This is a genomic window from Motiliproteus coralliicola (assembly GCF_003345655.1).
GTDB lineage: Bacteria > Pseudomonadota > Gammaproteobacteria > Pseudomonadales > Balneatricaceae > Motiliproteus > Motiliproteus coralliicola.
On record NZ_QQOH01000005.1, the window covers coordinates 283,562 to 340,719 of the forward strand.

At 56.3% G+C, this 57,158-nt stretch carries 54 protein-coding genes (2 of these 54 running past the window's edge); 39 read left to right on the forward strand and 15 right to left on the reverse strand.

Annotated features, from left to right (window positions below; translation table 11 throughout):
- Window positions 1-317: the 5' end (the start) of an excinuclease ABC subunit UvrA gene (uvrA, locus tag DV711_RS17645; RefSeq protein WP_114697052.1), read on the reverse strand. The gene continues 2,512 nt to the left of window position 1, outside the view; 317 of the gene's 2,829 nt are visible here — the first part of the coding sequence; its start codon is at window positions 315-317; the stop codon falls past the left edge of the window.
- A gap of 235 nt (window positions 318-552) precedes the next feature.
- On the opposite strand from uvrA, the gene ssb reads away from it, so the two are divergent.
- Window positions 553-1,116, forward strand: coding sequence for a single-stranded DNA-binding protein (gene ssb, locus DV711_RS17650; protein WP_114697053.1), 564 nt, complete (start codon window positions 553-555; stop codon window positions 1,114-1,116).
- A gap of 94 nt (window positions 1,117-1,210) precedes the next feature.
- Here the strand turns inward: ssb and DV711_RS17655 are convergent, their stop codons facing one another.
- Complete coding sequence (locus tag DV711_RS17655) at window positions 1,211-2,203, reverse strand: cytochrome-c peroxidase (protein WP_114697054.1); 993 nt, start codon at window positions 2,201-2,203, stop codon at window positions 1,211-1,213.
- 286 nt (window positions 2,204-2,489) lie between these two features.
- A complete protein-coding gene (locus tag DV711_RS17660) occupies window positions 2,490-2,918 on the reverse strand; it encodes a Fur family transcriptional regulator (RefSeq protein ID WP_114697055.1) in 429 nt (142 codons plus the stop codon).
- A 346-nt stretch (window positions 2,919-3,264) separates the two neighbouring features.
- Between DV711_RS17660 and DV711_RS17665 the strand changes: the two genes are divergently transcribed.
- The 7 genes from DV711_RS17665 (at window position 3,265) to DV711_RS17695 (ending at window position 8,957) form a co-directional block, all read left to right on the forward strand.
- The gene (locus DV711_RS17665) at window positions 3,265-4,128 is read left to right on the forward strand and encodes a helix-turn-helix transcriptional regulator (protein ID WP_165840157.1); all 864 of its coding nucleotides are present in this window, start codon (window positions 3,265-3,267) and stop codon (window positions 4,126-4,128) included.
- Between the two features lie 87 nt (window positions 4,129-4,215).
- A complete protein-coding gene (locus DV711_RS17670) occupies window positions 4,216-5,103 on the forward strand; it encodes an SDR family oxidoreductase (RefSeq protein WP_165840158.1) in 888 nt (295 codons plus the stop codon).
- 94 nt (window positions 5,104-5,197) lie between these two features.
- Window positions 5,198-6,193 (forward strand): GTP 3',8-cyclase MoaA, encoded by a 996-nt coding sequence (gene moaA / locus DV711_RS17675; RefSeq protein WP_114697123.1) that lies wholly within the window; start codon window positions 5,198-5,200, stop codon window positions 6,191-6,193.
- 140 nt (window positions 6,194-6,333) lie between these two features.
- Window positions 6,334-7,467 (forward strand): 1-acyl-sn-glycerol-3-phosphate acyltransferase, encoded by a 1,134-nt coding sequence (locus DV711_RS17680; protein WP_114697058.1) that lies wholly within the window; start codon window positions 6,334-6,336, stop codon window positions 7,465-7,467.
- Window positions 7,464-7,952, forward strand: coding sequence for a cyclic pyranopterin monophosphate synthase MoaC (gene moaC / locus DV711_RS17685; protein ID WP_114697059.1), 489 nt, complete (start codon window positions 7,464-7,466; stop codon window positions 7,950-7,952). The genes DV711_RS17680 and moaC overlap by 4 nt, the downstream gene beginning before the upstream one ends.
- The gene (gene moaD / locus DV711_RS17690; protein WP_114697060.1) at window positions 7,953-8,201 is read left to right on the forward strand and encodes a molybdopterin converting factor subunit 1; all 249 of its coding nucleotides are present in this window, start codon (window positions 7,953-7,955) and stop codon (window positions 8,199-8,201) included.
- Window positions 8,202-8,222: 21 nt separating this feature from the next.
- Window positions 8,223-8,957, forward strand: a complete 735-nt coding sequence (locus DV711_RS17695) for a lysophospholipid acyltransferase family protein (protein WP_114697061.1) — start codon at window positions 8,223-8,225, stop codon at window positions 8,955-8,957.
- A gap of 169 nt (window positions 8,958-9,126) precedes the next feature.
- Here DV711_RS17695 and fabB read toward each other — a convergent pair whose 3' ends face one another.
- From fabB to ispB, 3 genes are all read right to left on the reverse strand, one after another.
- Window positions 9,127-10,344 carry a beta-ketoacyl-ACP synthase I gene (fabB, locus tag DV711_RS17700; protein WP_114697062.1) on the reverse strand — a complete coding sequence of 406 codons (1,218 nt, stop codon included), beginning with the start codon at window positions 10,342-10,344 and terminating at the stop codon, window positions 9,127-9,129.
- A 119-nt stretch (window positions 10,345-10,463) separates the two neighbouring features.
- On the reverse strand, window positions 10,464-10,979 hold the full coding sequence (gene fabA, locus DV711_RS17705; protein ID WP_114697063.1) for a 3-hydroxyacyl-[acyl-carrier-protein] dehydratase FabA: 516 nt from the start codon (window positions 10,977-10,979) through the stop codon (window positions 10,464-10,466).
- A 102-nt stretch (window positions 10,980-11,081) separates the two neighbouring features.
- Window positions 11,082-12,050 (reverse strand): octaprenyl diphosphate synthase, encoded by a 969-nt coding sequence (gene ispB / locus DV711_RS17710; RefSeq protein WP_114697064.1) that lies wholly within the window; start codon window positions 12,048-12,050, stop codon window positions 11,082-11,084.
- Between the two features lie 274 nt (window positions 12,051-12,324).
- On the opposite strand from ispB, the gene rplU reads away from it, so the two are divergent.
- The 4 genes from rplU to proB all read left to right on the forward strand — a co-directional run bounded on the left by rplU (window position 12,325) and on the right by proB (window position 15,436).
- Complete coding sequence (gene rplU, locus DV711_RS17715; RefSeq protein WP_114697065.1) at window positions 12,325-12,636, forward strand: 50S ribosomal protein L21; 312 nt, start codon at window positions 12,325-12,327, stop codon at window positions 12,634-12,636.
- A gap of 27 nt (window positions 12,637-12,663) precedes the next feature.
- Window positions 12,664-12,921 carry a 50S ribosomal protein L27 gene (gene rpmA / locus DV711_RS17720; protein WP_114697066.1) on the forward strand — a complete coding sequence of 86 codons (258 nt, stop codon included), beginning with the start codon at window positions 12,664-12,666 and terminating at the stop codon, window positions 12,919-12,921.
- A gap of 125 nt (window positions 12,922-13,046) precedes the next feature.
- The gene (cgtA, locus tag DV711_RS17725; protein ID WP_114697067.1) at window positions 13,047-14,252 is read left to right on the forward strand and encodes an Obg family GTPase CgtA; all 1,206 of its coding nucleotides are present in this window, start codon (window positions 13,047-13,049) and stop codon (window positions 14,250-14,252) included.
- Between the two features lie 59 nt (window positions 14,253-14,311).
- Complete coding sequence (gene proB, locus DV711_RS17730) at window positions 14,312-15,436, forward strand: glutamate 5-kinase (RefSeq protein ID WP_114697068.1); 1,125 nt, start codon at window positions 14,312-14,314, stop codon at window positions 15,434-15,436.
- 108 nt (window positions 15,437-15,544) lie between these two features.
- Here the strand turns inward: proB and rpsT are convergent, their stop codons facing one another.
- On the reverse strand, window positions 15,545-15,805 hold the full coding sequence (rpsT, locus tag DV711_RS17735) for a 30S ribosomal protein S20 (protein ID WP_114697124.1): 261 nt from the start codon (window positions 15,803-15,805) through the stop codon (window positions 15,545-15,547).
- A 240-nt stretch (window positions 15,806-16,045) separates the two neighbouring features.
- On the opposite strand from rpsT, the gene murJ reads away from it, so the two are divergent.
- From murJ to thiO, 13 genes are all read left to right on the forward strand, one after another.
- Entirely contained in the window at window positions 16,046-17,539 is a 1,494-nt protein-coding gene (gene murJ, locus DV711_RS17740; protein WP_114697125.1) for a murein biosynthesis integral membrane protein MurJ, read from the forward strand.
- 81 nt (window positions 17,540-17,620) lie between these two features.
- Window positions 17,621-18,553, forward strand: coding sequence for a bifunctional riboflavin kinase/FAD synthetase (gene ribF / locus DV711_RS17745; RefSeq protein ID WP_114697069.1), 933 nt, complete (start codon window positions 17,621-17,623; stop codon window positions 18,551-18,553).
- 96 nt (window positions 18,554-18,649) lie between these two features.
- On the forward strand, window positions 18,650-21,469 hold the full coding sequence (gene ileS / locus DV711_RS17750) for an isoleucine--tRNA ligase (RefSeq protein WP_114697070.1): 2,820 nt from the start codon (window positions 18,650-18,652) through the stop codon (window positions 21,467-21,469).
- Between the two features lie 8 nt (window positions 21,470-21,477).
- Entirely contained in the window at window positions 21,478-21,972 is a 495-nt protein-coding gene (gene lspA, locus DV711_RS17755) for a signal peptidase II (RefSeq protein WP_243633874.1), read from the forward strand.
- A 28-nt stretch (window positions 21,973-22,000) separates the two neighbouring features.
- Window positions 22,001-22,435, forward strand: coding sequence for an FKBP-type peptidyl-prolyl cis-trans isomerase (locus DV711_RS17760; RefSeq protein WP_114697072.1), 435 nt, complete (start codon window positions 22,001-22,003; stop codon window positions 22,433-22,435).
- Between the two features lie 225 nt (window positions 22,436-22,660).
- Window positions 22,661-23,200: a GspH/FimT family pseudopilin gene (locus DV711_RS17765; protein ID WP_114697073.1), complete on the forward strand. Its 540-nt coding sequence runs from the start codon at window positions 22,661-22,663 to the stop codon at window positions 23,198-23,200.
- Between the two features lie 10 nt (window positions 23,201-23,210).
- Entirely contained in the window at window positions 23,211-23,702 is a 492-nt protein-coding gene (pilV, locus tag DV711_RS17770; RefSeq protein WP_165840159.1) for a type IV pilus modification protein PilV, read from the forward strand.
- A 2-nt stretch (window positions 23,703-23,704) separates the two neighbouring features.
- The gene (locus DV711_RS17775) at window positions 23,705-24,754 is read left to right on the forward strand and encodes a PilW family protein (RefSeq protein WP_279386525.1); all 1,050 of its coding nucleotides are present in this window, start codon (window positions 23,705-23,707) and stop codon (window positions 24,752-24,754) included.
- Window positions 24,755-24,768: 14 nt separating this feature from the next.
- Entirely contained in the window at window positions 24,769-25,269 is a 501-nt protein-coding gene (locus DV711_RS17780) for a pilus assembly PilX family protein (protein WP_207802681.1), read from the forward strand.
- Between the two features lie 31 nt (window positions 25,270-25,300).
- Window positions 25,301-28,660: a pilus assembly protein gene (locus DV711_RS17785; protein ID WP_114697075.1), complete on the forward strand. Its 3,360-nt coding sequence runs from the start codon at window positions 25,301-25,303 to the stop codon at window positions 28,658-28,660.
- 17 nt (window positions 28,661-28,677) lie between these two features.
- Window positions 28,678-29,139 (forward strand): type IV pilin protein, encoded by a 462-nt coding sequence (locus DV711_RS17790; RefSeq protein ID WP_114697076.1) that lies wholly within the window; start codon window positions 28,678-28,680, stop codon window positions 29,137-29,139.
- Window positions 29,140-29,217: 78 nt separating this feature from the next.
- Complete coding sequence (locus tag DV711_RS17795) at window positions 29,218-29,820, forward strand: GspH/FimT family pseudopilin (RefSeq protein ID WP_165840164.1); 603 nt, start codon at window positions 29,218-29,220, stop codon at window positions 29,818-29,820.
- Window positions 29,821-29,990: 170 nt separating this feature from the next.
- Window positions 29,991-31,112 (forward strand): glycine oxidase ThiO, encoded by a 1,122-nt coding sequence (gene thiO, locus DV711_RS17800; RefSeq protein ID WP_243633875.1) that lies wholly within the window; start codon window positions 29,991-29,993, stop codon window positions 31,110-31,112.
- A gap of 19 nt (window positions 31,113-31,131) precedes the next feature.
- Here thiO and nadE read toward each other — a convergent pair whose 3' ends face one another.
- Complete coding sequence (nadE, locus tag DV711_RS17805; protein ID WP_279386526.1) at window positions 31,132-31,986, reverse strand: ammonia-dependent NAD(+) synthetase; 855 nt, start codon at window positions 31,984-31,986, stop codon at window positions 31,132-31,134.
- 66 nt (window positions 31,987-32,052) lie between these two features.
- Window positions 32,053-32,811 carry an outer membrane protein assembly factor BamD gene (locus tag DV711_RS17810; RefSeq protein ID WP_114697078.1) on the reverse strand — a complete coding sequence of 253 codons (759 nt, stop codon included), beginning with the start codon at window positions 32,809-32,811 and terminating at the stop codon, window positions 32,053-32,055.
- Window positions 32,812-32,973: 162 nt separating this feature from the next.
- Here DV711_RS17810 and rluD point away from each other — a divergent pair, with 162 nt between their 5' ends.
- The 3 genes from rluD (at window position 32,974) to clpB (ending at window position 37,726) form a co-directional block, all read left to right on the forward strand.
- Window positions 32,974-33,939 (forward strand): 23S rRNA pseudouridine(1911/1915/1917) synthase RluD, encoded by a 966-nt coding sequence (gene rluD / locus DV711_RS17815; protein ID WP_114697079.1) that lies wholly within the window; start codon window positions 32,974-32,976, stop codon window positions 33,937-33,939.
- Window positions 33,939-34,679 (forward strand): peptidoglycan editing factor PgeF, encoded by a 741-nt coding sequence (gene pgeF / locus DV711_RS17820; RefSeq protein ID WP_114697080.1) that lies wholly within the window; start codon window positions 33,939-33,941, stop codon window positions 34,677-34,679. Before rluD ends, pgeF begins: the two co-directional genes overlap by 1 nt.
- A gap of 464 nt (window positions 34,680-35,143) precedes the next feature.
- Window positions 35,144-37,726: an ATP-dependent chaperone ClpB gene (gene clpB, locus DV711_RS17825; protein ID WP_114697081.1), complete on the forward strand. Its 2,583-nt coding sequence runs from the start codon at window positions 35,144-35,146 to the stop codon at window positions 37,724-37,726.
- Window positions 37,727-37,793: 67 nt separating this feature from the next.
- Here the strand turns inward: clpB and DV711_RS17830 are convergent, their stop codons facing one another.
- The gene (locus tag DV711_RS17830; protein ID WP_114697082.1) at window positions 37,794-38,060 is read right to left on the reverse strand and encodes a hypothetical protein; all 267 of its coding nucleotides are present in this window, start codon (window positions 38,058-38,060) and stop codon (window positions 37,794-37,796) included.
- Window positions 38,061-38,510: 450 nt separating this feature from the next.
- Here DV711_RS17830 and DV711_RS17835 point away from each other — a divergent pair, with 450 nt between their 5' ends.
- The 4 genes from DV711_RS17835 (at window position 38,511) to DV711_RS17850 (ending at window position 45,210) form a co-directional block, all read left to right on the forward strand.
- On the forward strand, window positions 38,511-40,232 hold the full coding sequence (locus tag DV711_RS17835; protein WP_114697083.1) for an acetolactate synthase 3 large subunit: 1,722 nt from the start codon (window positions 38,511-38,513) through the stop codon (window positions 40,230-40,232).
- Between the two features lie 2 nt (window positions 40,233-40,234).
- Window positions 40,235-40,726, forward strand: a complete 492-nt coding sequence (gene ilvN / locus DV711_RS17840; protein ID WP_114697084.1) for an acetolactate synthase small subunit — start codon at window positions 40,235-40,237, stop codon at window positions 40,724-40,726.
- 234 nt (window positions 40,727-40,960) lie between these two features.
- Complete coding sequence (locus DV711_RS17845; RefSeq protein ID WP_165840161.1) at window positions 40,961-42,949, forward strand: methyl-accepting chemotaxis protein; 1,989 nt, start codon at window positions 40,961-40,963, stop codon at window positions 42,947-42,949.
- A 275-nt stretch (window positions 42,950-43,224) separates the two neighbouring features.
- A complete protein-coding gene (locus DV711_RS17850; protein WP_165840162.1) occupies window positions 43,225-45,210 on the forward strand; it encodes a methyl-accepting chemotaxis protein in 1,986 nt (661 codons plus the stop codon).
- 84 nt (window positions 45,211-45,294) lie between these two features.
- On the opposite strand, the gene dapD is transcribed toward DV711_RS17850, so the two are convergent.
- From dapD to map, 5 genes are all read right to left on the reverse strand, one after another.
- Complete coding sequence (gene dapD / locus DV711_RS17855) at window positions 45,295-46,332, reverse strand: 2,3,4,5-tetrahydropyridine-2,6-dicarboxylate N-succinyltransferase (RefSeq protein WP_114697087.1); 1,038 nt, start codon at window positions 46,330-46,332, stop codon at window positions 45,295-45,297.
- A gap of 50 nt (window positions 46,333-46,382) precedes the next feature.
- Complete coding sequence (locus DV711_RS17860) at window positions 46,383-46,724, reverse strand: ArsC family reductase (protein ID WP_114697088.1); 342 nt, start codon at window positions 46,722-46,724, stop codon at window positions 46,383-46,385.
- Window positions 46,725-46,774: 50 nt separating this feature from the next.
- Window positions 46,775-47,971 carry a succinyldiaminopimelate transaminase gene (gene dapC, locus DV711_RS17865; protein WP_114697089.1) on the reverse strand — a complete coding sequence of 399 codons (1,197 nt, stop codon included), beginning with the start codon at window positions 47,969-47,971 and terminating at the stop codon, window positions 46,775-46,777.
- Between the two features lie 103 nt (window positions 47,972-48,074).
- Window positions 48,075-50,795, reverse strand: a complete 2,721-nt coding sequence (locus DV711_RS17870; RefSeq protein ID WP_114697090.1) for a [protein-PII] uridylyltransferase — start codon at window positions 50,793-50,795, stop codon at window positions 48,075-48,077.
- A 38-nt stretch (window positions 50,796-50,833) separates the two neighbouring features.
- Window positions 50,834-51,610: a type I methionyl aminopeptidase gene (gene map / locus DV711_RS17875; RefSeq protein ID WP_114697091.1), complete on the reverse strand. Its 777-nt coding sequence runs from the start codon at window positions 51,608-51,610 to the stop codon at window positions 50,834-50,836.
- Between the two features lie 338 nt (window positions 51,611-51,948).
- On the opposite strand from map, the gene rpsB reads away from it, so the two are divergent.
- The 7 genes from rpsB to rseP form a co-directional block, all read left to right on the forward strand.
- Window positions 51,949-52,680: a 30S ribosomal protein S2 gene (gene rpsB, locus DV711_RS17880; protein ID WP_114697092.1), complete on the forward strand. Its 732-nt coding sequence runs from the start codon at window positions 51,949-51,951 to the stop codon at window positions 52,678-52,680.
- A 93-nt stretch (window positions 52,681-52,773) separates the two neighbouring features.
- Window positions 52,774-53,634: a translation elongation factor Ts gene (tsf, locus tag DV711_RS17885; protein ID WP_114697093.1), complete on the forward strand. Its 861-nt coding sequence runs from the start codon at window positions 52,774-52,776 to the stop codon at window positions 53,632-53,634.
- A gap of 143 nt (window positions 53,635-53,777) precedes the next feature.
- On the forward strand, window positions 53,778-54,512 hold the full coding sequence (pyrH, locus tag DV711_RS17890) for a UMP kinase (protein WP_243633876.1): 735 nt from the start codon (window positions 53,778-53,780) through the stop codon (window positions 54,510-54,512).
- A 10-nt stretch (window positions 54,513-54,522) separates the two neighbouring features.
- The gene (gene frr / locus DV711_RS17895) at window positions 54,523-55,080 is read left to right on the forward strand and encodes a ribosome recycling factor (protein ID WP_114697130.1); all 558 of its coding nucleotides are present in this window, start codon (window positions 54,523-54,525) and stop codon (window positions 55,078-55,080) included.
- Window positions 55,081-55,096: 16 nt separating this feature from the next.
- Entirely contained in the window at window positions 55,097-55,849 is a 753-nt protein-coding gene (gene uppS, locus DV711_RS17900; RefSeq protein ID WP_114697095.1) for a polyprenyl diphosphate synthase, read from the forward strand.
- Window positions 55,842-56,666 carry a phosphatidate cytidylyltransferase gene (locus DV711_RS17905; protein ID WP_114697096.1) on the forward strand — a complete coding sequence of 275 codons (825 nt, stop codon included), beginning with the start codon at window positions 55,842-55,844 and terminating at the stop codon, window positions 56,664-56,666. Before uppS ends, DV711_RS17905 begins: the two co-directional genes overlap by 8 nt.
- A gap of 8 nt (window positions 56,667-56,674) precedes the next feature.
- Window positions 56,675-57,158 carry the 5' portion of a sigma E protease regulator RseP gene (gene rseP, locus DV711_RS17910; protein WP_114697097.1) on the forward strand. The gene runs 869 nt beyond the window's last position, so only the first 484 of its 1,353 coding nucleotides appear in the window; the start codon lies at window positions 56,675-56,677; its stop codon lies beyond the right edge, outside the window.

Below are 57,158 nucleotides of genomic sequence, written 5' to 3' on the forward strand. Positions count from 1 at the left end.
TCGTAGATTTCGGTGATGGTGCCGACGGTGGAGCGCGGGTTGTGGGAGGTCGACTTCTGCTCGATCGAAATCGCCGGCGACAGGCCTTCGATGTGATCCAGTTCGGGCTTTTCCATCATCGACAGGAACTGGCGCGCGTAGGTCGACAGTGATTCGACATAGCGGCGTTGCCCTTCGGCATACAGGGTGTCGAAAGCCAGTGATGACTTGCCGGAGCCGGACAGACCGGTAATGACGATCAGTTTGTCACGGGGAATGTCGATATCGATGTTTTTCAGGTTGTGGGTGCGGGCGCCCCGAACGCTGATGGTATCCATGTCTGCCTCTGAAACCCGGTACACGGGCGTTGCTGCGCGAAACGAGCCGGACATTATATAGCTCCGCTGCTCCGGCTGCGAAAACAATCTCGTATTGGTTTTCTGGCGGGGCTGCCACCGGCGCCAGTTATGGGGTATTCTAATCCGCTACTTCGCCGCCTCCGTTTTCCTCGGATGGCGCAGGGCGAATATCTCAACCCCGCAAATTCTGAACGAAATAGAGAAGAGAAATCCGATGGCACGAGGCGTCAACAAAGTCATTCTGATCGGCAACCTGGGTCAGGATCCGGAAGTCCGATATATGCCCAACGGCAATGCGGTCACCAATGTGACGCTGGCCACCTCCGACAGCTGGAAGGATCGCGAAACCGGTCAGCAGCAGGAGCGTACCGAATGGCACCGGGTGGTGTTCTTCGGCAAGCTGGCGGAGATCGCCGGCCAATACCTGCGCAAGGGCTCCAAGGTTTACGTCGAAGGTGCGTTGCGCACCCGTAAGTGGCAAGGTCAGGACGGCCAGGATCGTTACACCACCGAGATCGTCGTCGATATCAACGGTACCATGCAGATGCTCGATTCCCGCGGTGAGCAGGGGCAGGGTGGATACCAGCAGCAGTCCTACGGACAGCCGGCACCGCAGCAGCAGCCTCAGCAGCCGATGCAACAACAGCAGGGCGGTTTTGGTGGCGGTCAGTCGCAGCAGCCTCAACAGCGTCCGCAGCAGCAGCCTCAACAACCCCCGCAACAGCCTCAGCAGCCGGCGGGTGGTTTCGATGACTTTGATGACGATATCCCGTTCTAAGTTGTTGGAATCTAATGTTAAAAAAGCCACGCATTACGTGGCTTTTTTTATGGGTTAAGAACGCGATCGCGAGATCGATTCGGGTGCTGTACCGTTACTCAAACGGCTTGGGCTGTGGTGTCTGATCGGTCGACGGCGGCAGGATCGGGAGCTGGAACTGCGGCTGATCACCGGTCAGGGTTTTCAAGAAGGCGACGATCTGATCGTTTTCGGTCGGGCTGAACTTTCGACCCAGCTGCAACCGTCCCATGACATCCACGGCCTCGGCCAGGGTTTCTGCCTCGCCATCGTGGAAGTAGGGGTAGGTCATTTCGACGTTGCGCAACGTCGGTACCTTGAACTTGAACCGATCGCTGTCCTTGCCGGTGACCGCGCTTAAACCTTCGGCCGGGCTTTTGGCTTGATAGGCTTCAACCACACCCATCTTCTGGAACGAGTTACCGCCGACGGCTTCGCCGTTATGGCAGGCCGCGCAACCGCTATCCTTGAACAGTTGGTATCCGGACAGCTCGTCTGCGCTCAGTGCGTTCTTGTCCCCCAGCAGCCATTGATCGAAGCGCGAGTTGGGGGTTACCAGGGTCTTTTCGAATTCGGCGATGGCTTCGGTGACCTGCTCGATCTTGATCTGGTCGGTACCGAACACCTGCTGGAACTCGGTGACGTACTGCGGAATCGACTCCAATACATCGATCGCGAGACTATGGGTAAAGGCCATTTCACCCGGGTTTGCGATCGGTCCACCGGCCTGTTCCTGCAGGTCGGCGGCACGGCCATCCCAGAATTGGGCGATATTGAGACTGGAATTGAGCACGGTCGGCGCGTTGATCGGTCCCTGCTGCCAGTTATGTCCGATCGAGGTCTTCAGGTTATCGGTCCCGCCCATACTGAGGTTGTGGCAGGAGTTACAGGAGATAAAGCCGGATTTGGACAGGCGCGGATCAAAGTAGAGCTTTTTGCCCAGCTCCGATTGGGCAAGGTTGAGTTGCTGGACCGGAGCGATTGGTTGTATCGGTTCCTTGGCGAAGGCCGTGGTTGAGAGTGTGAGGGCGGCTAGCAGAGTTGCTGCGCCTGAAAGTGCGTTTTTCATCGTGGTCACCCATGTGTGCTTCCCTGTAGGGGATCCTGGTCTAAACCCAGAAGCCCTGGCTGGGTCGTTGAGATGGAGGGCTGATTGAGAGTTGGTCATCAATCAATACCCATTCAAAAAGCAGGTATTAATTTAGACTAGGTCTAAATCGAAAACAATAGATATCTGAATAATGCAACGAGAGTCCCGAAAAACGGGTACTTTTGCTGACGCAGGGGTGAGGTAAACCGAGGAGAGCGGAGGGGCTGCTATCGCAATCTGGGGTGAGTGGGTCGCAGGGGGTTGGTCAGGAGTTGCGGACCCGGATCAGCAGTTCGACCTGCTCGGTACGGGTCTGGGAGGGTAGTTGGCTCTGATCAAGTCCCTGCAGTACCGCTTCGCTGATATCGATCAACTCGCCGGTATCTTCGTTGAAGATATGGTGGTGTGGGCTGGTGTTAGAGTCGTAATAGCTGCGTGAGCTGTCGATACAGATCTCACGCAACAAGCCTTTCTCTACAAAGAGTCCTAGGGTGTTGTAAACAGTCGCCTTGGAGACCTGGGTCCCCTGTTGATAGAGCTGGTGATAGAGCTGATCGGCGCTGACATGCTGGTGCTTGCACAGCAGCTGTGCAGCGATCTGTTGACGCTGTGCGGTCGGCACGATCTGGTGTTGTTTCAGCACCTGCGCAATATCGTGACCTGCTGGGAGGCTGGGTGATGCGACATCATTCATCCTCCTAGTATAAAGGAATACATCAGAGTTTCGAATATATTGATAAATCGCAATTTTGCTCTAGAGCTGCGCTCGACAACCTCCCGTAAAACCGCCCGCTAAGGGGTGGGTAGGCGGGGTCAGGTTTGCTAGTTGGGACATAGCTGGGGCATGCTAGGGATCTGTGAACAAGGTTATGCCTGATCCTCGGCCCCCCGTTTGATCTGCATGCTGCGTGGCACTTTTTTCAGGTTGAATAAAGCCTGGAATCGGTGTCTGGTTTGCCGACCAAAGGGTACGCCAGAGTCCGTTGAGGCCCTGTTTTCAGATTTTCTGAAGCGTCATGCTATTTCGAGGAGTTCTGCGCATGTCTGCCAATTCGACCGCTTTTGAACGTTGGAACAACGCCCTGGGACCGTTGCTGCAACGCCTCGATCAGCCGGACTGTCTGCAGTACCTGATCGAAGCGATAGAGGTGCTGGTCGATGTTAAAGCGGTGATCTTGTCATTGGAGCGCCGTGGCAAGGTGCCGACATTGATCTTCGAGACCCGGGTACCGGTCAATAAGCGTCGTAGCCATATCGATGACTATTTCTCCGGCGCTTTTTTGCTGGATCCGTTCTGTCTGGCGGTGGAAGAGGGGCTGGCACCAGGCTTTTATCATCTGGCTGAGATCGCCCCGGATGACTTTACCCAGAGTGAGTATTATCGGGTTTACTATCGTGAAGCCCAGTTGGTGGATGATGCTTACTACATCATGGAGATTGGACCGGGGGCACAGCTGTCACTGGCGTTGGGGCGTCTGGGTCCGGCGTCTCCTTACACTGAGACCGAGTTGGCGCTGCTACGTCAGATCCGTCCGGTGGTTGAAGCGGTGTTGCTGCGTTACTGGCAGCAGCAGTCCGATGCTGATCAGTCGTTGCCGACAGAACCACAACCGGGTCTTCGTGATCAGATTGAAGCGGCCTTTAACAACTTCGGCAGCTCATTGTTGACCCAGCGCGAACGGGAGGTGGCCCACCTGCTGCTGCGGGGGCATTCGAGCAAGTCGGCGGCCCGTAAGCTGGAGATATCCCCGGATACGGTCCAGATGCACCGCAAGAACCTCTACGCCAAGCTGGATATCTCGTCCCAGGCGGAACTGTTTGTACTGTTTATCGAGGCCCTGAGCCATGCCGGTGGAAAAATTAACGACGATCCGTTGATCGGCTATATCGATCCCCAGGATTGAGACGGATGGTTCTGGTCAGCGATGGCAGCGGATTGTTAGACTGCAGGCTGGTTTTCTTGTTTGGTTTAGCACATTAAGGGTCTGTCGTTGTTTGATCTGCCATCATTGTTGATCGTTGGTGCCAAGGGGCAATTGGGCTATGAGGTCGAAGCTCTGGCTCGGGAAGAGGGGTTTAGCGTTACGGCACTGGACCGTAAGTCTCTCGATATTCTCGATCCTCAGGCGGTAGAGAAATCTCTGGCCGAATTTCGTCCCGACTTTGTGATCAATGCGGCGGCGGTTATCAATCCGGCAGAGCAGGACCCGCCGGCGTTTGCCGCCAACACCCGTGGTGCGGCGATCCTGGCCGAGAGTTGTCATAAGTACGGCGTTGCATTGGTTCATGTCTCCTGCGCCGAGGTCTTTGGCGATGAGGCGGATCAGTTGCTACGGCAGGAAACCGATAAGGCGGTTCCGGTCAGTCCCTACGGCAAAAGCAAGTTGCGCGGTGAGGAGCTGGTTCGGGCGGCATTAACCCGTCATCTGATTATCCGTACCGGCTGGTTGTTCAGTGCCCGGGGCGACAGCTTTGTTCGCGAGCTGCTCGAACAGGCGCGGCAACAGCGCTGTTTTCAGGTGGCTGACGGTCTAATGGGGGTGCCGACCTCCGCTGCGGATTTGGCCCGGGTCATCCTGGCGGTGATCAAGCAGCTCGACAGCGGCGCCGACAGTTGGGGTACCTACCATTACTGCGCTGCCGAAGCGCTCAGTTGGGCCGGTTTTGCCGAAGCTATCGTAGCGGCTGCACGTCAGTATGAGGAGCTGTGTTTGGAAGAGCTGCAGACGTGTCCGCAGCAGCAGCTTCCCGGTCGAACCTTGCCAGCCAACACGCAGCTCGACTGCTCCCTGATAATGGATACATTCGGCGTCCATCAACGTACCTGGCGTACCGGGCTGATGCAGGTGATCCAGGGGTATTACAGCTGGACCCCCTAGCGGGTGAGCGTCGGCCCTTCGCCGTATAAGCCTTTATAGCCATCCCCTATGAGGTATACTTAATCGGTTGTTTGGCCGTGAGGTTGGAGTTCTGGTGTCTGAGAATGCTCTGGTAGATCGATTTGGACGGACGGTGGACTATGTCCGTATTTCGGTGACCGATCGTTGCGATTTTCGCTGTGTTTACTGCATGAGCGAGCAGATGACCTTTCTGCCTCGGCCTCAGGTGCTGTCCCTGGAAGAGATCGAGCAGGTTGCTCAAGCCTTTGTTTCCCTAGGTGTTAAAAAGATTCGCCTGACTGGTGGTGAGCCGCTGGTACGGAAAGGGATTGTCGATCTGTGCCAGCGTATAGCATCCCTTCCAGGGCTGGATGAGCTGGTGATGACCACCAACGGCTCGCAATTGCCGAAACTGGCCCGGCCGATTCGTGAGGCAGGGCTCAAACGCCTGAATATCAGTCTGGACTCGTTGCGCCCGGAGCTGTTCAAAGAGCTGACCCGTACCGGTCGCCTGCAGCAGGTGCTCGACGGAATTGAAGCGGCCCGCGATGCGGGGTTTGAACGGATCAAGCTCAATGCGGTGATTCTGAAAGGCCGCAACGACAACGAAGTGCTGGATCTGGTCGAGTTTGCCCGTGAGCGTGAGCTCGATATCAGCTTTATCGAAGAGATGCCGCTGGGACAGATCAACGAGCACGCCCGCGACGAAACTTACTGCTCCAGCGAAGAGGTCAGGGAACTGATTGCACAGCGCTACCCGTTGATCGAGTCGGCCTCCAAAACCGCCGGTCCGTCGCGCTACTACCAGATGGCCGACAGCGCGAGTCGAATCGGGTTTATCTCCCCCCACAGTCATAACTTCTGCCACGAGTGCAACCGGGTTCGGTTGACGGTGGAGGGCCGTTTGCTTCTCTGCCTGGGCAATGAGCATTCGTTCGATCTGCGCGAGTTGTTGCGAACTCCCGGTACCGATCAACAGGTATTGCAACTGGCGATCATCAAGGCGATGGACCTGAAGCCGGAGAAGCATGAATTTGATCTGGAGGCTGAGCCACAGATCCTGCGTTTTATGAATATGACTGGGGGCTGATTCCGGCCTCTATCCCACGGAAAAAATCTGCCTTTTAAACCAATTGTGGGTAGAATAAGCCCCTTTGTTTGTGCCGGATCAAGCAGATCCGGATCGAAAAAAGGCTACCATCAGGGCGTTCCAAGCCCGCAAGTGACTGCATGACCACACCAGATTCAACACAGTTTGACGAGATCCGCCCCTATAACGATAGCGAGGTGGCTGAGGTCATCGAGCGCTTACTGGGTACCCCCGAATTTATCACCGCGTTAAGTAAGTTCCGATTCCCCAAATTAAGCCGTTGGCTGCCATTCGTGACTGAGCCTCTGGTGCGGGCCGGCTTGGGTAAGCAACTGGCCGGTATTCGTGATGTCCGGGCGCTGCAGCAGGTGATCGCTCACTACATGCAGAGCATGATCGACCGGACGACTGGCAAGCTGAGTTTTTCCGGCATTGAGCGGCTGGATCCGCAGCGGGCCTACCTGTTTATCTCCAATCACCGCGATATCGCGATGGACCCGGCTTTTGTTAACTGGGGGCTGTTCAGCAGCGGCATGGATACGGTAAGGATCGCCATCGGCGATAATCTGCTGCGTAAGCCCTATGTGTCGGACCTGATGCGGTTGAACAAGAGCTTTATCGTCAATCGATCGGCCAGTGGGGTGCGTGAGAAGCTGAAGGCGCTGACCCAGTTGTCCTGCTATATCGACCATTCGATCTGCAGCGGCCACTCGATCTGGATCGCTCAGCGTGAAGGGCGGGCCAAAGACGGCAACGACCGTACCGATCCGGCGATCCTGAAGATGCTGTCGATGGGGCCGAGAAAGCGTGGTCTTAGCTTCGCTGAAGGGGTCAAGGCGTTGAGTATCGTGCCGGTGTCGATCTCCTATGAGTATGACCCCTGTGATGCCCTGAAGGCTGGGGAGCTACAGGCGCTGGATACCGAAGGTAGCTACGAGAAATCGCAGTACGAAGATATCGAGAGCATCGTCCAGGGCATCGTTGGCTTCAAAGGGGATGTCCATGTGGCGTTCGGTGAGCCGATCGAAGCCGAGTTTGACGGTGCCGAGCAGCTGGCCGAAGAGATCGATCGGCAGGTAATCCTGAATTACCACCTGCATGCGTCCAACCTGATGGCGGCGGAGCAGGGCGGTGAGCAACTGCCGACGGCGAAACGTGACGGTTATCTGAGCCGGCTCGATGAGGTCGATCCCAAGATGCGTCCCTGGTTTGTAGCCCAGTACGCCAACCCGGTATTGAACAAGCAGCAACTGAAAGCGGAAGGTGGCAAATGAGCGAACAGACATTGACCCATCTGGATGAGCAGGGGCATGCCCATATGGTCGACGTGTCCGGTAAGGATGTGACTAGCCGCGAAGCGATCGCCGAAGGCTATATTCGGATGCTACCGGAAACCCTGGCGATGATTACCGAGGGGCGTCACAAGAAGGGTGACGTGTTGGCAGTAGCCCGGATTGCCGGTATCCAGGCGGCCAAGCGTTGCTCCGATATCATTCCGCTGTGTCATCCGTTGATGCTTAGCAAGGTAACGGTAGAATTGATCCCAGAGCCTGAGCATGACCGTATCCGCATCGAGACCCTGTGCAAGCTAAACGGCCGTACCGGCGTCGAAATGGAGGCGCTGACAGCGGCTTCGGCGGCAGCTTTGACCCTTTACGATATGTGCAAAGCGGTCGATCGGGGTATGACGATCGAGGGGATCCGGCTGCTGGAGAAACAGGGTGGCCGCAGTGGTCACTGGAAGGTAGAGGGCCGGTAGATGATCAAGTTGGTTTTTCTGGCCAGCATTCGGGAACGGCTGGGCTGCGATCAGCAGGACTATCCGATCGGTGCGTCGCTCACCGTGGCGGAGCTGATCGAACAGTTGTCATCCCGTGGCGATGACTGGCAGCAGGTTTTGGCGGATGACAAAGTGCTGGTTGCGGTTAATCAGCAGATGAGTCGTCGCGACGCGCTGGTTCAGAGCGGTGACGAAGTGGCCTTCTTTCCGCCGGTGACCGGCGGCTGAACAGACGGCGAAAGGAATTCTATGCTGACACTTCGTGCCTTGTTGTTTTACCTGCTGATGATGGTCGCGACTGTTGTCTGCTCGCTGTTTAGTCTGGTTTTCGCCAGCTGGATGCCGTTCCGGCAGCGTTTTCATGTGGTGGTGATGGCGAATCGCTTCTATATCTTCGCGTTGCGTTGGGTTTGTGGCATCCGGTACCAGGTTCGCGGGTTGGAAAACCTGCCCAAGGATCGGCCTTTTGTGCTGCTGGCCAATCACCAGAGTGAATGGGAAACCATCTATCTGCAGCTGTTGATCCAGCCGCTTAGCACGGTGCTCAAGCGTGAGCTGCTGCGGATCCCTTTCTTCGGTTGGGCGCTGGCATTGTTGCGACCGATCGCAATCGACCGCTCCAAGCGCGCTGGGGCTCTGAAGCAGCTGTTAGCCAAAGGCAAAAATCGCCTGGGTGAAGGGATACCGGTGATGATATTCCCGCAGGGAACCCGGGTCCCTTATGGTGAATTGGGAAAATTCAACAAGGGTGGTGCGATGCTGGCTTGCAGCGCCGGGGTGCCGATTGTTCCGCTTTGTCATAACGCCGGAGCCCACTGGCCAAGTGGGCAGTTGATCAAGTATCCGGGGTTGGTCGAGGTGGAGATCGGAGAGCCGATCGAAACGCTCGACACCGATGTGAACAGCGTTCATCAGAGCTCCACCGAATGGATCCAGCAACGCCTGCAGCAGCAGTGCAGCGATGCGGTCGAGGCCAAGAGCTAGGAGAACGATGCTGCGACAGGAGTCGTCAAAAGACTGTCCGCTGTTGTTGTTCTGTTCGTCTTGATATCGCTCTGCTCAACGGGTGCCGTTCGAAGGTAATGTCGACCCTGTAACCCGCACAAAAAAAGCCGCTCCATGGAGCGGCTTTTTTGATGGGACGCAGGCTGGCTTAGTCGCTGTAGCGCTGGAAAACCAGTGATGCGTTGGTGCCGCCGAAGCCGAAGCTGTTGGACATTACCCGCTCCAGCTTGGCGTTGTCGACGCGCTCGCGAACGATCGGCATGCCGTCAGCTTCTGAATCCAGCTCGTCGATGTTGGCGGAAGCGGCGATAAAGTCGTTCTCCATCATCAGCAGGCTGTAGATCGCTTCCTGTACGCCGGCGGCGCCCAGAGAGTGGCCGGACAGGGATTTGGTGGAGCCAACCTGAGGCATGTTGTCGCCGAAGGTGTTCTTGACTGCCTTCAGCTCCTGCATGTCGCCAGCCGGGGTGCTGGTGCCGTGGGCGTTGATGTAGTCGATATCACCCTCAACAGTGGCCATCGCCTGCTGCATACAGCGCATCGCGCCTTCGCCAGACGGGGCAACCATATCGTAGCCGTCGGAGGTGGCACCGTAGCCGACTAGCTCGGCGTAGATCTTGGCACCACGCGCCTTGGCGTGCTCCAGTTCTTCGATCACCAGCATGCCAGCACCGCCGGCGATGACAAAGCCGTCACGGTTGGCGTCGTAAGCACGGCTGGCTTTCTCGGGGGTGTCGTTGTACTTGGTAGACAGCGCGCCCATGGCGTCAAACAGGCAGCTCATCGACCAGTGCAGCTCTTCACCGCCACCGGCGAAGATGACGTCCTGCTTGCCCAGTTGGATCAGTTCCATCGCGTTGCCGATGCAGTGCGCGCTGGTGGAGCAGGCGGAAGTGATCGAGTAGTTCACACCCTTGATCTTGAACGGGGTCGCCAGACAGGCAGATACGGTGCTGCCCATGGTGCGGGTAACCCGGTACGGGCCAACGCGCTTGAGGCCACGGTCGCGCAGGATGTCGGCGGCTTCAACGATGTTGGCTGAGGATGCGCCGCCGGAGCCGGCGATCAGGCCGGTGCGGACGTCGGAGACCTGCTCGTCGGTCAGGCCGGAATCTTCGATGGCGTTTTTCATCGCCAAGTAGGTGTAGGCGGCTGAGTCGCCCATGAAGCGCATCAGCTTACGATCGATCATCGACGGTAGGTCAAGGTCGATGCTGCCGGCGATGTGGCTGCGGAAGCCCATCTCTTTGTACTCTTCCTGGAAGGAGATGCCGGAGCGGCCTTCACGCAGGGAGTCGGTGACCGACTCTTTGTCGCAGCCGAGGCAGGAAGTGATACCGATACCGGTGACAACAACGCGTCGCATAGCTCAAACCTCTTTTGGTGTCTGTAAAAATGGGGCCGAATGCGTGCCCCATTTTCGAATATCCAACCCGCGAATAACAGTCCAGATCGCAGATCAGTTGTATTAGGTCAAATCAACCGTTAAAAATCGTCGGTTGAAGTAAACAGACCAACCCGCAGGTCTTTGGCGGTGTAGATCTCACGGCCATCGACGCTCAGGGATCCGTCTGCGATACCCATTACCAGCTTGCGTTCGATAACGCGCTTAAGTTCCAGGTGATAGGTGACTTTCTTGGCGGTAGGCAGAACCTGGCCGAAGAACTTAACTTCGCCCGAGCCCAGTGCGCGGCCGCGGCCTGGGTTGCCCTTCCAGCCCAGGAAAAAGCCGACCATCTGCCACATGGCGTCAAGGCCCAGGCAGCCCGGCATGACCGGGTCCTCTTCAAAGTGGCAGGCGAAGAACCACAGATCGGGGTTGATATCCAGCTCGGCGCGGATTTCACCTTTGCCGTACTGGCCGCCATCCTCGGTGATGGTAGTGATTCGGTCCACCATCAGCATGTTGCCGATCGGCAGGCGAGCGTTGCCGGGGCCGAACATCTGTCCGTGTCCACATTGGAGAAGCTCGTCGCGATTGAAAGAGGAGGGTCTGCTCATAGGGGCAAAGGTCCTTCGTATAGGGATAGAAGCGGCGATTATAGCGGTTTGAGGACGTCTTCGACAGTCAATTGAGGAAAACGTCCGAATCGCTCGTAATCGTTAACTGCGGCGGTCCACTGCCAGTTCAGCCAGTTGTCGCAGAACGTCGCGATAGGGGCTTTGTGGAAGTAGTTCGAGTTGAGCGAGGGCGCTGTTGACCTGATCGCGGGCCTGTTCAAAGGTGTAGTCGATGGCGCCGGTTTCGATGACCGCCTGGCGGATCGGCTCAAGGTCTTCCAGCCCGCCTTTGCGAATTGCTTGGCGGATCATCTTGCGCTGCTCATCGCTGCCGTGCTTCATCGCGTGGATCAGCGGCAGGGTCGGCTTGCCTTCGGCCAGATCGTCGCCGACATTCTTGCCCATCTCTTCCGCCGAGCTCTGGTAGTCCAGAACATCGTCGATCAGTTGGAAAGCGATGCCTAGGTGGCGCCCGTAAAGTCGAAGCGCTTCTTCCTGTTCCGGGCTGGCATCGGCGATCTGGGCGCCGGTTTGGGTAGCTGCTTCGAACAGCATCGCGGTTTTGCCGAGGATTACCTTCATGTAGCTGGCTTCGTCGACATCCGGATTCTTGCAGTTGAGTAGCTGCAGCACTTCGCCTTCTGCGATCACGTTGGTGGCGTTGGAGATCACCGACATGATCGGCATGCTGTTGAGCTCGACCATCATCTGGAAGGCGCGTGAATAGAGGAAATCGCCGACCAAGACGCTCGGGGCATTACCCCACTTGGCGTTTGCGGTGGCTTTGCCGCGCCGCAGATCGGAAGTGTCGACCACGTCGTCGTGCAGCAGGGTGGCGGTGTGGATAAATTCGATCACCGCCGCCAGGCTGATATGTTGGTTGCCCTGGTAATTGCAGCTGCGGGCCGCCAGTAGCACCAGGATTGGGCGGATTCGCTTGCCGCCGCTCTCCACTATGTAGTGGCCGATCTTCTCCACCAGTGGCACACCGGAGTGTAGGTGGTCGAGGATGAAGCGGTTGACCGATTCAAAATCGTCGGCGATCTGGGGGTTTAATTGATGTGGCTGCATGCGAAGGGATAATCAGGAAATTTTCGGCATGCTAAGGGGGGGGATGGGGGGTGTCAAGAAATCCCGTTCGAAGCTGATGAAATAGTTGTTTCGCACTTCGGTTTGCAGTAGTATTCGCCCCCCTGTGGTTCGCCCAATCTTTGAACAGTGATTCTGTTCGAGCTCCCTACCATAGGGTTGTGCTTAAGTCGGTCGGTGACGATTTGATAAAGGTGGCATTCCCTTAGAAGTAGGCAATTTTAGTAGCCGGGCGCACCAAAATTTGGAGAGAGACATGTACGCAGTAGTTGTTACTGGTGGTAAGCAGTACCGGGTTAGCGAAGGCCAGACCCTGAAAGTTGAGAAGCTGACTGCTGAAGAAGGCGCTTCCGTCGAGCTGGACAAAGTCCTGCTGGTTGCCGATGGCGAAGAGATCAAGATCGGTGCGCCGGTTGTTGAAGGTGCCAAGGTTAATGCTGAGGTGGTTGCTCACGGTCGCGGTAAGAAAGTCCGTATCGTGAAGTTCAAGCGTCGTAAGCATCACATGAAGCAGATGGGCCACCGTCAGTGGTTCACTGAAATCAAGATTACCGGTATCAGCGCTTAAGCGGATACGGGCTAGAGGAGAGATACGATGGCTCATAAAAAGGCTGGCGGTAGTACGCGTAACGGTCGCGATTCCGAGTCCAAACGCTTAGGTGTTAAGCGCTACGGTGGTCAGAAAGTTCTGGCTGGCAACATCCTGGTTCGTCAGCGTGGCACTCGTTTCCACGCCGGTGACAATGTAGGTTGCGGCAAGGATCACACCCTGTTCGCTACCGCTGAAGGTGTTGTTAAGTTTGAAGTTAAAGGCCCTAAGAACCGTAAGTACATCAGCGTTGTAAGCGCCTGATAACGGACTTAGTGTCTGCAAGCAGCCTCGGCTGCTTCTCTAAGGAGCTCCGCCCAGGCGGGGCTCTTTTTGTTTGTGCGCGCTAAGCTTGTGGCAGTAGTCCCAGTGGCGCAGCGGAGAAGATCATGAAATTTGTCGACGAAGTCGTCATCAGTATCGAAGCGGGAAAGGGTGGTAACGGCTGCCTGAGCTTTCGGCGCGAGAAATATATCGCCAAGGGCGGCCCGGATGGCGGCGACGGCGGTGACGGCGGTTCGGTGTGGCTTGAGGCGGACACCAATCTCAATACGCTGATCGATTATCGCTACCAGCGTCAGTATCGGGCCGAGCATGGTCAGGCCGGTATGGGTAGAAACTGTACCGGAGCCAAGGGTGAGGATCTGGTGCTGAAGGTCCCGGTGGGAACCACGGTGATCGATGAGGACACCAAAGAGGTGCTTTGCGATCTGGCCGAGGCGGGTCAGCGTGAGAAGGTGGCTCAGGGTGGTTTTCATGGTCTGGGTAATACACGCTTCAAATCCAGTGTCAATCGGGCGCCGCGTCAGACCACCAAGGGGTCGGTGGGTGAGTCGCGTAACCTGAAGCTCGAGCTCAAGGTGTTGGCCGATGTGGGCTTGTTGGGATTGCCCAATGCCGGCAAGTCGACCTTTATTCGCGCGGTGTCGGCGGCCAAGCCGAAAGTGGCGAATTATCCGTTCACTACGCTGGTGCCGAACCTGGGTGTGGTCAGCATTGAGCGCGATCGTAGCTTTGTGGTGGCGGACATTCCTGGTCTGATCGAAGGCGCTGCCGAGGGGGCTGGGCTGGGAATTCGCTTCCTGAAGCACCTGGCTCGCACTCGGTTGCTGCTGCATCTGGTCGACATGGCGCCTTGGGATGGGGTGGCGCCGGCCGATTCGGCTAAGTCGATCATTGCGGAGCTGGAGAAGTTTAGTCCGGCGCTGGCGGAGCAAGAGCGTTGGTTGGTGCTCAATAAGCTGGATCTGGTGCCGGAAGACGAGCGTGAAGCGCGTTGTCGCGAAGTGGTTGAGGCGTTGGATTGGCAGGGGCCGGTGTTTGAGGTTTCGGCGATCAGTCAGCAGGGCACCATGCAGGTCTGTCAGGCGGTGATGGAGTATATCGAGCAGCGTCAGTTGATGGAGCAGGATGACGTTGAGCTGGCCGAGCAGGAGCAGCAGCGCAAGGATCGGTTGGCGCAAGAGGCTCGTGAGCGTATTGAGCAGCTGCGGGATCAGCATCGTGCCAAGCGTCGGCAGGGTACTGATGATGACGATGATTGGGACGACTTCGATGATGATGATTACGATGTCGAAGTGGAATATGTGCCCTGATTCGGTTGCGCAGATGCTTTAGGTAGATTCGATTGATTGGATGCAATTAAGGTTGATGCATGAGCGGTAGAGAGGTGCTTACCCGCGGTTCCCGTTGGGTGGTGAAGATCGGCAGTGCGCTGTTGACCAACGATGGCCGTGGTTTGGATGAGCAGGCGATCGGGGGCTGGGTCGACCAGATGGCGGTGTTGCGTAAGCAGGGCGTTGAGTTGGTTCTGGTTTCTTCCGGTTCGGTGGCTGCGGGTATGCGGCGACTGGGGATGGAGGGTCGTCCGCATGAGCTTCACAAGCTTCAGGCTGCGGCTGCCGTTGGGCAGATGGGGTTGGTGCAGACCTACGAGGCGGGATTCCAGCGCCATGGTATGCATACCGCGCAGATCCTGTTGACCCATGATGATCTCTCTAATCGCAAGCGCTATCTGAATGCGCGCAGTACGCTGCAGGCGTTGGTCGACTGGGGTGTGGTGCCGATCATCAATGAGAACGACACCGTCGTGACCGACGAAATTCGTTTCGGTGATAACGATACTCTGGGGGCGCTGGTTGCCAATCTGATGGTGGCCGATGGCTTGATTATTTTGACCGACCAGCAGGGCTTGTTTGATGCTGACCCTCGCTCCAATCCTGATGCGACGCTGGTCTCTGAGGCGCGGGCCGAAGATCCGAAGCTGGATGCGATGGCTGGCGGCGGTGCGGGTGCGCTGGGGCGTGGCGGCATGATGACCAAGTTACGGGCGGCGCGCTTGGCGGCGCGATCCGGGGCGGCGACGGTGATTGTTGGTGGTCGTGAGTCGGATGTGCTGATGCGGTTGCGGCAGGGTGAGTCGCTGGGAACGCTGTTGACCCCGGATTGTGAGCCGCAGGCGGCGCGCAAGCAGTGGTTGGCAGGGCATCTGCGGGCCAAGGGGCAGTTGGTGTTGGATGCAGGTGCGGTTCGGGTGTTGATCAATTCTGGCCGCTCGTTGCTGCCGGTAGGGGTTAAGGCGGTCAGTGGTGATTTCTCCCGTGGCGAGATGGTCGAGTGCGTTGATGAGCAGGGGCGGGTGATCGCTCGGGGGTTGGTCAACTACGGCGTGGCTGAAGCGGGTCGGATTGTTGGCAAATCGAGCAGTCAGATCGAGGCTGTTCTCGGTTATATGGCGGAAGAGGAGTTGGTGCACCGGGATAACTTGGTGCTGGCCTGATGCGGCTTTGGCTTTTTGTTGAAGGTGTGGGGCAGGGTTTCTGAGCAGTGAATTACACCCACAAAAAAACCGGCCAATGGCCGGTTTTTTTAGCTTAGTAAGTCGAGCTTACAGAGCTTTGATCTGGGCGTTCAGGCGGCTCTTATGACGAGAGGCCTTGTTCTTGTGAAAGATGCCCTTGCTAACAGCGCTGTCGAGTGCTGAAACAGCATTCGGGTATACAGCTTGTGCAGCTTCTTTATCACCAGCTTCGATAGCAGCGATAACTTTTTTCAGGTAAGTGCGTACCATGGAGCGCAGACTAGCATTATGCTTACGGCGCGTTTCTGCCTGGCGTGCACGTTTTCTGGATCCTGCGGAATTTGCCACAATCTGGCTCCTCAAATATAACGCGAAAAGGTAGATCAAAAACGAAGAGGCGAAATTATTCATATTCGCTAGCGCCTTGTCAAACATTTTTGCTAGTTTATCGGCTGTTTGTTAGATCGCTACTTGGTTGGAGTGTTGGAGGCGTTGGGAAGAGTCGTGCGGAAACAGCCAGATACGGATAATTCGGCCGAGTCATCTCGTCGTCGCTCGTTGCTCGGGTCCAGTGCGGTGGTCGGGTTGATGACCATGCTGTCGCGGGTGATGGGGCTGGTGCGCGATATCGTGATCGCCCACGGTTTTGGAGCCGGCGCCAGCGCGGATGCGTTCTTCGTCGCGTTCAAGATCCCCAATTTTCTGCGCCGCCTGTTTGCCGAAGGGGCGTTTTCGCAGGCGTTTGTGCCGGTGCTGTCGGAATACCGGACCCAGGGCAGTCTGAACGAAGTTAAGGTGCTGGTGGATCGGGTTGCTGGTTCGTTGGGGCTGGTGCTGAGTTTGCTGACGGCGGTAGCGGTGCTGGCGGCGCCGTTCCTGGCAATGCTGTTTGCCCCCGGCTTCTATTTGAATGATGCGGCCAAGTACCAGCTGACGGTCGAGATGCTGCGGCTGACCTTTCCTTATCTATTGCTGATCTCGTTGACCGCCTTCGGTGGCGCGATCTTGAACAGTTATGACCGTTTTGCGGTGCCCGCCTTTACCCCGGTGTTGTTGAATCTGTCGTTGATCGGCTCGGTCTACTGGCTGCAGCCCTGGCTGGAGACGCCGGTGATGGCGCTGGCCTGGGGCGTGTTAATTGCTGGGGTCTCGCAGCTGTTGTTGCAGTTGCCATTTCTATTGCGGATCGGGTTGATGCCAAACCCGAAGCTAGGTTTTCGGCACGAAGGAGTTCGCAAGATCATCAAGCTGATGGTCCCGGCGATGTTCGGGGTCTCGGTGAGTCAGATCAATCTGTTGCTGGATACGGTGCTGGCGTCGTTGCTGCAGACCGGTAGCGTTTCCTGGCTGTACTTCTCCGACCGGCTGGTAGAACTGCCGCTGGGGGTTTTCGGTATCGCCATCGCCACGGTGATTCTGCCGAATCTATCCCGCAAGCATGCCGAGAAGTCGGGCGAGGCTTTTGCGGCGATGCTCGACTGGGCGATCCGGATGGTGCTGCTGATCGGGCTGCCGGCGGCGCTGGCGTTGTGGCTGCTGGCCGAACCGCTGCTGATCACGTTGTTCCAGTATGGGGCTATGACGCCTGGGGATGTGACCCAGGCGGCCATGAGTCTGCGGGCGTACAGTCTGGGTCTGTTGGCCTTTATGCTGATCAAGGTGCTGGCGCCGGGCTATTTCTCGCGCCAAGACACCAAGACGCCGGTAAAAATCGGGATCTGGGCGATGGTAGCCAATATGGCGTTCAACCTGGCGTTGATCGTGCCGCTGGCTCATGTCGGGTTGGCGTTGGCGACCTCGCTGTCCGCGTTCTTGAATGCAGGGCTGCTGATGCGTGGTTTGCTGAAGCAAAAGGTGTTGAGTTGGCAGTCGGGCTGGTTGCGTTTCGGTGCTCAGTTGCTGGTGGCGAATCTGGTGATGGCAGGGCTGATCCTGTGGTTGGCGCCTGGCGCTGAGCAGTGGTTGCAGTGGTCGCTCTGGCAGCGAGCTCAAGCGATGGCGCTCTGTGTTATCGGCGGCGGCGGGGCTTATCTGGCGATGTTGGTTGTCGGCGGCATCCGCTTGCGACATTTGAAGCATTAACCGGCCCGGTTTGGCGGTATTCTGACCGATCCTGCTGATGTATAATGCCGCGTTCGTTTAGAGGCTGGCATTACAAGGGTCATGGAGTTAATCAGAGGTCTTCACAATCTGCGCGATCAGCATCGAGGCTGTGTGGCGACCATTGGTAACTTCGATGGCGTACATCTTGGCCATCATCGGGTGCTGGATCAGGTGCGTGAAAAGGCCGCGGCACTTGGTTTGCCGTCCGTGGCGATCGTGTTTGAACCGCAGCCGCGGGAGTTTTTTGAAGGCCCCAAGGCGCCGCCCCGACTGACCCGGTTTCGCGACAAGTTTGAATTGATCCGTGCCCATGGCATCGATCGGGTATTCTGTCTGCATTTTAATCAGTCACTGCGATCTTTGACCGCCGAGCAGTTTATCGACCGGCTGTTGCTGAGCGGACTGGCGGTAAAGTATTTCGTTGTTGGCGATGATTTCCGCTTCGGCTGTGATCGTGCCGGTGACTTTGCGCTATTGCAGCATTACGGTAACAGTCATGACTTTACCGTGGTCAACACCCGTACCCATCTGATCGATGATGAGCGGGTCAGCAGTACCCGGATCCGCCAAGCGCTGGCCGAACATCGGTTTGAACTGGCAGGGCGACTGCTGGGTCGGCCCTACCAGGTTAGCGGTAAGGTGATCCATGGCCGCAAACTGGGGCGACAGCTCGGACTGCCGACCGCCAATATTTCACTGCAGCGTAAACGGTTGGCGTTCGACGGGGTCTACATAGTGGATGCGCTGACCGAGGACGGGCAGCGACTGGCCGGGGTTGCCAATGTTGGTGTCCGACCGACCGTTAACGGTGATCACCCGCTGCTGGAAGTACATCTGCTCGATTTTTCGGGGCGGCTCTACGGCCAGCGGCTGCAGGTTGAATTCCTGGCCCATGTACGGCCGGAACAGAAGTTTGATGGTGTCGAGGCGCTTAAGCAGCAGATACTCGACGATATCGCCTTCGCCCGGAGTTGGCGCGAGGGACGAGACTAGCTAGCCACTTGTGTTCCGGACAGGGCGACACTAGATATAACCAAATTAACGAAGGTATCCGTGGGGGAGCCCTTCAGCGACAAGTGAAGACGCGCAATGACCGATTACAAACATACTCTGAATCTGCCTGAAACCGACTTTCCGATGCGAGGCAATCTGGCTCAACGCGAGCCGGAGATGCTTAAACGCTGGAACGAGATGGAGCTGTATCAGCAGATTCGTCAGGTGAGCCAAGGGCGCGACAAGTTTGTGCTGCACGACGGCCCTCCCTATGCCAACGGCGACATCCATATCGGTCACGCGGTCAACAAAATCCTCAAGGACATCATCGTTCGCTCTAAAAACCTGAGCGGCTTCGATGCGCCTTATATTCCGGGCTGGGACTGTCACGGGCTGCCGATTGAGCACAAGGTCGAGACCAAGATCGGTAAGGCCGGCACCAAGAAGAGCTTTAAGGAGTTTCGCCAGGCCTGTCGTGACTATGCACTGAAGCAGGTCGAAGGGCAGAAGCAGGACTTTATCCGTCTGGGTGTGCTGGGTGACTGGGATAAGCCCTACCTGACCATGAATTTTGATACCGAAGCCAACATCATTCGGGCGCTGGGCAAGATTGTTGAGAATGGTCACTTGGTGAAGGGCTACAAGCCGGTTTACTGGAGTGTGGTTGGAGCCTCGGCGTTGGCCGAAGCCGAAGTGGAATACCAGGACAAGGTATCTACCGCCATCGATGTACGTTTTTCACCGGTCGATGAAGCCGCGTTCCTGGCTGCCTTCACCGAGTTAGAAGGCAATGGGCCTGCCAGTGCGGTGATCTGGACCACCACGCCCTGGACCCTGCCGTCAAACCAGGCTGTGTCGCTGAATGCCGAGCTGGACTATGTGTTGGTCGAGCTGGACCTGGGCGCCGGTGCCGAGCGGATTCTGCTGGCTGAAGCCTTGGTCGAAGATGCCATGGGTCGCTACGGCGTCGAAGAATACCGTATCGTCGGGCGCTGCCAAGGCCAGGCGCTGGAAGGGCAGCTGCTGCAGCATCCATTCTACGACAAGCAGGTGCCTATCATCCTGGGCGATCATGTGACCACCGATGCCGGTACCGGTGCGGTACACACCGCTCCCGACCATGGTGTCGAGGACTTTGTGGTCGGCCAGAAATATGCCATCGAAACCCTGAATCTGGTCGACGGCCACGGCATCTTTGTCGAGGCGGCCGGGCGTTTCGCTGGCCAGCATGTCTACAAGGTCGACGATGAGATCGTGGCGCTGCTGCGTGACGAGTGCAAATTGATCAAGTCGGAAAAGTTCGAGCATAGCTATGCTCACTGCTGGCGAACCAAGACCCCGCTGATCTATCGCGCCACGCCGCAGTGGTTTATCAGCATGGATGAGCAGGGCCTGAAAGAGAAAGCGCTGGAAGCTATCAAAGGGGTCAAGTGGATCCCGGGCTGGGGCCAGAACCGGATCGAAGCGATGGTCGAGCAGAGCCCGGACTGGTGTGTCTCACGTCAGCGTACCTGGGGTGTGCCGATCACGCTGTTTATCCACAAGGAGACCCAGGAGATCCACCCCAATACGGCTGAGCTGATCGAGCAGGTGGCGAAGCGGGTCGAGCAGGGCGGTATCGACGCCTGGTTTGAGCTGGAAACCCACGAGCTGCTGGGTGACGAGGCCGATCAATATATCAAGGTCAACGATACCCTGGATGTGTGGTTCGATTCCGGTGTGACCCATTACTCGGTAGTGGATCAGCGCGACGAGCTGCAGTTCCCGGCTGACCTCTATCTGGAAGGCTCTGATCAGCATCGCGGTTGGTTCCAGTCCTCGCTGAAGACCTCCATCGCGGTCCGCGGCGTCGCACCTTATAAGCAGGTGCTGACCCACGGCTTCACCGTTGACCAAAATGGCCGCAAGATGTCTAAATCGCTCGGCAACGTGGTTGCGCCGCAGCAGGTGATGAACAAGTACGGTGCCGACATCCTGCGTCTGTGGGTCGCGGCGACCGATTTTAGCGGCGAGATGGCCGTCTCCGACGAGATCCTCAAGCGTACCGCCGACTCCTACCGTCGGATCCGTAATACCTCGCGCTTCCTGCTGTCGAACCTGACCGGTTTCGATCCGACCAAAGATCTGCTACCGGCCGACGAAATGCTGGCGTTGGATCGCTGGGCTGTCGATCGGGCGTCGCAACTGCAGCAGGAGATCCTGGCGGCTTACGATAACTACCTGTTCCTCAGTGTTTATCAGAAGGTGCATCACTTCTGCGCACTGGATCTGGGCGGTTTCTATCTGGATATCATCAAGGATCGCCAGTACACCACCCAGCCGGATTCGCTGGCCCGCCGCTCCTGTCAGAGCGCGATGTACCATATTATCGAGGCGCTGGCGCGTTGGGTTGCGCCGATCACCAGCTTCACTGCGGACGAAATCTGGCAGCATCTTCCGGGTGAGCGGGGCGAGTCGATCCATCTCGAAACCTGGTACGAAGGGCTGTTCGAACTGGCCGGCGATGAAGCCTTCGGGCGCGGCTTCTGGCAGCAAGTGCTGGACGTCAAGACGGCGGTCAACAAAGAGATCGAGAACCAGCGTAATGCCGGTGTGGTCAAGTCCGGTCTGGCCACCGAGGTGAGCCTGTATTGTGGCGCCGAACTGACGGCGTTGCTGGAGCGCCTGGGTGATGAGCTTCGCTTCGTGCTGATTACCTCCGACGCCAAGCTGGAGTCGCTGGATTCGGCACCGGCCGATGCAGTGGAGACCGAGCTGGATGACCTGAAGCTGGCTGTCCGGGTCAGCGAGCACAGCAAATGTTCTCGCTGTTGGCACCTGCGCGAAGATGTTGGTAGCCATACCGAGCATCCGGAGCTCTGCGGTCGTTGCGTCGAGAATGTCGCCGGTAGCGGTGAGCAGCGCGCTTACGCTTGATCGTCGACGTGAATCGGTTAAAACAGACGGGCTTGGGCTGGCTTTGGCTGGCCCTGCTGGTCTTGATTCTGGATCAGGCCAGCAAGCAGCTGGCCGATGCGCTGCTGGAGTATGCTCGTCCGGTTACCTTGCTGCCGGTGTTCGATCTGACCCTGTTGTATAACAAGGGCGCGGCATTCAGTTTTCTGTCCGATCAGGGCGGTTGGCAGCGCTGGTTCTTCAGTGCCGTTGCGCTAGGTGTTGGTGGCTACCTGTTACATTGGCTCAGCCGCACTCCCAAAAACGAACGCTTACTCTGTGTCTCGCTGACACTGATCCTCGGTGGTGCGCTGGGTAACCTGATCGACCGATTGCTGTTAGGGCACGTAATCGACTTTATATCGCTGCACTGGCAGCAGTACTACTACCCCGCCTTCAATATTGCCGACTGCGCCATCACCGTAGGCGCTGTGCTGCTAATTTGGGATGCGCTGTTCTTGGAGCGGCGCCGTTCTTCATCATAATTTCTACTAATCAAATCATGGAGCTGCTATGAGTGCCGTAACTGTAGGCCCAGGAACCCGAGTAAGTCTTCACTTTACCATTGAGATGGAGGATGGCCAGGTCGTCGACAGCACCCGTGAGAAGTCGCCGGCAAGCTTCGAGTTCGGCGATGGCAACCTGCTTCCCGGTTTTGAGAAAGCATTGGAAGGCTTGAGCGCCAAGGAGCAGGCTCGCTTGCGTATTGCGCCGGAGCAGGGCTTTGGAATGCCGAACCCCAATAATGTGCAGCGTTTCTCGGTCAATGACTTCAACGAAATGGAGCTCGAGCCGGGTCTGATGATCAGTTTTGCCGATCCTTCCGGTGAGCTGCCGGGCGTGGTGCAGTCGATCGAAGGCGACAAGGTAATGGTGGACTTTAACCACCCGCTTGCCGGTAGGATGCTGTTCTTTGATGTCGAAATTCTATCGGTAGAATTGATTTAAACGCTTGTTTTAAACCGATTTCGGCTTAATAAAGCCGGATTTTGGCCGATAATATTGACACTGGTCACAAATTGTTCAGTTGTCGCCATGGTGCTAATTGGGTTGCTCTAATCTATTCGGGTAGACTGATATAACATCGGTCTATAGCCTAGTTGGTGCGACCTGCCCGGTGTCGAAGGCATCGGGCGAGGGAATCGAGTGGCACCGAGTAGTCGGGGATTAAGGATGAGATGGAATAGCGGCCAAGCTACCCAAACTTTACCAAAGCGCAGTCAAACCAGAACACAGCGTTCAGGTGGTTTCACACTGATCGAATTGCTGGTGGTGCTGGCGATCGTCGCCGTACTGCTGACCATAGCGACCCCCAACTTTGATTCGGTGATCAGTGGCAGTCGGGTCGATGAGGCTCGGCTGAGCGTTGCCACCAGCCTGGCGACGGCCCGTACCGAAGCGATCAAACGTGGTGAACGTGTGCGGATGTGTGTGGGTACTAGTGGCAGTTGTGATACCACCGATTCGGGTATCGAAGACTGGAGTGGCGGCTGGCAGGTTCAGATCTCATCTTCTTCGGAAGCCATACAAATCAACGCTCGATCCGATAACAACACAGTAGTTAATTATAACTGCGGTAACGTAATCGAATTCGATAATTCCGGTGAGCGTACGACCTCATCCGGAATCAGTCCCTGTACATTCAGCATTACTAGTGACGGAACTACCAGTTCCCTATATATCAACCAGACCGGTCGGGTCCGGATGCAGTAGGAGGCGGAGCTTGAGTAATTACAGTCAGTCCACCCCACACCGTCAGGCCGGTTTCACACTGATCGAAATACTGGTGGCAGTGCTGATCTTATCGCTGGGGATTCTGGGTCTGATCGGCATGGAAACCATGGCACTTAAAAGCAATCAAAGTGCCTACCACCGTTCTCAGGCGACCCTGCTTGCCTACGAACTGGCCGATATGATGCGGGCCAATCCGGATGGTGCCAATGCAGGGGATTATGCCGATGCTGTTTCGGCCGGGGTGAGTAGCAGTCCAAACTGCATCCATTATAACGGCTCTTCAACTCCCAGCGGCTGCAACAATGTCGAGAGTATCGCCAAGCAGGATGTCTTCGAGTGGGATAAGCGCTTGAAAGATATCCTACCAAGCGGTGCGGCATCCATTGTGGTCAGTGGCGCGATACAGACTATTACTGTCAGCTGGGATGATGATCGCAACGGTAGCCCCGACCAATCTTTCGCATTTAGTTTTGGATTGTGATGATGATTAGAGGGCAGCATAACCTACCCAACCGTCAACGTGGCCTGACAATGGTCGAATTGATGATCGCTGTGACGCTGGGGTTGTTGCTCACCGCCGGGATTCTGCAGATTTTTATCGGTTCTAAGAAGACTTACGAATTCCAGCGTGAGTTGTCACGAATACAAGAGAACGGCCGCTTTGCAATGGAGTTTCTGACCCGTGATATCCGTCAGGCGGATTTCTGGGGTTGCCTGAATGATGGGGTTAATGTGACCTCTGTCTTGGATGATGGCAAGACTGCCGATGCCTACGCGGCAGGTGTTGCCGCGTCGGATGCCTTGCCTAGCTCCACTACCGGATATGCACCGGCATTGGGGCCATTGTCGGATTCAATTACATTACAGGGCGGCAATGGCGGAGGAATCAGAGTAACCAAATATTCAAATGCAGAAGCGTCGAACATCAAGCTAGATAAGCTTGATCATCCGAAGGGGAAGACCATCACGGCGGGCGATATTTTGATGGTCACTGATTGCGTCAACGCGGTTGTGTTTCAGGTGACCAATACCACAGTAAGTACACAGACTGTGGCTCACCAGTCCGGTACCGAGGTCCCTGGAAATATTGCCCCCCCTGATGGAGTTCCGGGGGGGCTGGGTTTTGGTTTTGACACTGATGCGACGGTTTTCGATGCTACTCCGGTTCGTTATTGGTTACGCAAAGGAACTAGCGGAGAGCCTGCGTTGATTCGCGGCACTGAAGGAGATGACTGGAAAAACGATGGCGTTGAGCTGGTTGAAGGGGTTGAGAATATGCAGTTCCTTTACGGTGAAGATACCAACGGCGATGGTGTTCCTAACTATTTTGTTCCAGCGGGGAACGTTGGCAATATGGATAATGTGGTCAGTGTTCAGGTACATCTGTTATTACGTAGCATTCGAAATAACATGCTCGATTCGCCGCAAACAGATATTGAATACTACGGACAGTCTCGTACAGCTACTGCGTTTGATCGATATATTAGAAGAGCCTTTACCGCTACCGTCGCACTGAGAAATCGGTTGAATTAATGAGGTTTGATGATATGGCGAGCCAGAAGCAACAACAAGGTATGACGCTGATTGTCTGCCTGATTATTCTGGTGGTATTGACCTTGGTTGGAGTCGGAAGCATCCGCGACACCACCTTGGAAGAGAAAATGGCTGGTAACCTGCGCGACCGCAATATGGCCTTTCAGGCAGCTGAATCGGCATTGCGTGTTGGTGAGGATTTTATCGAAACAACCGTGGTGCTGCCGGAATTTAACGGTACCGATGGCCTCTATGCGCAATTGAACGATGTGATCAACGGTGTTTCCTGGAGCGTCTCATCGGCGGTGCGCTCGTATGATGATTACTCGCCCGAGCTTACAGGCACTAACAGCGCTCCTGTCTACATTATTGAGCAGATGGAGTCTGAAGCGGAAAGTGCCAGTATGGAAGCGGGTACTGAGCAGAATACCGAACAGTTTTACCGTATCACGGCCCGTGCCGTGGGCGGAACAGATACCGCAGTCGTGATACTGCAATCGATCTATCGGCGTTAACGGTACGGCCGGCGTCAAGGGGGAAAACGAGATGGAAGTCAAATATCGCAGCTTGCTGTTTAGCGCGTTGATTGCCGGGCAGACATTGACGGCCGCCACGGCAGGCACCGTCTCACAAACCCCACTGTTTCTGACTGGTTCGGTACAACCGAATATTATGTTGTTGCTGGATAATTCGGGGTCGATGAGTAATGTAGTGCCCGAGGCTCCATTCGATTCCAGCTCAGCTTACGATTGTGATAGCGCAATTTATCTGGCAACGACTCATCGAATCGATCTAAGGGTAAACAGTTATGGCGAGCCATATTTCCGCGCAAATAGTATTGATTACGACTGGGTTAGTGCCGCTGGGACAACGGGGCTGACTAATCGCTCCAATGTCGCCTGCTTTGATCCGACTGAAAACTATCAAGCGCGTCTGTACGCGGACAATGGCAGCTCTCCGGCAATGCCCGGCTCATATTTGGCTGCGCAATATACCGGTAAGTATCTAAATTGGTATTTTGGTTCTGATACCGATGGTTTGAACTATGAGACTTCGAGTACTGCTTGGGACTGGGGGGGGGCTGGAGTGCGAGTGAAACCCGACGTCTTGCGCCGGATGGATATCGCCAAGAAGGCAGCAACGGATTTGGTGGATTCGCTGACAGGGGTCAATTTTGGCCTTTCATCCTATAGAGGAAGTGATGGTGCTGATATCCGTATTCTGATGGGTGATGCGAACGATAGTTCTTTTCGTACCACACTGACCACAGAGATTAAGACTTTTAGTCCCGATTCATCGACGCCGTTAGCGGAATCGCTACACGAAATTGGTCGTTACTTTATTGGTAGTAGTGGAACAACCAATCCAGGCCATAGCAGTAGCCTGAGCTGTACAGCCAATGGGCAGTATGACGGTGACTTGGTTCTCCATCCTGATACCACTAAAAACTCGGTCGGAATGACAGATGTGTTTGGGCAAACGGCGGGAAGTTACGAGTCTCCCATCTGCCACTACTGTCAAAAGAACTTTGTAGTTATTGTCTCCGATGGCCGCCCGCAATATGACCGAGATGATATGCCAAGCTATCTGGCAGACTATGATGGCGACTGTGCCTCGGGATGCCTTGGCTATGATCGGAAAACCACTATAGATACCGACCCTACCTTTTATAGCTATGAGGATAACGGCAGTGATTATCTTGATGATGTGGCGCAAGCATTGTATGAAATTGATTTGCGTCCTGATATCAATGATCTGGATGGTAATGCGGTTGTTAACAATGTCTCTACCTACACGATCGGCTTTGCAGATGATCAGATAATCAAGGATCAATTGATAAGGGATACGGCCAATCAAGCAGGTGGCTTCTTTACGCAAGCGAATGATTCTAGTGATCTGGTAAGCGCGTTGGAGACGGCGATCAGTGATATCAAAGCGCAAACTTCATCAGCATCTGCGGTTACCACCAGCTCCACCCGTCTAAATACTTCTACAATCGCGTTCCAGGCGCTGTTCAACAGCGGTGATTGGAATGGCCAGTTGTTGGCGTTACCGGTTGGCGCGGATGGTGCGATCAGTGCATCGATCTGGGATGCCGCGGACAATGTGCCGGCCCATGGCAGTCGTGATATCTTCGCTTGGGATGCTACAGGCTCCACCGGTTACGAGTTCAATACCACCAACGCGTCGAAGATTAATGCGACGTTGGCCACCGATCTCACGAATGATCAGATCAACTATCTGCGTGGCGATGATTCCAACGAGTTAGATAATTCAGGCACCCTGCGCTCGCGCCCGGCAGCCAGCGGGAAGTCGCCACTGGGTGATATCATCAACTCGGATCCGCTGTTTGTCGCGACCCCCAATTTTGGTTATCAGCGCCTCGATGATCCCGAGGGCTTAGCTTACTCTACCTTCCGATCAGGCAGCGACTATACCGGAAGACCAGGGATGCTCTATTTCGGTGCCAACGATGGCATGCTCCATGCTTTCTCATTCAAATACGATGCTAAGAGCGGAACAGCGACCGGAGAGGAAGAGTTCGCCTTTATCCCGAAAGGCGTGTTGGCCAATCTCGGTGACCTGAGCGCGACGACCTATAGCCATCAATACTATGTCGATGGTTCACCCCGTTTTGGTGATGCCTACCTTACCTTGGATGGCGCCACCGGTTGGCGCACTGTGCTGGTGGGAACAACGGGTGCCGGTGGTTCGGGCGTGTTTGCGTTGGATATCACCGAACCGACCAGCTTTGGAGCAGATTTAACCAAGCAGAAGAACAACATACTCTGGGATATCGATAACACAACCTCCGGGTTTAGCGACCTGGGTTATACCATCGGTGAGGCCTCGATCGCGCGCTTCGCGGATGATAAATACTACGCGGTGTTTGGCAACGGCTATAACAGCAGCTCCGGTAACGCGGTGCTCTATATGGTCCAGTTGGACGATCTGAGTAATGTTCATACTTTCGATACTGGTACGGGAGGAACGGGGAACGGGATGAGCTCGCCGGTCATTGTCGACAAAGATAACGATCGGATTGCCGACTATATCTATGCCGGCGATCTGAACGGTAATCTGTGGAAAGTTAATGTACCTAGTAGTACCAGCCAATGGAAGTTTGCGTTCACATCGGGGGGCTCTCCTGCGCCTCTCTTTACCGCGATGGACTCTGCCAGCACTCCTGTGGCTCAACCAATCATGGCAAAACCGAATGTGGGTGAGCATGAAGATGGCGGGCTGATGGTCTATTTCGGTACCGGGCAGTATTTCGAGACCACCGATACCTCAGATCTGCAGGTTCAGACCTTCTACGCGATCCGGGATAACGGTAGTGAGGTTTCGGGTCGCTCCGTCCTGCAAGAGCAAACCATTGATGTGGAAGACACCACCAGTTTTGCAAGCTTTGGATTCAATGTCCGTGTGACCAGTGATGAGAAAGTTGACTACACCAGCCAGGACGGCTGGTATATGGATTTGAGATTGGTCGGCGGCACGGCCAAAGGTGAGCGGATTATCAATCAGGCAATCTTACGTGGTGAGAGGGTGATCTTCTCAACCCTGATACCGTCAACCGATCCTTGTGGCTATGGGGGTACCAGTTGGTTGATGGAGGTGAATGCATTGACCGGCTCGCGGTTGGACACGACACCGTTTGATCTGAACGGTGACGGCAAGTTTGATGATAACGATAAGGTTTATATCGAAGTTGATGGTAAAAAGGTGCTGGTTTCCGTTTCGGGCTTGCAGGATACAACGATGGGTCTACACCATAACCCGGCCATCGTTGAGGATGGTTCGAAAGAGATTAAAATCATGGGCGGCTCCAGTGGCACCATCAAGAGTGTGACCGAGTCCAAGGCTAACGATGGTGGGCGACTCTCCTGGCAGCAGCTTCAGTAAACTAACGAGATAAATTGATGGTCAAGGGCATAAAACAATCGGGTAGGAATCAACAGGGTGTAACTCTGATAGAACTGATGATCGCGGTGGTAATTGTCGGGATTATCGGTGCAGTTGCTTACCCGTCCTATGTCGAGTTTGTAAACAAGTCGCGCCGTGCCGATGCGATGGCGGCGTTGCAGTCCTTTGCCGGGGCAATGGAACGACACTTTACGGTCAACAGTAGTTATTGCGGAGCGGGTACCGATGCAACTGCTTCCTGCGGGGCAAGTTCGGGTGGGGATCCAACTATTTTTCCAACTGAAGCGCCCCTCGATGGAGCGGAAAAATATTACGAGCTGGATATTTCTGTCGCTTCGGACACAAGCTTCACTCTGACGGCAACGCCTATAGGTGCTCAGACAGGAGATACTTGCGGCACTTTGTCAATACAGCATACGGGCGCGAGGCTTCCTGCCGGAGGGGACTGTTGGCCCTAAGTTCTCCTATATCCTGACTAGGGTAAAACAACAGCTATACTTCCCAGTCACTGTTTATGGATGAACAGGGGAAGAGCGATGAGCAGGAAGCTCGTTTCACGGCACCCTTGGGTGCCGTTGTTGTTTGTGCAGGTTGGGATCACTCTACCTGAAATGGTGGTGACGCTGGCTATAGTCGGCATTCTTAGCACCGCCGGTGTCAACAGTTTTGAACAGTTGGTGGTGCAGTCCGAGGTCGATGAGCTGTCCGAGCGGATGCGGACTGCGCTGGCGATGGCGCGCTCGGAAGCTATTACTCGTGGACAGCGGGCGGTACTCTGCCGGTTAAATAATTCCGGCGATGGATGCGCCGGTATGGTATCGGACGAGAAACTGTCCTGGCGTCATGGATGGATGCTGTTTATCGATCAGAATCGGGACCGGCAGTTTGCAGCCGATGATGGCGATCAGTTATTGCGCATATTTGCGCCGATTAATCCCCAGTTAGAGCTACGTTGGAACCGGGGTGATTATGTCGGTTACCAGGGATCAGGCGCCTTAGGATCGCTCAATGGTACCTTTTGCGTCGGTCATCGTAATCATCCAGACAGCTATCAGCAGGAACTGATTCTTCCCTATAGCGGGCGCTTAAGAACCGCAGCGGTGACCTGTCGATATGATCTTTTTTTGGATCCAGAGTGATCGGGGTATGGCGATTATCCAGGGCTTCGTTTTGCCGCGGCGGTTATAGGCCCCATCAAGGTTTTTATTTTGGCGCTTGAGCTAATTTGGCTGCTGGCCTATCTTGGTCGCCCTATCGATTCTGCAGTCTAAGTAAGTCGAATTAAGAATATCAGCGTAAGGGGTGGGCGATGAGCCGGGATAGCATTGCGGATGTAGTCATTGTCGGTGCAGGCGTGATGGGGCTGATGGCAGCCCGTGAGTTGGCTGCCGCCGGCTCAAGAGTCATCTTACTGGAGCGTGGAGAGGCAGCCCGGGAAGCCTCTTGGGCTGGTGGTGGCATTGTTTCACCGCTCTATCCCTGGCGCTACCTTGATCCGATTACGGCCTTAGCGAGCTGGTCCCAAGGCCGCTATCTCGAGCTGGCCCGAGAGTTGGAGCGTGAGACCGGCTTGAGTCCTGAGCTGCGACAGAAAGGTTTGTTAATGCTGTCGGTTGATGATGAGGCCGAGGCATTGCGCTGGGCCGATCGGCACCAGCGCCCTTTGACGCGGATCGGTGCCGACAAGATTCGTGCACTGGAGCCTCATATTCGGATCGAACGCGAACAGGGGCTGTGGATGCCCGAGGTCGCCAGCATCCGCAACCCCAGGCTGGGGCGGGCGTTACGCCGTTCAATCGAGCTGAATCCTTCAATCGAGCTGGTTAGTAATGCCGAAGTGACGCGTTTTGACTTGAACCAGGGCCGAGTCGATGCGGTCGAGACCATGCAAGGCCGTTTTCGGGCCGGACAGTTTCTGGTCTGTGGCGGAGCCTGGAGCGGTGGGTTGATGGAGACGCTGGGGCTGATGTTGGCGGTTGAGCCGGTTAAAGGACAGATGCTGCTGTTCAACAACCCGCAGCACGATGCTTCCGCACCGTTGCTGGATCGGGTTGTGTTGGCCGATGGCCGCTACCTGATTCCGCGCGAGGATGGCCGGATACTGGTGGGTAGTACGCTTGAGCGGGTGGGTTTTGATAAGCAGACCAGTATCGAGGCCCGCGAGAGTCTGTACCAGTCGGCGTTGTCTATGTTGCCAGCCTTGCAGGACTGTACGGTTGAAGCGCAATGGGCCGGTTTACGGCCTGGTAGCCCGGATGGGGTGCCCTACATTGGTGCGGCTGAGGGAATGGAGAACCTGTTCCTTAATGCCGGCCATTTCCGCAACGGGTTGGTGTTGGCACCGGCATCCTGCCGTTTGATTGCGGATTTGATGCTGGGTCGGACGCCGGAGATAGATCCGGCACCCTACCGTTGGTCGTTGCTGCCGTAACAGCGGTTGAGCCGACCGATCAATCGTAGATGGTCGGAATCGGTTTGCGCTTGTGCTGGGTTCTCAAATAAATCGCAGTGATCTTGTCGGCGACCTCGTCGCTGACCTCCCGTCCTTCGAGGTAGTCATCGATATCGTCGTAACTGACTCCCAATGCCAGCTCATCGGCCTTCTGGGGCTCCAGGCATTCCAGATCGGCGGTGGGGGTTTTATGCACCAGAGATTCGGGCGCGCCCATCGCTTGGGCCAGTTGGCGGACTTGGCGCTTGCTCAGTCCGAACAGCGGGGCCAGATCGCAAGCGCCGTCGCCGAATTTGGTGTAGAAACCGGTGATATTTTCAGCCGAATGGTCGGTTCCTAGTACCAGACCACCCAGTAGGCCTGCGATATGGTATTGAGCCACCATTCGAGCACGGGCTTTGACATTCCCCTTGGAAAAATCAACGGTGGCGTCGGAGGCGTTCAATAAGCCCTGTTCCTGCAGCCCGGCTAGGGTCTCCTCGTGAATGCCCTCCACGCCAAGCTTCACATTGACGGTAACGCTACGGTTGGGACGGATAAAAGCTAACGCGTTTTGTGCATCATGCTCATCCGCCTGTACGCCGTAAGGAAGACGTACGGCAATAAACTGATAGCTCTCGGTCTGCTGCTCTTGATTGAGCTGTTCCACGGCCAGCTGTGCCAGTCGGCCGCAGGTGGATGAATCGACCCCGCCGCTGATCCCCAAAACCAGATGGTTAAGCCCCGACAGGGTCAGTCTTGTCTTGATAAAGTCGACCCGCCGTTGGATCTCGGTGGATGGATCGATCTGGGGCTGGACTTTCATTTCGGCGATAATCGCCTGCATCTGCTCAATGGTGGCTTGTCGGTCCATGGGGGACGGGCTCCTTCGTGTGGCTACCAGGCTGCATGTTCGCAGCCTAGATCAAGAGTTCAGGCGTTACTCGAGTTCCAGCCCCGGGTAGTCGGGGAAGTTCTGGTCCAGCACACTCTGGGCGTTGTCGGCCAACTCGGTTAATCCCAGTTGGTTATAGCCGGCCACCATAATGGCCAGGGCATCGGCGGTGGACAGGGTCTGGGGGAAGTTTTCGATCACATAGCGTCCGCGGTTGGTGGCCGCCACATAGGCGCCGCGTTTGATGTAGTAGCGCGCCACGTGGATCTCATAACTAGCCAGCTGATTGCGTAGGTAAATCATCCGCTTGCGGGCATCCGGTGCGTATTGGCTGTTAGGCCAGCGGTTCAGCAGGGTAGAGAAGTCTTCGAACGAATCACGTGCTGCGCCGGGGTCCCGCTGGGATGTGTCGGTGGGCAGGAAGCGGTTCAGGACGCTCTGATCCTCAACGTAACGCGTCAAGCCTCGCAAGTAGTAGGCGTAATCGAGGTTCTCATGCTGGGGGTGCAGGCGGATAAAACGATCCGCTGCGGCGATCGCCGCTCCGGCTTTGTTGTGCTTGTGGTAAGCCCAGATTAGCTCAAGTTGAGCCTGTTCGGAATAACGGCCGAACGGGTAGCGGGACTCCAGCTTTTCCAGTTTCTCAATCGCGATCTCGTAATTGAGATCGGTCAGTGCCTGGCTGGCCTCTTTCCATAATTGCGGTTCGGGAATATCCGGTTCTGCCTGCTCGCCGAAGATCGAGCAGGCGCCGAGCAGGGCGGATAGGCTGAGGATCAGTGTCAGTTTGACGAAAGGCTTCATCGTCTAAGTCTCTGTAGGGTGGTTTCACTGCCGTGCGACCAGTTGTTTTGAGCCGCTCGCGGGTGCCGGATTCGGTTATACTGGGCGAATTATTTAACCACAGCGGCTCGGTAAACCCAAACTTGGGGAGCCTGGCCGGCAACGATGTTTTGAAGGCTTTTGATGACTCAACAAATTCACCTTAATGCGCAAGTGCCCGATGAGCTGGGCGGTTCGCGATTGGACCAGGCGGTTGCCCAGATGTTTCCCGAGCACTCTCGGTCAAGGCTGCAGGGGTGGATTAAAAATGGCGAGCTCAAAGTTGATGGTAAGCAGCTTCGACCTCGAGACAAACTGCTGGGTGGCGAGCAGGTTGAGATCTGCGCTGAGGCCCAATCGGAAGAACGTTGGCTGCCGGAGGATATCGCCCTGGATGTGGTCTACGAAGATGATCAGATTCTGGTGCTGAACAAGCCAGCCGGATTGGTGGTGCATCCGGCCGCCGGTCACCATGACGGTACTTTGCTCAATGCCCTGCTGCACCATTGTCCGGATATCGCTGCTGTGCCGCGGGCTGGGATTGTGCACCGGTTGGATAAGGACACCACCGGCCTGATGGTGGTCGCCAAGACCTTGGAGGCGCAGACCGATCTGGTAGCTCAGCTGCAGGAGCGCTCGATGGGGCGTGAATATGAGGCGGTGGTTTGTGGTGTGATGACCGGTGGCGGCTGCGTCGATGAACCGATGGGACGCCACCCCAAACAACGTCAAAAGATGGCGGTCCACCCGATGGGTAAGGAAGCGATTACTCACTACCGGGTGCTGCACAAGTTCCGCGGTCACACCCATATCCGGCTGAAGCTGGAGACCGGACGGACCCACCAGATCCGGGTTCATATGGCCCACCTTCACTATCCGTTGATCGGCGACCCTCTCTACGGTGGCCGTACCCGTCAACCCAAGGGGATCAGCCACGAACTGCAGGACTGTCTGCGTCTGTTTAAACGCCAGGCGCTGCATGCCAAACGGCTGGAACTGTTTCATCCGACCACCGGTGACCAGTTGGAGTGGGAGGTCGACCTTCCCGACGATATGCTGAGCCTGCTGGCCGAGCTGCAGCAGGATGCGGTCGACTTGGAGACGCTCTGATGACGTTATCGCTGATCATTCCGGATTGGCCGGCACCGAAGCGGGTCCGGGCATTGTCTACCACCCGAGTCGGGGGGCAGAGTGAAGCGCCCTACGACAGCTTCAATCTGGGTGATCATGTCAGCGATCAATCGGAGGCGGTTGCGGCCAACCGGAGGTTGCTGCAACAACAGTTGGGGCCGCAGGTGGCCTGTCAGTGGCTGCGCCAGGTTCATGGTATCAAGGTGGCCAGGCTGGATGGTGCTGGCGACGTGATTGAGGCCGATGCTTCCTGCACTGACGCCGCCGGTGTTGCTTGCCTGGTGATGACCGCCGACTGCCTGCCGGTGCTGTTTTGCGATCGGGAGGGTAGTCGGGTTGCTGCTGCCCATGCCGGATGGCGGGGGTTGTGCGATGGTGTGCTGGAAGCGACTATCGATGCGATGCAGCTGGAGCCGGCACAGCTGATGTGTTGGTTGGGTCCGGCAATTGGCCCCGAAGCCTTCGAGGTTGGCGCTGAAGTCCGTGACGCCTTTATAGCCCACCAGCCCCAAGCGGCGGCTGCTTTTGAGGCTTCAGGAAACAGCGATCGTTGGCTGGCCGATCTGTATCAGTTAGCAAGACTGCGTCTCGCCAGGGCAGGAGTAAGTGCTGTGTACGGTGGCGGTGAATGTACTTACTCGAATCCGCAACACTTCTTCTCCTACCGTCGTGATGGCCAGACCGGTCGGATGGCATCGCTGATCTGGCTGCAGGATTAATCCCAAACCTTTGGTTGATTAATTTTTACTTATGTCTTGTTCCGTCAGAACTTGAACTTCGTCCAATAGCCCTTATCTCTGTAAGGAACCTGCAACAGGATTAGGGAGCCTGTAAGTAGGTGTTAGTCATGTTCTGCAATACCTGATCTTTGCAGAATCTAGGCGCTGGATGCAGCAAATGGTTATCCCTTTGCAAAGCCAGCAACGACGTAGCTGTGAAGATCAGGTTTGCCCGTAGGGGCATCCAGCTTGATTCGCACTCTGCGTTGCGGCTTCAAGTAAGGTCTCGACATTACTAAGAAACCGCGCCTAAATTGCGAATCAAGCTGGAAGCCAGAATCACACTAACACCTGCTTACAGGCTCCCCATGAAACTTCCGAAGGTGGTTGCCGCCAGTCGGGACCGCCAGGGTGATAGATAGGCCCTCAAGGAAGTTGTCGAACTCTGCTATTGAGGATCTGTTATGCGAATCGATCGATTGACCAGCAAACTACAGGAAGCCATCGCCGAGGCGCAATCGCTGGCGGTTGGCCGTGATCATCCGGTTATCGAACCGGTACATCTGGCGTACAAACTGTTGGAACAAAAGGGAGGCAGCGTCAAACCGCTGTTGGCCCAGGCCGGATTTAATGTTCAACAACTGCGCCAGGGGATGGAACAGCAGCTGGCGGCGCTACCCTCGGTTCAACATCCCAACGGTGACGTCGGTATGTCGCCCAATCTGGGGCGCATTTTCAACCTAGCCGATAAATACGCGCAGCAGCGAAACGATCAATATATCTCCAGCGAACTGGTGATGCTGGCATCGCTGGAAGACAAAGGCGAACTGGGTAAATTACTGCGCGAAGCCGGCGGTAGCGCCGATAGTCTGAAGACAGCCATCGACGCCGTACGGGGCGGAGAGAGTGTTTCCGACCCAAACGCCGAAGAGAGTCGACAGGCGCTGGATCGCTTCACCATCAACCTGACCGAGCGCGCCGCCGACGGCAAGCTGGACCCGGTGATCGGTCGTGATGATGAGATTCGTCGCACCATCCAGGTGTTGCAGCGCCGGACCAAGAACAACCCGGTGCTGATCGGAGAACCGGGGGTCGGTAAGACCGCGATTATCGAAGGGCTGGCTCAGCGCATCATCAATGGCGAAGTTCCCGAAGGCCTGAAAGGCAAGCAGGTACTGTCGCTGGATATGGGCGCGCTGATCGCCGGTGCCAAATACCGGGGTGAGTTCGAAGAGCGCCTTAAAGCCGTGCTGAACGAGCTGGCCAAGCAGGAAGGGCAGATCATCCTGTTTATCGATGAGCTGCACACCATGGTCGGTGCCGGTAAGTCGGAAGGCTCGATGGACGCCGGTAATATGCTCAAGCCAGCCTTGGCTCGTGGTGAGTTGCACTGTGTTGGCGCCACCACGCTGGATGAGTACCGCCAGTACATCGAGAAAGATGCTGCGTTGGAGCGTCGGTTCCAGAAGGTGCTGGTGGTGGAGCCTTGCGTCGAGGATACCGTGGCGATTCTGCGTGGGTTGAAAGAGCGCTACGAGCTCCATCACGGCGTTGATATCGTCGACTCGGCGATCATCGCCGCCTGCCGTTTGTCCCATCGTTATATCACTGACCGACAGTTGCCGGACAAGGCGATCGATCTGATCGATGAAGCCGCCAGCCGGATTCGGATGGAGATGGACTCCAAGCCCGAAGCGATGGACAGGTTGGAGCGCAAACTGATCCAGCTGAAGATCGAGCGTGAGGCGCTGAAGAAAGAGAAAGACAGTGCGGCGAGAAAACACCTGCAGGAGCTGGAAGCCCAGATCGACCGGGTCGAACGCGAGTTTTCCGATCTGGATGAGGTCTGGAAGACCGAGAAGGCGGCCCTGCAAGGCTCACAACAGGTCAAGGAGCAGCTCGATCAGGCCCGCCAGGATATGGAGGTTGCTCGTCGCGAAGCCAACCTAGCACGGATGTCGGAACTGCAATACGGCGTGATTCCGGAGCTGGAAAAGCAGCTCGATATGGCCAGCCAGGCCGAAATGTGCGAATCAACCAACACGTTGCTGCGCAATAAGGTCTCCGAGGAGGAGGTCGCCGAGGTGGTCTCCAAGTGGACCGGGATTCCGGTGACCAAGATGCTCGAAGGTGAGCGCGAAAAGCTGTTGCGGATGGAAGAGGCGCTACATCAGCGGGTGGTCGGCCAGGGTGAAGCCGTGGTGGCGGTGTCCAATGCGGTGCGTCGATCCCGGGCCGGCTTGGCCGATCCGAATCGGCCCAACGGCTCGTTCCTGTTCCTGGGCCCGACCGGGGTCGGTAAGACCGAGCTGTGCAAGGCGTTGGCGACCTTCCTGTTTGATACCGAAGAGGCGATGGTTCGGATCGATATGTCCGAATTTATGGAGAAGCACTCGGTGGCGCGGCTGATCGGTGCGCCTCCGGGCTATGTCGGTTATGAAGAGGGGGGCTATCTGACCGAAGCGGTTCGACGCCGTCCCTACTCGGTACTGCTGCTGGACGAGGTCGAGAAGGCCCATCCGGATGTATTCAACGTGTTGCTGCAGGTGCTGGAAGATGGCCGCCTGACAGATGGTCAGGGTCGTACGGTCGATTTCCGCAACACCGTGGTGGTGATGACCTCGAACTTGGGCTCGGATGTGATCCAGGGCTACGATTCTGACGATCAGTACCAGCAGATGAAGGACACCGTGATGGAGGTGGTCGGGCTGCATTTTCGGCCCGAGTTCATCAACCGGATCGACGAAGTGGTGGTGTTCCACCCGCTGGGCCGGGATCAGGTTCGCGGTATCGCCCAGATCCAGTTGCAGCGTCTTTGTGAACGGTTGCAGGACCGGGAGTTGAGTCTAGAACTTCAGGATTCGGCCTTCGATACCCTGCTCGAAGCCGGATTCGATCCGGTTTATGGCGCACGACCGTTGAAACGGGCGATCCAGCGCTATATTGAGAACCCGTTGGCCGAGGCGATTCTAGGCGGCGAGTTCGAGCCGGGCGCGACCATCAAGGCTGAACTGGATGATGACAAGATCGTATTCCGCAATGGCTAATTGCTGAGCGGGTTTCAGGCAATAAAAAACGCGGCCTTGGCCGCGTTTTTGGGTTCTGACTGCCGTCTCAGTAAAGCGCCTTCTCATCCCGAACCACTTCTTTGAGCAGTTCGATAAACAGGGTGTCAGCATCACTGTGCTGTTGTGGAATTTTCACATTGGTGGTGCTGGAGATCTGCTCGGCGATCTGCTGGTCAGCATCGTCTTCGTCGATCAGTTCACGGGCGATGTTAAGGCAGTGCGGTACGATTTCCGGCTCAACCAGAACTTTCTTAATGAAGGTCCGCAGCTCTTCGATAGTGCGGTCGCGGTTGCGAATCTCGATGGCGCTCATGGTGGCTCCTTGAAAGCGTCTTTTCTGCAACTATAAATCATTTCTTCCTAGCTGCGAACCAGCCAGCGCGAAGCGGCCGGCTTGTACGGCTATCGGTTGATCAGAATATATTCAAGAAATCTACTGTTGGGCTATTGCCGCAATGCGGTATAGCTGGCATGATGGCGCCTCTGTTTAGGCAGTAGCGTCAAGTACCCTTGGCGTTACCGAAGTAGGCCATACCGGGCTTATTTTCACTCAACTCCGTAGCGGAAGACGCACCGTCCCGTTACACACCCTGAACGACCTGTGCCGAACACCCTGTTCGGTCACGTTTAAGCCCGGTAGTTGCTGTTTAGTTGTTGATGCAACAGGTCGGGTGTTGAGCGTGATGGTCGTGTATCCATACACGAATCTTTTATTCGGTAGCCCCAATCCCAGGTGGGCTGCGAAAGATTTGAGGGTGAAACAGTGGAGTTACTTTCCGGCGCTGACATGGTTGCCCGTTTCCTGAAGGACGAAGGTGTTGAATACATCTACGGCTATCCGGGAGGCGCGCTGCTGCACATCTACGATGCTCTGTTCCAACAGGATGCGGTTGAGCATGTTCTGGTCCGTCACGAACAGGCCGCAACCCATATGGCCGATGCCTACGCGCGTGCCACCGGTAAGCCGGGGGTGGTGCTGGTGACCTCGGGACCGGGTGCAACCAATGCCGTGACCGGTATCGCCACCGCTTACATGGACTCCGTTCCAATGGTGGTTATCTCCGGCCAGGTCATGAGCCACCTGATTGGTGAGGACGCGTTCCAAGAGTGCGACATGATGGGTGTCACCCGTCCGATCGTGAAGCACAACCTCAGCGTCAAGTCGCCCGAAGAGATTCCGATGATTTTGAAGAAGGCGTTTTATATCGCTTCTTCCGGTCGTCCGGGGCCGGTTGTGGTCGACATCCCGAAGGATATGACCACACCGACCGATCGCTTTGAATACGTTTACCCGAAGTCGGTCAAGCTGCGTTCCTACAATCCGGTCAGCCGCGGTCACAGTGGCCAGATCAAGAAGGCGGTCGACCTGCTGATGAACGCCAAGCGTCCGGTCATCCTGGCCGGCGGCGGGGTAATCTCTGCCAATGCGTCTGAAGAGCTGATCGAGCTGGCTCAGCACCTGAACTACCCGGTCATCAATACCCTGATGGGGTTGGGCGCCTATCCGGGTACCGATCGTCAGTTCCTGGGTATGCCGGGGATGCACGGTAGCGTCGAGGCCAATATGGTGATGCACCATGCCGACCTAATTCTGAACCTGGGTTCGCGACTGGATGACCGGATCACCAATGCGACCGAGAAGTTCTGCCCCACCGCCAAGCTGATCCATGTCGACATCGATCCGTCATCGATCTCCAAGACCGTCGCCGCTGACGTGCCGATCGTTGGTCCGCTGGAGTCGGTACTGGGCGAGATCCTGAAGCAGGTTAAGGCCAGCACCATCGAGACTGATGCTGAGTCCCATGACAGCTGGTGGCAGCAGATCGAGGAGTGGCGTGGTCGTCATGGCGGGCGTTTCCGCACCGACGATTCTGAACTGCTCAAGCCCCAGGCGGTGGTTGAAGCGCTTTGCGATGTCACCAACGGCGACGCTTACGTCTGTTCCGATGTGGGGCAGCATCAGATGTTTGCGGCCCAATACTACAAGTTCAACAAGCCGCGCCGCTGGATCAACTCCGGTGGCCTGGGCACCATGGGCTTCGGTCTGCCGGCCGCGATGGGAGTTAAGCTGAACTTCCCTGATGACGATGTTATCTGTATCACCGGTGAGGGTTCGATTCAGATGAATATCCAGGAGCTGTCGACCTGTCTGCAGTACAACCTGCCGGTCAAGATCATCTGTCTGAACAACCAGTCACTGGGGATGGTTCGTCAGTGGCAGGATATGAACTACGAGAGCCGTCACTCGCAGTCCTACATGAAATCACTGCCGGACTTCACCAAGCTGGTCGAGTCCTACGGTCATGTCGGCATGGAAGTTCGTAAGCCTGAAGAGCTGCAAGCCACCTTGGATAAGGCCTTCGCGATGAAAGATAAGCTGGTGTTCGTCAACGTTTATGTTGATCCGTTCGAGCACGTTTATCCGATGCAGGTGCCGCGCGGTTCAATGCGTGACATGTGGCTGAACAAGACCGAGAGAACCTAAGCATGAGACATATTATTTCCGTCCTGATGGAGAACGAAGCCGGTGCACTGTCTCGTGTTGTTGGCCTGTTTTCACAGCGTAACTACAACATCGAATCTCTGACTGTCGCGCCGACCGAAGACCCGACCCTGTCACGTCTGACGCTGACCACGGTCGGTAATGATCGAGTAATCGAGCAGATCACCAAGCAGCTCAATAAGCTGATCGAGGTGGTCAAACTGGTCGACCTGACCGAGGGTGATCATATCGAGCGTGAGCTGATGCTGATCAAGGTGAAGGCGTTGGGTTCACAGCGCGCCGAGGTGATCCGCAATGTCGAGATCTTCCGTGGCCAGGTGATCGACGTCACCAGTTCGGTCTACACGGTGCAGCTAACTGGCTCTAGCGATAAGTTGGATGCATTTATTAATGTAATCGACACCACCAATGTGCTGGAAGTCGTCCGCACGGGTGTATCGGGTATCTCACGTGGTGAGAAGGTGCTGAGCTTGTAAGCTCCGCGTAGAACAGCAGAGTTAAAATACCCGCTTAGGCGGGTATTTTTTTACGTTTTTTTATTGATCCAGCTCAGGTGTTTTGGGGTTTGATCGAGGAAATGATTTAAATCAGAGACCAAGGTGAGAGTGCTGGCTAGCCTTGTGCTGGATTCTTACCGGGGCTGTACTAGATTGAATCTGATGATGGTATCGGCACGAAGCCGTTGATGGATGTACGAAGAGGATAGGACTATGGGGCTGCTGAAGCACCTGTCGATGAAAAACAAGTTGATCGTGATGCTGTTGCTGCCATTGGTATTGGCGATCTACTTCCTGGCAGTCGCGATGATCGACAGCTGGAAAATGAGCCAGTCGATGGCGAAGATTCAACTCCTGTCCGATGTGGCGGTGGATGCCAGTAACCTGGTGCATGAACTCCAGAAGGAGCGTGGTCTGACCGCCGGTTTCCTAGGTTCTAAAGGCGAGCGTCTTGGTTCAGAGTTGCGTCAACAGCGGGCGTTGGCAGATACCCGTGTTAAAGCCTATACCGAGCGAGTGGCTGGCTTGGACCGCTCTTCGTTGTGGCCTGAGTTGCTGCAGCAGTTGGATGCCATCGATAAGCGGATCAAAAATCTGGGTCCGTTGCGCCAGAAGATCTCCGCCCTGAAGATTCCGGGGCCTGAGGCGATTGGGCAGTTTACTGCGGGTAATGCCGATATTCTGCAGGTGGTATCGCTGCTGGCGCTGGAGGCCGACGATATCGAAGTGGCCAACCGGGCCAATGCGTATTACTACTTCCTGCAGGGTAAGGAGCGCGCCGGTGTTGAACGCGCGGTGCTCAGTAATACCTTTGCCCGAAATCGTTTTCCTTCTGGCCTGAAGACCCGCTTTATCAATCTGCTGGCTGAACAGGAAACCTACCAGCGTACCTTTACCGAATTTGCTGAGCCCGAGGACAGTGCGTTGTTGGGGCAGATCATCAAGGGTGAATCGGTCGATGAAGTAAACCGGATGCGTCAGATCGCTCTGGACCGTGAGCACAGTTTTGATACCGAAGCCGGCTACTGGTTCAAGATGGCCACCGCCCGGATCAACCTGCTCAAGCAGGTTGAAAATGAGCTGGCATCTCGATTCCAGGCCGATACTGTGGCTCGCAGCGACAGCGCCAAGAGCAGCCTGATTATCCTGTCGATCGTTGCCTTGGTGGCACTGCTCGTCACACTGCTGCTGAGTGTGGTGATCTATCGCTTGATCATCCGGCAACTACGGACACTGACTGCAGCGATGCGCCAGATTGAAGAAAATTCCGATCTGAGTGCCCGTGCCGAAGTCATTACCAATGACGGTCTTGGTCGGGTGGCCGGCAGCTTCAACGGTATGATGGATAATTTGTCAGGATTGGTGAATCAGGTCCGATCTGCCAGTGAGCAGTTGGTCGGTCAGGTGCAGCAGGTGCAGCAGGTGTCCGAAGATGTCGAGCGGGAAGTACAGGATGGCTTGTCGCAAGCGGCGATGGTGGCGGCAGCGACCAACGAGATGGGGGCGTCGATTCGAGAGGTGGCGCAAAACTGTGCCAACGCATCCGACAAGGCTCAGCAGGCCAATGTTTCGGTAGAGCAGGGCGAAGCGATCTCGCAGCAGGCCAAAGAAGCGATTAACTCCTTGAATCAGGATATCCATAAGGCGACCGAAGTGATTCAGCGGGTGGCAGCCGACAGCGAGGAGATCGGTGGCGTATTGGACGTGATCCGCGGCGTGGCAGAGCAGACCAACCTGCTGGCCTTGAATGCTGCGATCGAAGCGGCCCGTGCCGGTGAGCAGGGTCGTGGCTTTGCGGTGGTTGCCGATGAGGTCCGCAGTCTGGCACAGAAGACCCAGGAGTCGACCGAACAGATCAATACCATGATCGCTAAGTTACAGGATGGTAGTCGTTCCGCTGTGGCGGTGATGTCGGACAGCCAGGCCTGCGCCGACAAGACCATGGAGCAGTTTGAGCTCGAGGCTCAGGCACTGCAGCAGATCAGCGAGCAGATCGCGATGGTTAACGATATGAACCACCAGGTGGCGGCAGCGACCGAAGAGCAGTCGGCCACCGTCGAGGAGATCAATCAGAACCTATCGTCAATCCAGCAGCGCTATGAGCTGACCGCGGCCAGTGCCGGTAGCCTAGGGGATTCCAGCGATCAGATGGAGCGACTATCCGGCGATCTGCAGCAGCAGGTCAGCCGCTTTCAAAGCTGATCAACTCTCTTGCTAGATCAAACGGGCTCCTCAGGGAGCCCTTTTTTTATCTCTATTCCCGGTTGGTGGGCTCAAAATCAACAATTGATCTGTACAGAGGTTGATCTATAGCAGGTCAACGAATGGTCAGCTTGTTTACAATGTCGAACCCATAGCAGTCGCTTTAGCAGCGGATGCGGCCCGGACAGGGGGATGTCGTCCGACCCAGACTGCCTTCAAATAATAACGGGTTACCTGTGCCTGAAAAGGCGTGGTGTCTCAATAAGGAGTTCGGTATGGGGCTGCTCAGACGGCTGTCGATGCGCAATAAGCTGCTGTTGTTGTTGGTGATTCCTTCAACCGTGGCGCTGTTTTTCCTTGGTGTGACTTTACTATCCAGCTGGCAATCCAGTCAGACGATGCAGCGTGTGCAGCTGTTGTCGGGGGTGTCGGTAGCCGCCAGTAATCTGGTCCATGAGCTGCAAAAAGAGCGAGGCCTGACAGCGGCTTTTCTGGGCTCCAAAGGGACCCGTTTGAAGGCGGAGCTGGGGCAGCAGCGCAAACTGGCCGACCAGCGTCTGCAGGCCTATCAGCAAACTCTCGCTTCACTCAGTTTGGACAGTCTGTGGCCGGCCTTCCGGGATCAGCTCGCAGTGGTTGATACGCGGATCAAGGGTCTGAATCAGTTGCGCCAGAAGGTCAGTGGTCTGTCGATACCGGCCAAGCAGGCGATCGGTCAGTACACCCAGGGCAACGCCGAGATGCTGCAGCTGGTTTCACTGATGGCGATGCAGGCCGCAGATCCGCAGATTTCCAATCGGGCTAATGCCTATTACTACTTCCTGCAGGGCAAAGAGCGGGCCGGAATCGAGCGGGCCGTGTTGAGTAATACCTTTGCTCGGGACAGCTTCGGGGAGGGGATGAAACAGCGCTTTGTGACCCTGCTGGCGCAGCAGGATACCTACAGCCAGACCTTCACCGAATTTGCCGTACCCGACGATGCGGCGTTGTTGACGCAGTTGGTCAGCGGCCGTGCCGTGGATGAGGTTAACCGGTTACGCAAGGTGGCACTGTCGAGCGACAGTGGTTTCGAGACCGAAGCGGGGTACTGGTTCAAGATGGCGACCGAGCGGATCAATCTACTGAAGCAGGTTGAGGATACGTTGGCGGAGCGTTTAAAAACCAAGGTTGACCAGCGAGGGGCCGAAGAGCGGACCCATCTGATCTGGATGCTGGCGATTGCAGTTCTGGCTTCCTGCTTCAACCTGGGGCTGGTGTTTGCGATCTACTGGCTGATCACCCGTCAGCTCAACAGTCTGTCGGCGGCGATGAATCTGGTGGAAGACTCCGATCTGAGCGCCCGTGCCGAGCTGATCAGTCAGGATAGTCTTGGTCGACTGGCCGGCAGCTTCAACCAGATGATGGAAAAGCTATCGTCGCTGGTCTATCGGGTGCGTGATGCTAGTGGCCAGTTGGTTGATTCGGTCAATCAGGTTCAGCAGGTGGCCCATGATGTGGATACAGAGGTGCAGCAGGGGCTGGCCCAGACCGAGATGGTCGCTGCGGCCATGAACGAGATGGGCGCTTCGGTGCGCGAGGTGGCCGGGAGCTGTTCGGAAGCGTCCGGCAAGGCCAATCTGGCCAACGAGTCGGTCGGTGAGGGGCGTCAGGTATCGGAGCAGGCCAAGCAATCGATCGGAACCTTGTCGTCAGATATCGATCGTGCCAGTGGCGTTATTGAGCGTCTGGCTTCCAACAGTAACGAGATCAGTACCGTGCTGGATGTGATCCGTGGCGTGGCGGAGCAGACCAATCTGCTGGCGTTGAATGCAGCGATCGAGGCGGCTCGTGCCGGTGAGCAGGGGCGCGGCTTTGCTGTGGTTGCCGATGAGGTGCGTAGCCTAGCGCAGAAGACTCAGCAGTCGACCGAGCAGATCAATGCGATGATTGACAAGTTGCAGCAGGGCAGCCAGGATGCGGTCGATGTGATGGAGCAGAGTCAGGCTTGTGCAGGGACGACCATTGGCCAGTTTGAGCAACAGAGCGCGGCGTTGGAGGAGATTTCGACGCAGATAGTCCACGTCAATGACCTTAACCACCAGGTCGCGGCTGCGACCGAGCAGCAGACCGCCACGGTGGAGGAGATCAACCAGAGTATCAATGCGATTCAGCAGCGCTATCAGCAGACGGCCAGCAGCGCCTCGAGCTTGGGGGATGCCAGTAGCCAGATGCAGCTGTTGGCGGAATCCCTGCAGCAGGAGGTCAGTCAGTTTAAGGGTTGAGTCGTTGGAGAGCTGATCGCGCTTGAGGCGATAGTCAGGCAGCGGGCTCCGAATGGAACCCGCTGATAAAGCATCGAATGACGCTTAGTTGTTGGCGTGAAGCTCGTGGTTGAGTTCGATCGCCGACTTGTTGGTCTTCACTTCAATGCGGCCATTGACCGAATTGCGGCGGAACAGCAGATCAGACTTGCCGGCCAGCTGGCTGGCTTTAACTGTCTCGACGGCGTTGTTCTGATCGTCCAGGACGACAACCTTGGAGCCGCCGGTCACGTACAGGCCGGCTTCGACGGTGCAGCGATCGCCCAGCGGAATCCCCAGACCGGCGTTGGCGCCCAGCAGACAGCCTTCGCCGACGCTGATCACGACATCGTTACCACCGGACAGGGTACCCATGGTGGAGCAGCCGCCGCCCAGGTCAGAGCCCTTACCCACAACGACGCCGGCTGAGATCCGGCCTTCGACCATGCTGGTGCCTTTGGTGCCAGCGTTAAAGTTAACGAAACCTTCGTGCATGATGGTAGTGCCTTCGCCGATGTAGGCGCCCAGGCGTACCCGTGAGGTGGCGGCGATACGGGTGCCGGTCGGAACCACGTAGTTGGCCATCTTGGGGAATTTGTCCACCGAGTGTACATCGATCAGCTCACCGCGGGCGCGAGCTTCAAGCTGGCGCTGCGGCAGCTCGTCCAGTGCGATGGCACCCTGGTTGGTCCAGGCCACGTTGGGCAGCAGGCCGAACATGCCGCTCAGGTTGATGCTATGGGGCTCGACGATGCGGTGCGAGATCATCTGCAGCTTCAGGTAGGTCTCCGGCGTCGAGCTGGGTGCATCGTCGTCGGCCAGAATACAAAGAACCAGCGGCTGCTCGGAACCTTTCAGGGTCGCGGCGATGGCGGCCTGGTCCTCGGCATTGCGCTCGATGAATGCGGCTTCGACGGCGGCCAGTTTTTCCTGGTCCAGTTCGATCGCCTGGTTACCGCCTTCGTAGCCCAGTGTTTCGGTCAGGGCTTTGATCAGGTTGTTGCAGGGCTCATAAACAGGCTGGGCGTAGAATACCTCCAGCCACTCGCCCTTGGATGATTTGGTGCCGACCCCGAGGCCGAGGCAGAATGCGTTGCCGCTCATGATGATTCTCCGCTTGGAACAGGAATTCTGTTATGGGTAAAAAGGTTCAGTTAGAAATAGGTTTCGTAATCGGCTGCTTTAAAGCCGAGTTTGCGCTCACTGCCCAGATCCAGCAGTGGGCGCTTAATCATTGCCGGATATTCCAGCATCAGCACGATGGCTTGGTCGCGATCGACCGAGGCTTTGGTCTCCTCGGGCAGCTGACGCCAGGTGGTGCCGCGCTTATTCAGCAGCGCTTCCCAGCCTAGTTCGTCGCACCAGTTCTCGAGCCAGCTCTGTTCCAGCCCCTGCTTGCGATAATCGTGGAACTGGTACTCAACGCCGGCTTGGTCGAGCCATTTTTTGGCCTTCTTGATGGTATCGCAGTTGCTGATGCCGTAAAGGGTAACCATGGTTATTGTCCTTAAGCGCTAGATTTGGCTGGGTCGCGAAGACGACCGAATTACAGGTTGTCGACAAAACGCCGAATGCGCTCGGCCGCTTCAATACATTCATCCAGCTCTGCCACCAGCGCCATTCGAACCCGGTTGGCGCCAGGATTGCTACCGTCGATCGCACGTGACAGGTACGAGCCGGCCAGCACGGTAATGTGCTGCTGTGCAAACAGTTCGCGCGCAAAGGTCTCGTCGTCGACCGGGGTTTCGGCCCACAGGTAGAAACCTGCGTCGGGGCGTTGCACGTTCAGTACGCCGTCGAGACGACTCAGGACCGCGTCGAACTTGGCCCGGTATTGGTCGCGATTGGCCAGCACGTGGGCTTCGTCGTTCCAGGCAGCGATGCTGGCCAGTTGTGAATAGATCGGCATCGCGCAGCCGTGGTAGGTGCGATAGAGCAGGAACTGCTTCAGGATTTCGGCATCGCCGGCGACAAAGCCGGAGCGCAGTCCCGGCAGGTTGGAACGCTTGGACAGGCTGTGGAAAGCCAGGCAGCGACGGTAATCGTGCCGTCCCAGTTCGCTACAGGCTTGCAGCAGGCCGACCGGCGGCTGGTCTTCATCGAAATAGATCTCGGAATAGCACTCGTCGGCGGCAATGACAAAATCGTACTCGTCGGCCAGTTCGATCAAGTGCTTGAGCTGTTGCAACGGGATTACCGCCCCGGTTGGGTTGCCTGGCGAGCAGATAAACAGCAGTTGGCAGTTTTGCCAGACCTGCTCCGGAACGGCGTCGAAGTCGGGTAAGAATCCGTTTTCCGCTTGGCAGTTCAGGAAGTGGGGCGTGGCACCGGCCAGATACGCAGCGCCTTCGTAGATCTGGTAGAACGGATTCGGGCTGACCACCAGCGGTTGCTTGGCGCTGCGATCGACCAGTGCCTGGGTAATGGCAAACAGGGCTTCGCGGGTGCCGTTACAGGGCAGTACCTGGGTTTCCGGATCCAGTCCGCCGCTGAGTTTGAAGCGGCGCTCGGCCCATTCAGCGATCGCCTGGCGCAATTGAGGCAGGCCTTTGGTGGTCGGGTAGCCTGACAAGCGGTCGAGGTTGTCGCTGAGGGTGTCGCGGGCAAAATCCGGTGCCGGGTGCTTGGGCTCGCCGATCGACAGGGCGATATGGGCCAGCTCCGCGGGCGGAGTAATGCCTGACTTGAGCGCATTGAGGCGCTCAAACGGATAGGGTTGCAGTTTTTGCAGATCGGGGTTCATCGGCGCTCCGCTGAATCTATGCGTCTGGTCGGCCACTCGTCCGGTTGCATGCCGGGGATCAAGAGGGCCGCAAATTATAATGACGCACCCGGGGACTGACAAATCAGCCTAGGTGCGTGCTCTGGCCTTTAAAGCCCTCGATTTGACGGTCGAGCTCTTCGCAGATTCGTTGCTGCAGTTTTTCACTCAATACCGGATCGGTGATCGGCTGGCCATTCTGGTCGGTAATAAAGAACACGTCCTCGACCTTTTCACCGACGTTGACGATATGGGCTTTCTGCAGGTGGATATGCAGTTCCAGGAATACCTTACCCACCCGGGCCAGCAGGCCGGGGCGATCCGAGGTGTTTAGCTCCAGCGCGGTGAGGTGGCGGTCGCTGTCCGAGCTCAGGGTGACCTGGGCAGGCATGGAGAACAGTTTCAATTGTCTTGGGGTGCGGCGCTGGGCAATCGAGGGGTAGTCGTCCGGGTCGTCCAGTTCTTCGACCAGCGAGTTCTTGATCTTCAGAATAGTTTCCGGATCGTCGCCGATCGGCTGGTTGTCCTGATCCAGCACGATAAAGGTGTTGTAGCTGTAACCGTCATCGTTGGTGATGATGTCGGCGTCCTGAATGCTCAGATTGAGATGATCCAGCGCGGCGGCCGAGGCGGCAAACAGGCCTTCGTGGTCGCGGGCATAGATAAAGATTTTGGTGGCGCCTTCGTACAGTCGGGTGCTGGTTTCTTTGACCAGCACCAGCGGCTGATTGGGTTCGCTGTGGTTCAGAATTGCCTCGGTATGCCAGGCAATATCGGAGGCCTCTTCGCGCAGGAAGTATTCTTCTCCCAGGGTCGCCCACATGCATTCGGCGCTGTAATCGCTGATCCCCTCGTGGCGCAGCAGGTCGAGGGCTTCGCGCTGGACCTGCTCGATCAGGTCTTCTCGATTGACCGGATTCTCCAGGCCGCGGCGCAACACCTTCTTGGTCTCGACGTAAAGCTGGCGCATCAGCGAGGCGCGCCAGTTGTTCCAGAGGGTGTTGTTGGTGGCGCAGATATCGGCCACGGTCAGGGTGTAGAGGTAATCCAGATGGGTGATGTCGCGAACCCGCATGGCGAAATCATGGATCACCTCCGGATCGGAGATGTCCTTGCGCTGGGCGGTCATCGACATCAGCAGGTGGTTGCGCACCAGCCAGCAGACCAGATGGGTGTCCCATTTACCCAGGTGGTGGCGTTCGCAGAATAGCTTGGCATCGATGGCGCCGAGTTCGGAGTGATCACCGCCGCGTCCCTTGCCGATGTCGTGGTAAAGGCCGGCGACATAGAGCAGCGCCAGCTTCGGTAGTTGCCGGACAATCCGGTTGGCGATCGGGAATTTTTCCGCCTGGTCGCCATGGCGGAAGCGGCGCAGGTTGGTGATCACCTTTAGCGTGTGAGCGTCAACGGTATAGATGTGGAACAGGTCGTGTTGCATCTGACCGACGATTTTGCCGTACTCGGGTAGGTAGCGACCGAGAATGCCGTAACGGGTCATTCGGCGCAGTTCGGTGGTGACCCCTTCCGGGGAGCGCAGCAGCTCCATAAACAGGGTGGTGTTGCGGATGTCGTTGCGGAAGTCGTCATCAATCTGCTGGCGGGCCTCTCGCAATAGTCGCATGGTCGAGGCGCGCACGCCCTGGAGCTCGCTGTTCTGTGCTAGTAGAACAAACATCTCCATGATCGCGAACGGGGTCTGGGTATAGACCTGATCGTGGGTAACTTCGATATGGTCGCAACGAACCTGGAAACGTTTGTTCAGAGGGCGGATCTGTTGATTGTCCTCGTCCTCGAGCAGCGCCTCTTCAAAGTGCTGTAGCAGCATGTCGTTGAATTCGGCCAGGTACATCGCGATGCGATAGTACTTGCCCATAAACTGTTCGACCGCCAGCTTGCCCTCGATATCTTCATAGCCGAAGAACTGGGCCAGGGTGCGCTGGTGATCGAACAGCAAGCGGTTTTCGCAGCGATCGGTCAGCATGTGCAGCGCATAGCGTACCGTCCACAGATAGCGCTCGCCCTTGTCCAGCGCATCCAGCTCACTGTCGGTCAGAAAACCATGGTCGACCAGGTCGTGCAGATAGGTGGCGCCGAAGTGACGTTTGGCGACCCAGCCGACAGTCTGCAGGTCGCGCAGCCCGCCTGGCGAGTCCTTGATGTTGGGCTCGAGGTTGTATTCGGTGTCGTTGGTACGGTGGTGGCGCTTCTTCTGCTCCTCCACCTTGGCTTTGTAGAACTGCTGGCTTGACCAGATGCTGTCGGCGGTGACTCGCTGGTACATCTGTTCTCGCAGTTCCGAATCGCCGGTCAGGCAACGGGACTCGATCAGATTGGTGGCGACGGTAATATCCTTACCGGCCTCCTCGGCACACTGCTCGATGGTTCGAACGCTGCTGCCCACATCGAGGCTGATATCCCACAGAAAGGTCAGGAAACTCTCGATGCTGTCGCGGTGTTGCTCGGCGTTATCCTGTGCTAAAAGCAACAGCAGGTCGATATCGGAGTGGGGGTGTAGCTCGCCTCGGCCGTAACCGCCGACCGCCACCAGACTGATGGAGCCGTCTTCGGGCCAGCTGTATTGATTCCAGGCATGGCGCAGCAATTGATCCATCATCCAGGCGCGCCCATAGATCAGGGTGCGGATATCGGCGCCGTTTTTAAATCGCTGATTAAGGGTTTCCTGGCCCCGCTGCAGCGCCTGCTTGAACAGACTCAGAAATGAATCCGCCTCGGCCAGCTGCTGGAGGAACTGCTCGTTATCAAACAGGCTGGGGTCGGCGGCGAATTCATCGAGTTGGTCGGTCATGGGTCGGTGTGGCGCTCGCTGATGATGGGTTCGGGGGGTTAGAGCTTGCCCTGCTCCTCGTCCCTCAGGGTAAAGATCTCATAGCCGGTTTCGGTCACGACCAAGGTGTGCTCCCACTGGGCGGAGGGGCGTTTGTCGACGGTTTCGACGGTCCAGCCGTCGCGCTTGGACAGTTTGGTGTGGCGCTTGCCGGCGTTGATCATCGGCTCGATCGTGAACGTCATGCCGGCTTTGAGTTCCAGGCCGGTCCCTGGTCGACCGTAGTGCAGTACCTGGGGCTCTTCGTGGAACACTTCGCCGATGCCATGGCCGCAGTATTCACGAACAACCGAGTAGTGATTTTTCTCCGCATGCTGCTGGATCGCGTGGCCGATATCACCCAGACGAACTCCCGGCTTGACCATGCGGATACCCAGGTACAGGCACTCTTGGGCGATATCCACCAAACGCTGCATATGGGGTTGGATTTTTCCGACGAAGAACATCTTGCTGGTGTCGCCGTGGAAGCCATCTTTGATCACGGTGATATCGATGTTGATGATATCGCCCTGCTTGAGCGGCTTGTCATTGGGGATGCCGTGACAGACCACCTGGTTGATGGAGGTGCAGATCGACTTGGGGAAGCCGTTGTAGTTCAGCGGTGCTGGAATGGCATCTTGCTCATTGACGATATAGTCGTGGCAGATCTGATTGAGCTGGTTGGTGGTGACCCCCGGTTTGACATGGGGTTCGATCATCTCCAGAACTTCGGCCGCCAAGCGGCCGGCAACGCGCATTTTTTCAATCTGTTCCGGGGTTTTCAGGGTCACGGTCATAATGAGAACTCGTCGAATAGCTAAAGCAAGTAGGGCGGTTCAGCCACAAAGCCCAATATTGTACACACAAACGAGGGTTGTGGCAGATCGGACCATGGCTGTAGATGGACGTAAAACCTCAGTATCGACTTTCGATTTGCGGGCCGTTGTGGTATAAAGTCGCGCTGCCGCGCAAGGGGTGGTCTGTTTGCCCTTAATCCTATCGATTCTGCAGCGGTAGAAATGAAATATAACGTCGCACATATACCGACACGTCCCTCTGGGTGCCTGGTGAGTGATCACAGGGTTGAGAGATGGGGTATATGGAGGCCTAACCCAGACAATTCAGGAACAGATTAATGTCCAAAGTCTCTATGCGTGACCTGCTGAAAGCAGGCGCACACTTCGGTCACCAGACCCGCTACTGGAACCCGAAAATGGGTAAATACATTTTCGGTGCTCGCAACAAGATTCATATCATCAACCTGGAGCACACCGTTCCGGCTCTGAATGATGCGCTGTCTGTTATTCAGCGTCTGGCTGCCAACAAGAACAAGATTCTGTTCGTTGGTACCAAGCGTGCCGCCAGCAAGGTGATCAAGCAGGAAGCCGAACGCGCCGGTATGCCTTACGTCAACCACCGCTGGCTCGGTGGTATGCTGACCAACTACAAGACCATCCGTGCCTCCATCAAGCGTTTCCGTGATCTTGAGCAGCAGGCTGCAGACGGTACTTTCGAGCAGCTGACCAAGAAAGAAGCGCTGATGCGTACCCGTGAGATGGCCAAGCTGGAACGCTCCATCGGCGGTATCAAGGATATGGGCGGTCTGCCCGATGCGCTGTTCGTTGTTGATGTTGACCACGAGCGTATCGCAATCAACGAAGCCAACAAGCTGGGTATTCCGGTTATCGGCGTTGTTGATACCAACAGCAACCCGGACGGCGTTGATTATGTCATCCCGGGTAACGACGATGCGCTGCGCGCTATCCAGATCTACGTTAAGGCCGTTGCCGATTCGTGCCTGGAAGGTGGTAACGCCGTCGCTAGCGAGTTTGTTGAAGTAGAAGAGCAGGTCGACGTCGCGCAGTAAGCGGATGTTACCGGCCTGTCAGCAGGCTTCATGAAGGGGAGCACTGCTCCCCTTTTTTCAATTTTGAATTCAAGTTACTAAAGAGGAACGATCATGGCGGCTAAAATCTCTGCTTCTATGGTTAAAGAACTGCGCGAGCGCACTAGCTTGGGCATGCTGGAATGTAAAAAAGCTCTGGCCGAAGCCGATGGTGACATCGAACTGGCGATCGAGAACCTGCGTAAGTCCAGCGGTATGAAGGCAGCGAAAAAGGCTGGCCGTACTGCGGCTGACGGCGTTGTTGCGGTTAAAGTTGCCGACGACAACAGCTACGGTGTGCTGGTTGAAGTGAACTGTGAAACTGACTTCGTTGCCCGCGACGAAGGCTTTATCGGTTTCGCCAACAGCGTTCTGGAAGCGGCTTTCGCCTCCAAGCAGACTGACGTTGCTGCGCTGATGGAAGGTGAGCTGGAAGCGACCCGTGAAGCGCTGGTTCAGAAGATCGGTGAGAACATGAGCGTTCGCCGTATTGAAGTTCTGGAAGGTGCCAGCGTTGGTGCTTACGTTCACAGCAACAACCGTATCGCCGTTCTGGTCGCTCTGACCGCCGGTGAAGAGGCTGTGGCTAAGGACGTTGCGATGCACGTTGCTGCCGTTAACCCGCGCGTTGTTAAGGCTGAGGATATGCCTGAAGACGTACTGGCCAAAGAGAAAGAGATCATCCTGGCGCAGCCGGACATGGCTAGCAAGCCTGCCGAAATCGCCGAGAAGATGGTCGGTGGCCGGATCAAGAAGTTCCTGTCCGAGAACTCTCTGATCGATCAGGCGTTCGTTAAGAACCCTGAAGTCAAGGTTGGTCAGCTGGTTAAAGATGCTGGCGGTGAAGTGGCTTCCTTTATCCGCTTCGAAGTGGGTGAAGGTATCGAAGTAGAGAAGGTTGACTTCGCTGACGAAGTTGCCGCTGCTCTGCAGTAAGCCTTGCTTGCTCTCGCAGGTCGCCATCGGGCGGCCTGCATTGAGCCTTCGAGTGAGTCCGGTGCGCCTTTTCGGCGTTAGCTATGGATTCAGTCGAAGGCTACTTGATACACTCCAGCTTAATTTTGTCGGGGGCTCAACCTGTGACCGAAACCAATAAGGCCAGCTATAACCGAATTCTTCTAAAACTCAGCGGTGAAGCGCTGATGGGAGATGAAAATTTCGGCATCGATCCCAAGGTGCTTGACCGGATGGCTCTGGAGATTGGCCAGCTGGTGGGGATCGGCGTCCAGGTCGGTATGGTGATCGGTGGTGGTAACCTGTTCCGAGGTGAGGCGCTGAGCCGGGCCGGTATGGACCGGGTGACTGGCGATCACATGGGGATGCTGGCCACCGTGATGAATGCGCTGGCGATGCGCGATGCGCTGGAGCGTAATAACATCACCACCCGGGTGATGTCGGCAATTTCTATGGTCGGCGTGGTCGAAGACTACGATCGACGCAAAGCCATTCGCTACCTGAATCAGGGCGACGTGGTGATCTTTTCCGCTGGCACTGGCAATCCTTTCTTTACCACCGATTCGGCTGCCTGTTTGCGCGGTATTGAGGTTGAGTGCGATGTGGTGCTCAAGGCGACCAAGGTGGATGGGGTTTATTCCGCCGATCCGGTCAAAAATCCGACTGCGACCAAGTATGATCGTCTGACCTTCGACGAGGCGCTGGAGAAGCAGCTGGGCGTGATGGATTTGACCGCGATGTGTCTGACGCGGGATCAGAACATGCCGGTACGGGTATTTAATATGAACAAGCCGGGTGCTTTGGTAACCGTGGTCCGTGGTGGCGACGAAGGTACCTTGATCGAAAATGACCCGGCCTGAGGAGAAGCAAGTGATTGATGATATCAAGCAAGACGCTGAAGAGCGGATGCAGAAAAGTGTCAAAGCGGTAATCGATAACTTCAAGAAGATCCGTACTGGTCGTGCTCACCCGAGCATTCTTGACTCGGTCAAGGTCAGTTACTACGGCTCCGATGTGCCGCTAAGTCAGGTGGCCAACGTTAATGTCGAAGATGCACGGACGCTGTCGATCACCCCTTGGGAGCGCCCGATGGTGCCGGAGATCGAGAAAGCGATCATGAAGTCGGACCTGGGGCTGAATCCTTCCACGGCAGGTACCGTGATTCGTGTGCCGATGCCAGCGCTGACCGAAGAGACCCGTAAAGTGTTTATCCGTCAGGCTCGAGGTGAGGCCGAAGGTGCGCGTGTGGCGATCCGAAATATCCGTCGTGATGCCAATGGTGATATCAAAGACCTTCAGAAAGAGAAGGAGATCACCGAAGACGAACAGCGCCAGGCTGAAGATGCGATCCAAAAACTGACCGATAAGTACATCGCAGAGGTTGAGTCGCACCTGCAAAATAAAGAAAAGGATCTGATGGAGATCTGATCTCCATTTCTGATTCATGTCTGATCTGAAGTCTTTTGCCAGCTTACCCAAGCATGTTGCCATCATTATGGATGGCAATAATCGCTGGGCTAAAGCACGCCGGCTGCCGAGCCTGGCGGGTCATAAGGCCGGCGTCGATGCCGTCCGAGCCATGGTTGACGGCTGTGCCCGTTATGAAGTGGCCTCATTGACCCTGTTTGCCTTCAGTAGCGAAAACTGGAAACGTCCGCCGGCGGAAGTTACCGGTTTGATGGAGCTGTTTATGCTGGCGCTCAAGCGCGAGGTCAAAAAGCTCCACAAGAACAATATCCGGCTTCGGGTTATCGGCGATAAAACGCGTTTCAGCGATAAGCTGCAGCGTAAGATTGCTGAGGCAGAAGCCTTGACCGCCGGCAATACTGGGTTGTGCCTGAATATCGCTGCCAACTATGGCGGACAGTGGGATATCGCCCAGGCGTCACGACTGTTGGCTGAGAAGGTTCAAGCTGGTGAGCTGGAGCCTGAGCAGATTAACGAAGCGTCGTTGGCGCAGCATCTCTGTTTAGCTGACCAGCCGTTGCCGGATCTGTGTATTCGTACCGGTGGCGAGCGTCGTATCAGTAATTTCCTGCTGTGGCAGTTTGCCTACGCCGAGCTCTATTTTACTTCGACTCTTTGGCCTGACTTCGACCGAGCGGAGCTGGAAGCCGCGTTTGAAGATTTCAGTGGTCGTCAGCGCCGTTTCGGCAAGACCAGTGAACAGGTAGAGGCCGAGCAGCAGCATGCTTAAGCAGCGAGTACTCACCGCGCTGGTTCTGGCGCCGTTGATGCTGTGTGCAACCTTTTTGCTGCCGTTGTTCGAATTTAAGCTCTTTATTGCAGCAATCGTCACCCTGGCTGCCTGGGAGTGGGCCAATCTGTCCGGCTATCAAGAATCCAGTCAACGCGTCGGCTATGCTGTCGCCGTACTTGGCTTGGTGGTGCTGATCAAGTACCTGGGATTCCCTGCTTTACCGATATTATTGGCAGCGTTTGCATTCTGGGGCTTGGCGCTGTTCTGGGTCTGTGCCTATCCAAAAAGTTTAAGCCAGTGGCAAAGTTGTCGAGCTCGCGCTGTGATGGGCTTGTTTGTGCTGATCCCCGCCTGGAGTGGTTTGGTTGAGTTAAAAGGGTTGCCCGAAGGTAACCTGTGGCTGCTGTTGTTGATGCTGCTGGTCTGGGGGGCTGATATCGGGGCCTACTTCAGCGGTAAGACCTGGGGTAATAAGAAGCTGGCCGTTGAGGTGAGTCCAGGCAAAACCTGGGCCGGATTCTATGGTGGTGTGGCTACCAGCTTGTTAGCCGCGTTGCTGTTTGGTCTGTTTTGCTCCTTTACCATGGTCCAGCTGGTCAGCTTGTTGTTGCTGAGTCTTGGAACAGCGTTGGTGTCGGTGTTGGGCGACCTGCTCGAGAGCATGGTCAAGCGCCATCGCGGTATCAAAGATAGCTCTCAGCTGTTGCCGGGGCATGGCGGTGTGATGGATCGGGTCGATAGTCTGACTGCGGCAGCACCAATTTTTGCATTGGGCTTGATAATGACCGAACTGGCCCGGATCACGGTGGTCTAACCCGGTCTATGGAAATCCTACAAACCGTTGCCGCAGCGATTGTTACGCTCGGCATTCTCGTTACCATTCATGAATACGGCCATTTCTGGGTCGCCCGTCGCTGTGGCGTCAAGGTGCTGCGTTTCTCGGTAGGTTTTGGCAAACCGCTGTATCGCTGGTATGACCGTCAGCAGACCGAATATGTCATCGCCGCCATTCCGTTGGGTGGTTACGTCAAGATGCTGGATGAGCGTGAAGATGACGTGCCTCCAGAATTGCGCTCGCAGGCCTTCAATACCAAACCGGTTGGGCAGCGAATCGCAATCGTCGCTGCGGGACCGGTGGTCAATCTTGTCTTTGCCGTGTTTGCCTACTGGCTGATGTTTGTCGCCGGAATCAATACCGTGGTGCCGGTGATCGGCGAGTTGAAGCCGGAATCGGTAGCTATGCAGGCCGGACTGCAGAGTGGACGTGAACTAATAGCGGTCGATGGTCATCAGACCCGAACCTGGG

What these genes read in the sequence shown, in the direction of transcription:
- ssb (WP_114697053.1), top strand. Translation starts at nt 553, where the DNA reads ATGGCACGAGGCGTCAACAAAGTCATTCTGATCGGCAACCTGGGTCAG.
- DV711_RS17655 (WP_114697054.1), bottom strand. Translation starts at nt 2,203, where the DNA reads ATGAAAAACGCACTTTCAGGCGCAGCAACTCTGCTAGCCGCCCTCACA.
- DV711_RS17660 (WP_114697055.1), bottom strand. Translation starts at nt 2,918, where the DNA reads ATGAATGATGTCGCATCACCCAGCCTCCCAGCAGGTCACGATATTGCG.
- DV711_RS17665 (WP_165840157.1), top strand. Translation starts at nt 3,265, where the DNA reads ATGTCTGCCAATTCGACCGCTTTTGAACGTTGGAACAACGCCCTGGGA.
- DV711_RS17680 (WP_114697058.1), top strand. Translation starts at nt 6,334, where the DNA reads ATGACCACACCAGATTCAACACAGTTTGACGAGATCCGCCCCTATAAC.
- moaC (WP_114697059.1), top strand. Translation starts at nt 7,464, where the DNA reads ATGAGCGAACAGACATTGACCCATCTGGATGAGCAGGGGCATGCCCAT.
- moaD (WP_114697060.1), top strand. Translation starts at nt 7,953, where the DNA reads ATGATCAAGTTGGTTTTTCTGGCCAGCATTCGGGAACGGCTGGGCTGC.
- DV711_RS17695 (WP_114697061.1), top strand. Translation starts at nt 8,223, where the DNA reads ATGCTGACACTTCGTGCCTTGTTGTTTTACCTGCTGATGATGGTCGCG.
- fabB (WP_114697062.1), bottom strand. Translation starts at nt 10,344, where the DNA reads ATGCGACGCGTTGTTGTCACCGGTATCGGTATCACTTCCTGCCTCGGC.
- fabA (WP_114697063.1), bottom strand. Translation starts at nt 10,979, where the DNA reads ATGAGCAGACCCTCCTCTTTCAATCGCGACGAGCTTCTCCAATGTGGA.
- ispB (WP_114697064.1), bottom strand. Translation starts at nt 12,050, where the DNA reads ATGCAGCCACATCAATTAAACCCCCAGATCGCCGACGATTTTGAATCG.
- rplU (WP_114697065.1), top strand. Translation starts at nt 12,325, where the DNA reads ATGTACGCAGTAGTTGTTACTGGTGGTAAGCAGTACCGGGTTAGCGAA.
- rpmA (WP_114697066.1), top strand. Translation starts at nt 12,664, where the DNA reads ATGGCTCATAAAAAGGCTGGCGGTAGTACGCGTAACGGTCGCGATTCC.
- cgtA (WP_114697067.1), top strand. Translation starts at nt 13,047, where the DNA reads ATGAAATTTGTCGACGAAGTCGTCATCAGTATCGAAGCGGGAAAGGGT.
- proB (WP_114697068.1), top strand. Translation starts at nt 14,312, where the DNA reads ATGAGCGGTAGAGAGGTGCTTACCCGCGGTTCCCGTTGGGTGGTGAAG.
- murJ (WP_114697125.1), top strand. Translation starts at nt 16,046, where the DNA reads ATGACCATGCTGTCGCGGGTGATGGGGCTGGTGCGCGATATCGTGATC.
- ribF (WP_114697069.1), top strand. Translation starts at nt 17,621, where the DNA reads ATGGAGTTAATCAGAGGTCTTCACAATCTGCGCGATCAGCATCGAGGC.
- ileS (WP_114697070.1), top strand. Translation starts at nt 18,650, where the DNA reads ATGACCGATTACAAACATACTCTGAATCTGCCTGAAACCGACTTTCCG.
- DV711_RS17760 (WP_114697072.1), top strand. Translation starts at nt 22,001, where the DNA reads ATGAGTGCCGTAACTGTAGGCCCAGGAACCCGAGTAAGTCTTCACTTT.
- DV711_RS17765 (WP_114697073.1), top strand. Translation starts at nt 22,661, where the DNA reads ATGAGATGGAATAGCGGCCAAGCTACCCAAACTTTACCAAAGCGCAGT.
- DV711_RS17775 (WP_279386525.1), top strand. Translation starts at nt 23,705, where the DNA reads ATGATTAGAGGGCAGCATAACCTACCCAACCGTCAACGTGGCCTGACA.
- DV711_RS17780 (WP_207802681.1), top strand. Translation starts at nt 24,769, where the DNA reads ATGGCGAGCCAGAAGCAACAACAAGGTATGACGCTGATTGTCTGCCTG.
- DV711_RS17785 (WP_114697075.1), top strand. Translation starts at nt 25,301, where the DNA reads ATGGAAGTCAAATATCGCAGCTTGCTGTTTAGCGCGTTGATTGCCGGG.
- DV711_RS17790 (WP_114697076.1), top strand. Translation starts at nt 28,678, where the DNA reads ATGGTCAAGGGCATAAAACAATCGGGTAGGAATCAACAGGGTGTAACT.
- DV711_RS17795 (WP_165840164.1), top strand. Translation starts at nt 29,218, where the DNA reads ATGAGCAGGAAGCTCGTTTCACGGCACCCTTGGGTGCCGTTGTTGTTT.
- thiO (WP_243633875.1), top strand. Translation starts at nt 29,991, where the DNA reads ATGAGCCGGGATAGCATTGCGGATGTAGTCATTGTCGGTGCAGGCGTG.
- nadE (WP_279386526.1), bottom strand. Translation starts at nt 31,986, where the DNA reads ATGGACCGACAAGCCACCATTGAGCAGATGCAGGCGATTATCGCCGAA.
- DV711_RS17810 (WP_114697078.1), bottom strand. Translation starts at nt 32,811, where the DNA reads ATGAAGCCTTTCGTCAAACTGACACTGATCCTCAGCCTATCCGCCCTG.
- rluD (WP_114697079.1), top strand. Translation starts at nt 32,974, where the DNA reads ATGACTCAACAAATTCACCTTAATGCGCAAGTGCCCGATGAGCTGGGC.
- pgeF (WP_114697080.1), top strand. Translation starts at nt 33,939, where the DNA reads ATGACGTTATCGCTGATCATTCCGGATTGGCCGGCACCGAAGCGGGTC.
- clpB (WP_114697081.1), top strand. Translation starts at nt 35,144, where the DNA reads ATGCGAATCGATCGATTGACCAGCAAACTACAGGAAGCCATCGCCGAG.
- DV711_RS17830 (WP_114697082.1), bottom strand. Translation starts at nt 38,060, where the DNA reads ATGAGCGCCATCGAGATTCGCAACCGCGACCGCACTATCGAAGAGCTG.
- ilvN (WP_114697084.1), top strand. Translation starts at nt 40,235, where the DNA reads ATGAGACATATTATTTCCGTCCTGATGGAGAACGAAGCCGGTGCACTG.
- DV711_RS17845 (WP_165840161.1), top strand. Translation starts at nt 40,961, where the DNA reads ATGGGGCTGCTGAAGCACCTGTCGATGAAAAACAAGTTGATCGTGATG.
- DV711_RS17850 (WP_165840162.1), top strand. Translation starts at nt 43,225, where the DNA reads ATGGGGCTGCTCAGACGGCTGTCGATGCGCAATAAGCTGCTGTTGTTG.
- dapD (WP_114697087.1), bottom strand. Translation starts at nt 46,332, where the DNA reads ATGAGCGGCAACGCATTCTGCCTCGGCCTCGGGGTCGGCACCAAATCA.
- DV711_RS17860 (WP_114697088.1), bottom strand. Translation starts at nt 46,724, where the DNA reads ATGGTTACCCTTTACGGCATCAGCAACTGCGATACCATCAAGAAGGCC.
- dapC (WP_114697089.1), bottom strand. Translation starts at nt 47,971, where the DNA reads ATGAACCCCGATCTGCAAAAACTGCAACCCTATCCGTTTGAGCGCCTC.
- DV711_RS17870 (WP_114697090.1), bottom strand. Translation starts at nt 50,795, where the DNA reads ATGACCGACCAACTCGATGAATTCGCCGCCGACCCCAGCCTGTTTGAT.
- map (WP_114697091.1), bottom strand. Translation starts at nt 51,610, where the DNA reads ATGACCGTGACCCTGAAAACCCCGGAACAGATTGAAAAAATGCGCGTT.
- rpsB (WP_114697092.1), top strand. Translation starts at nt 51,949, where the DNA reads ATGTCCAAAGTCTCTATGCGTGACCTGCTGAAAGCAGGCGCACACTTC.
- tsf (WP_114697093.1), top strand. Translation starts at nt 52,774, where the DNA reads ATGGCGGCTAAAATCTCTGCTTCTATGGTTAAAGAACTGCGCGAGCGC.
- uppS (WP_114697095.1), top strand. Translation starts at nt 55,097, where the DNA reads ATGTCTGATCTGAAGTCTTTTGCCAGCTTACCCAAGCATGTTGCCATC.
- DV711_RS17905 (WP_114697096.1), top strand. Translation starts at nt 55,842, where the DNA reads ATGCTTAAGCAGCGAGTACTCACCGCGCTGGTTCTGGCGCCGTTGATG.